Source organism: Blautia sp. AM42-2 (assembly GCF_003480245.1).
Taxonomy (GTDB): domain Bacteria; phylum Bacillota; class Clostridia; order Lachnospirales; family Lachnospiraceae; genus Fusicatenibacter; species Fusicatenibacter saccharivorans.
In genome coordinates this window covers 115,344-158,038 of sequence record NZ_QUIM01000007.1, presented here as the reverse complement: position 1 = coordinate 158,038, position 42,695 = coordinate 115,344, and the positions used below count along the sequence as shown (strand labels likewise).

42 protein-coding genes, 7 tRNA genes and 1 riboswitch (1 of these 50 only partly in view) are annotated in these 42,695 nt (G+C 47.9%); of the genes, 44 read left to right on the top strand and 5 right to left on the bottom strand.

Features of this window, described 5'->3' with window-relative positions; genetic code table 11:
• The first annotated feature begins 226 nt into the window (after positions 1–226).
• From DW915_RS09995 to DW915_RS09985, 3 genes are read left to right on the top strand one after another with little or no spacing between them, the layout of a single operon-like run.
• Complete coding sequence (locus DW915_RS09995) at positions 227–1,255, top strand: zinc-dependent alcohol dehydrogenase (RefSeq protein WP_015561410.1); 1,029 nt, start codon at positions 227–229, stop codon at positions 1,253–1,255.
• Positions 1,256–1,264: 9 nt separating this feature from the next.
• Positions 1,265–1,657 carry a VOC family protein gene (locus DW915_RS09990; RefSeq protein ID WP_117813235.1) on the top strand — a complete coding sequence of 131 codons (393 nt, stop codon included), beginning with the start codon at positions 1,265–1,267 and terminating at the stop codon, positions 1,655–1,657.
• 18 nt (positions 1,658–1,675) lie between these two features.
• Positions 1,676–3,040: an MFS transporter gene (locus tag DW915_RS09985; protein ID WP_118742060.1), complete on the top strand. Its 1,365-nt coding sequence runs from the start codon at positions 1,676–1,678 to the stop codon at positions 3,038–3,040.
• A 32-nt stretch (positions 3,041–3,072) separates the two neighbouring features.
• Here the strand turns inward: DW915_RS09985 and DW915_RS09980 are convergent, their stop codons facing one another.
• Positions 3,073–3,378 (bottom strand): helix-turn-helix domain-containing protein, encoded by a 306-nt coding sequence (locus DW915_RS09980; RefSeq protein ID WP_243033816.1) that lies wholly within the window; start codon positions 3,376–3,378, stop codon positions 3,073–3,075.
• A 223-nt stretch (positions 3,379–3,601) separates the two neighbouring features.
• On the opposite strand from DW915_RS09980, the gene DW915_RS09975 reads away from it, so the two are divergent.
• From DW915_RS09975 to DW915_RS09955, 5 genes are all read left to right on the top strand, one after another.
• Positions 3,602–4,456: a YitT family protein gene (locus tag DW915_RS09975; protein WP_022461234.1), complete on the top strand. Its 855-nt coding sequence runs from the start codon at positions 3,602–3,604 to the stop codon at positions 4,454–4,456.
• A 256-nt stretch (positions 4,457–4,712) separates the two neighbouring features.
• The gene (gene rhaB, locus DW915_RS09970) at positions 4,713–6,113 is read left to right on the top strand and encodes a rhamnulokinase (protein WP_118742059.1); all 1,401 of its coding nucleotides are present in this window, start codon (positions 4,713–4,715) and stop codon (positions 6,111–6,113) included.
• 34 nt (positions 6,114–6,147) lie between these two features.
• Positions 6,148–7,569, top strand: a complete 1,422-nt coding sequence (locus tag DW915_RS09965) for an arabinose isomerase (RefSeq protein WP_118742058.1) — start codon at positions 6,148–6,150, stop codon at positions 7,567–7,569.
• Positions 7,570–7,615: 46 nt separating this feature from the next.
• Positions 7,616–8,437, top strand: coding sequence for a rhamnulose-1-phosphate aldolase (gene rhaD / locus DW915_RS09960; RefSeq protein WP_118742057.1), 822 nt, complete (start codon positions 7,616–7,618; stop codon positions 8,435–8,437).
• Between the two features lie 210 nt (positions 8,438–8,647).
• Complete coding sequence (locus DW915_RS09955; protein ID WP_117509709.1) at positions 8,648–10,330, top strand: AAA family ATPase; 1,683 nt, start codon at positions 8,648–8,650, stop codon at positions 10,328–10,330.
• Positions 10,331–10,394: 64 nt separating this feature from the next.
• Here the strand turns inward: DW915_RS09955 and DW915_RS09950 are convergent, their stop codons facing one another.
• Entirely contained in the window at positions 10,395–11,327 is a 933-nt protein-coding gene (locus DW915_RS09950; protein WP_118742056.1) for an AEC family transporter, read from the bottom strand.
• Positions 11,328–11,772: 445 nt separating this feature from the next.
• Here DW915_RS09950 and DW915_RS09945 point away from each other — a divergent pair, with 445 nt between their 5' ends.
• Together DW915_RS09945 and DW915_RS09940 are read left to right on the top strand one after the other, a co-directional pair.
• Positions 11,773–12,090, top strand: coding sequence for an L-2-amino-thiazoline-4-carboxylic acid hydrolase (locus DW915_RS09945; RefSeq protein WP_243033815.1), 318 nt, complete (start codon positions 11,773–11,775; stop codon positions 12,088–12,090).
• A gap of 68 nt (positions 12,091–12,158) precedes the next feature.
• On the top strand, positions 12,159–12,965 hold the full coding sequence (locus DW915_RS09940) for a class I SAM-dependent methyltransferase (protein WP_118742054.1): 807 nt from the start codon (positions 12,159–12,161) through the stop codon (positions 12,963–12,965).
• A 105-nt stretch (positions 12,966–13,070) separates the two neighbouring features.
• On the opposite strand, the gene DW915_RS09935 is transcribed toward DW915_RS09940, so the two are convergent.
• Positions 13,071–13,727, bottom strand: coding sequence for an SDR family NAD(P)-dependent oxidoreductase (locus DW915_RS09935; protein WP_118742053.1), 657 nt, complete (start codon positions 13,725–13,727; stop codon positions 13,071–13,073).
• Between the two features lie 229 nt (positions 13,728–13,956).
• On the opposite strand from DW915_RS09935, the gene DW915_RS09930 reads away from it, so the two are divergent.
• The 8 genes from DW915_RS09930 (at position 13,957) to DW915_RS09895 (ending at position 19,544) form a co-directional block, all read left to right on the top strand.
• On the top strand, positions 13,957–14,688 hold the full coding sequence (locus tag DW915_RS09930) for an ABC transporter ATP-binding protein (RefSeq protein ID WP_118742052.1): 732 nt from the start codon (positions 13,957–13,959) through the stop codon (positions 14,686–14,688).
• Positions 14,688–15,611, top strand: a complete 924-nt coding sequence (locus DW915_RS09925) for a SufB/SufD family protein (protein ID WP_055219683.1) — start codon at positions 14,688–14,690, stop codon at positions 15,609–15,611. The genes DW915_RS09930 and DW915_RS09925 overlap by 1 nt, the downstream gene beginning before the upstream one ends.
• 187 nt (positions 15,612–15,798) lie before the next feature.
• Complete coding sequence (locus tag DW915_RS09920) at positions 15,799–16,071, top strand: hypothetical protein (protein ID WP_118742051.1); 273 nt, start codon at positions 15,799–15,801, stop codon at positions 16,069–16,071.
• Positions 16,029–16,262, top strand: a complete 234-nt coding sequence (locus DW915_RS09915; RefSeq protein ID WP_243033814.1) for a beta-galactosidase — start codon at positions 16,029–16,031, stop codon at positions 16,260–16,262. Before DW915_RS09920 ends, DW915_RS09915 begins: the two co-directional genes overlap by 43 nt.
• Positions 16,231–16,518, top strand: a complete 288-nt coding sequence (locus DW915_RS09910; RefSeq protein WP_207665594.1) for a MarR family transcriptional regulator — start codon at positions 16,231–16,233, stop codon at positions 16,516–16,518. Before DW915_RS09915 ends, DW915_RS09910 begins: the two co-directional genes overlap by 32 nt.
• A gap of 67 nt (positions 16,519–16,585) precedes the next feature.
• Positions 16,586–17,422 (top strand): pyridoxamine kinase, encoded by an 837-nt coding sequence (locus DW915_RS09905; protein WP_055219693.1) that lies wholly within the window; start codon positions 16,586–16,588, stop codon positions 17,420–17,422.
• Complete coding sequence (locus tag DW915_RS09900; RefSeq protein WP_022462642.1) at positions 17,422–18,081, top strand: TatD family nuclease-associated radical SAM protein; 660 nt, start codon at positions 17,422–17,424, stop codon at positions 18,079–18,081. The genes DW915_RS09905 and DW915_RS09900 overlap by 1 nt, the downstream gene beginning before the upstream one ends.
• Before the next feature lie 80 nt (positions 18,082–18,161).
• The gene (locus tag DW915_RS09895; protein ID WP_118742049.1) at positions 18,162–19,544 is read left to right on the top strand and encodes a uracil-xanthine permease family protein; all 1,383 of its coding nucleotides are present in this window, start codon (positions 18,162–18,164) and stop codon (positions 19,542–19,544) included.
• Positions 19,545–19,826: 282 nt separating this feature from the next.
• Here the strand turns inward: DW915_RS09895 and DW915_RS09890 are convergent, their stop codons facing one another.
• Positions 19,827–20,309: an N-acetyltransferase gene (locus DW915_RS09890; RefSeq protein WP_117813207.1), complete on the bottom strand. Its 483-nt coding sequence runs from the start codon at positions 20,307–20,309 to the stop codon at positions 19,827–19,829.
• A gap of 216 nt (positions 20,310–20,525) precedes the next feature.
• On the opposite strand from DW915_RS09890, the gene DW915_RS09885 reads away from it, so the two are divergent.
• Entirely contained in the window at positions 20,526–21,767 is a 1,242-nt protein-coding gene (locus DW915_RS09885; protein ID WP_118742048.1) for an Nramp family divalent metal transporter, read from the top strand.
• Positions 21,768–21,843: 76 nt separating this feature from the next.
• Here DW915_RS09885 and DW915_RS09880 read toward each other — a convergent pair whose 3' ends face one another.
• The gene (locus DW915_RS09880) at positions 21,844–22,701 is read right to left on the bottom strand and encodes a LysR family transcriptional regulator (RefSeq protein ID WP_055219702.1); all 858 of its coding nucleotides are present in this window, start codon (positions 22,699–22,701) and stop codon (positions 21,844–21,846) included.
• Between the two features lie 137 nt (positions 22,702–22,838).
• Here DW915_RS09880 and DW915_RS09875 point away from each other — a divergent pair, with 137 nt between their 5' ends.
• The 25 genes from DW915_RS09875 to glmM form a co-directional block, all read left to right on the top strand.
• Positions 22,839–24,599: an ABC transporter ATP-binding protein gene (locus tag DW915_RS09875; protein WP_118742047.1), complete on the top strand. Its 1,761-nt coding sequence runs from the start codon at positions 22,839–22,841 to the stop codon at positions 24,597–24,599.
• 41 nt (positions 24,600–24,640) lie between these two features.
• Positions 24,641–26,350: an ABC transporter ATP-binding protein gene (locus DW915_RS09870; protein WP_117760599.1), complete on the top strand. Its 1,710-nt coding sequence runs from the start codon at positions 24,641–24,643 to the stop codon at positions 26,348–26,350.
• 312 nt (positions 26,351–26,662) lie between these two features.
• A riboswitch (glycine riboswitch) is annotated at positions 26,663–26,753 on the top strand.
• 208 nt (positions 26,754–26,961) lie between these two features.
• Complete coding sequence (locus tag DW915_RS09865) at positions 26,962–28,326, top strand: alanine/glycine:cation symporter family protein (protein WP_118742046.1); 1,365 nt, start codon at positions 26,962–26,964, stop codon at positions 28,324–28,326.
• A 553-nt stretch (positions 28,327–28,879) separates the two neighbouring features.
• On the top strand, positions 28,880–29,065 hold the full coding sequence (locus DW915_RS09855; protein ID WP_022462634.1) for a hypothetical protein: 186 nt from the start codon (positions 28,880–28,882) through the stop codon (positions 29,063–29,065).
• Positions 29,066–29,184: 119 nt separating this feature from the next.
• Positions 29,185–29,502: a rhodanese-like domain-containing protein gene (locus DW915_RS09850; protein WP_022462633.1), complete on the top strand. Its 318-nt coding sequence runs from the start codon at positions 29,185–29,187 to the stop codon at positions 29,500–29,502.
• Between the two features lie 106 nt (positions 29,503–29,608).
• Positions 29,609–30,151, top strand: a complete 543-nt coding sequence (gene yfcE / locus DW915_RS09845) for a phosphodiesterase (protein WP_022462632.1) — start codon at positions 29,609–29,611, stop codon at positions 30,149–30,151.
• A 16-nt stretch (positions 30,152–30,167) separates the two neighbouring features.
• Positions 30,168–31,325 carry a THUMP domain-containing class I SAM-dependent RNA methyltransferase gene (locus tag DW915_RS09840; protein ID WP_022462631.1) on the top strand — a complete coding sequence of 386 codons (1,158 nt, stop codon included), beginning with the start codon at positions 30,168–30,170 and terminating at the stop codon, positions 31,323–31,325.
• 161 nt (positions 31,326–31,486) lie between these two features.
• Complete coding sequence (locus tag DW915_RS09835; RefSeq protein WP_055219714.1) at positions 31,487–32,011, top strand: hypothetical protein; 525 nt, start codon at positions 31,487–31,489, stop codon at positions 32,009–32,011.
• 44 nt (positions 32,012–32,055) lie between these two features.
• Positions 32,056–33,786, top strand: a complete 1,731-nt coding sequence (locus DW915_RS09830; RefSeq protein WP_118742044.1) for a carbon starvation CstA family protein — start codon at positions 32,056–32,058, stop codon at positions 33,784–33,786.
• 129 nt (positions 33,787–33,915) lie between these two features.
• Positions 33,916–34,518 carry an XTP/dITP diphosphatase gene (locus tag DW915_RS09825; protein WP_022462628.1) on the top strand — a complete coding sequence of 201 codons (603 nt, stop codon included), beginning with the start codon at positions 33,916–33,918 and terminating at the stop codon, positions 34,516–34,518.
• Between the two features lie 14 nt (positions 34,519–34,532).
• Complete coding sequence (locus DW915_RS09820) at positions 34,533–35,018, top strand: metallophosphoesterase family protein (RefSeq protein WP_022462627.1); 486 nt, start codon at positions 34,533–34,535, stop codon at positions 35,016–35,018.
• Between the two features lie 320 nt (positions 35,019–35,338).
• A tRNA-Pro gene (locus tag DW915_RS09815) sits at positions 35,339–35,413 on the top strand.
• A 6-nt stretch (positions 35,414–35,419) separates the two neighbouring features.
• Positions 35,420–35,490 (top strand) — tRNA-Gly (locus tag DW915_RS09810).
• Positions 35,491–35,516: 26 nt separating this feature from the next.
• Positions 35,517–35,590, top strand: a tRNA-Arg gene (locus DW915_RS09805).
• Positions 35,591–35,636: 46 nt separating this feature from the next.
• Positions 35,637–35,710 (top strand) — tRNA-His (locus DW915_RS09800).
• 20 nt (positions 35,711–35,730) lie between these two features.
• A tRNA-Gln gene (locus tag DW915_RS09795) sits at positions 35,731–35,802 on the top strand.
• An 18-nt stretch (positions 35,803–35,820) separates the two neighbouring features.
• A tRNA-Lys gene (locus DW915_RS09790) sits at positions 35,821–35,893 on the top strand.
• A 68-nt stretch (positions 35,894–35,961) separates the two neighbouring features.
• A tRNA-Leu gene (locus tag DW915_RS09785) sits at positions 35,962–36,043 on the top strand.
• A gap of 285 nt (positions 36,044–36,328) precedes the next feature.
• Positions 36,329–37,993 (top strand): transcription termination factor Rho, encoded by a 1,665-nt coding sequence (rho, locus tag DW915_RS09780; protein ID WP_118742043.1) that lies wholly within the window; start codon positions 36,329–36,331, stop codon positions 37,991–37,993.
• Positions 37,994–38,124: 131 nt separating this feature from the next.
• A complete protein-coding gene (gene rpmE / locus DW915_RS09775) occupies positions 38,125–38,325 on the top strand; it encodes a 50S ribosomal protein L31 (protein ID WP_022462139.1) in 201 nt (66 codons plus the stop codon).
• A 104-nt stretch (positions 38,326–38,429) separates the two neighbouring features.
• Positions 38,430–39,413 carry a DUF1385 domain-containing protein gene (locus tag DW915_RS09770; protein ID WP_118700338.1) on the top strand — a complete coding sequence of 328 codons (984 nt, stop codon included), beginning with the start codon at positions 38,430–38,432 and terminating at the stop codon, positions 39,411–39,413.
• A gap of 3 nt (positions 39,414–39,416) precedes the next feature.
• Positions 39,417–40,274 (top strand): peptide chain release factor N(5)-glutamine methyltransferase, encoded by an 858-nt coding sequence (gene prmC, locus DW915_RS09765; protein ID WP_022462137.1) that lies wholly within the window; start codon positions 39,417–39,419, stop codon positions 40,272–40,274.
• A 75-nt stretch (positions 40,275–40,349) separates the two neighbouring features.
• Positions 40,350–41,426: a peptide chain release factor 1 gene (prfA, locus tag DW915_RS09760; RefSeq protein ID WP_022462136.1), complete on the top strand. Its 1,077-nt coding sequence runs from the start codon at positions 40,350–40,352 to the stop codon at positions 41,424–41,426.
• 92 nt (positions 41,427–41,518) lie between these two features.
• Complete coding sequence (locus DW915_RS09755; RefSeq protein WP_055219722.1) at positions 41,519–42,439, top strand: nucleotidyltransferase family protein; 921 nt, start codon at positions 41,519–41,521, stop codon at positions 42,437–42,439.
• Between the two features lie 104 nt (positions 42,440–42,543).
• Positions 42,544–42,695 carry the 5' portion of a phosphoglucosamine mutase gene (gene glmM / locus DW915_RS09750; RefSeq protein WP_022462134.1) on the top strand. It continues 1,195 nt past the right edge of the window, so 152 of the gene's 1,347 nt are visible here — the first part of the coding sequence; its start codon is at positions 42,544–42,546; its stop codon lies beyond the right edge, outside the window.

The following is a 42,695-nucleotide window of genomic DNA, read 5'->3' as shown; positions in this document are numbered from 1 at the left end:
TATTTACAGACTTTTTCTCACAGTCTCGAAAATAAACAGACCGCAAAAGCGGTCTGCTATTTGTCAAGGTACTCGTATTCTACCGTTTACTCTTGAAATTATGAAATATATAAAATCATGAAAAAACATATTGACAAATCGTGTTTACAGGGCAATAATGTAATTACTTTAATAAAACGTTTTATAAAACGTAAAATAAAACAATATAAAAAAGGAGGAAACAATTATGTTACAGCAGGTAATGACAAATCCAGGAGAAATTATTTTCAGAGAGGTTCCGGTTCCGGAGGTAAAGGAAAATCAGGTGTTGGTAAAGATTATGAATATTGGTGTCTGTGGATCAGATATTCATGTTTATCATGGGAAACATCCGTTTACAAAATATCCGGTAACACAGGGACATGAGGTTTCAGGTGAGATTACAGAACTTGGAAAAAATGTCACAGAGTTTCATGTTGGACAGAAAGTGACGATAGAGCCGCAGGTATATTGTGGACATTGCTATCCATGCCGTCATGGAAAGTATAATCTCTGTGAGGAATTAAAAGTAATGGGATTTCAGACGACAGGAACAGCATCTGAGTATTTTGCAGTGGATGCATCGAAAGTAACACCTATTCCAGAAGATATGTCCTATGAAGAAGGAGCTATGATCGAACCTCTTGCTGTGGCAGTTCATGGTGTAAAACAGATGGGCGATGTGGCTGGCATGAATATTGCAGTCCTTGGTGCAGGACCGATCGGAAATCTCGTGGCGCAGGCAGCAAAAGGAATGGGGGCAGCGAAAGTGATGATCACAGATATCAGTGATCTTAGACTGGCTAAGGCAAAAGAATGTGGAATTGATGTGTGTGTGAATACCAAAAATAAAGATTTCGGTGAGGCGATGATCGAAGCATTTGGACCGGATAAGGCAGATGTGATCTACGACTGTGCCGGAAACAATATCACAATGGGACAGGCAATTAAATATGCAAGAAAAGGAAGCACGATCGTACTGGTGGCTGTTTTTGCAGGAATGGCAGAAGTAGATCTTGCGGTGGCAAATGACCACGAACTTGACATTAAGAGCACGATGATGTACCGCCATGATGATTACATAGATGGAATCAGACTGGTAAATGAGGGCAAAGTTCATTTGAAACCGCTCATCTCAAAGACATTTGCTTTTAAAGATTATCTGAAGGCATACCAGTATATTGATGATAACCGCGAGACAACGATGAAAGTAATTATCAACGTCAGTGAAAAGTAAGGAGTTCGTATGGAAAATAAATATGGAATTGTCGGAATTGCCCATGTCGGGCTTCCGACAAACGATTTACAGAAAACAGTTGAGTTTTATAAGAGTCTTGGATTTGAAGTAATTATGCAGTCTTATAATGAAAAAGCAGGGGAAAAAGTGGCATTTTTACAGATAAAAAATTACTGCATAGAGACTTTTGAAAATGGGAAGGCGGAAATGTCAGACGGTGCATACCAACATGTTGCACTTGATGTGGAAGACATTGAAAGTATGTATCAGAAAATCTGCAATGAAAAATACACAGTTATTACAGACGGAATCGAAGAACTGCCATTTTGGGAAAATGGTGTGAAGTTTTTTATGATTAAGGGACCAAATGAGGAAAAAATAGAGTTCTGTCAGAAACTCTGATAAAAATAGGAGGGACATATGGGAGGCGAAAGCAAAAATGGAAAAGTACCGCTGATCAGTAAGATTGCATATGGGTTTGGTGATGTTGGATGTAATTTCAGCTGGATGTTTGTCAGTAATTTTCTGATGATATTTTATACAGACGTGTTCGGAATCAGTATGGCGGCTGTGTCAGCACTGATGCTTTTTTCAAGATTCTGGGATGCAATCAATGATCCAATCGTCGGGGGACTTACGGATAAAACAAAATCGAGATGGGGACGGTACCGTCCATGGCTGTTAGTAGCGGCACCAATTACAGCGATTCTTCTTGTTATGACATTCTGGGCAAGACCCGACTGGCCGCAGAATGGAAAGATCATTTATATGGTAATTACATATTGTCTGCTGGTTTTGGGGTATACCTGTGTGAATATTCCATATGGAACCTTGTGTGGTGCTATGACACAGGATATTGATGAACGTGCAAAAATAAATACATCCCGTTCGGTTGCAGCGATGATTGCAATTGGTGTGTTAAATATTATCACAGTTCCGCTGCTCAGCAAATTCGGCAGTCACAGTGCAAAGACAGGATATCTGACGGTTGCGGTCATATATGGATGTATTTTTACAGCCTGTCATTTCTTCTGCTTTGCGAAGACGAAAGAGGCAGTGATCACTCCGGAAAAAGAAAAAATTTCTGTAAAGGTTCAGTTGAAAGCAGTCATGCAGAATAGACCATATCTTCTTGCATTGGTAGGACAGATATTATTTGGATTTACATTATATGGTAGAAACGCAGATATTCTGTATTACTTTACATATGTGGAAGGGAATGCCTCCTACTACACAACTTATTCGATGTGCATCATTATTCCTTCTATCATCGGGGCAGCCTGTTTTCAACCATTATTCCGCAAGTTGAATAACAAAGGAAGAACAGCATCTCTCTTTGCTTTATTTACAGGAATTTCCATGTTGTCTATGTTTTTCTTCAATGCCAAAGAATCACCGGCTATTTTTTATGCATTATCTGGTCTCACACAGTTTTTTTTCTCTGGATTTAATACCGCAATCTATGCAATTATTCCAGACTGTGTGGAATATGGGGAGTGGAAAACCGGACTTAGAAATGATGGTTTTCAGTATGCATTTATTTCACTTGGAAATAAAATCGGAATGGCAGTTGGAACAGCACTTTTAGCAGGATTACTTGGAAAATATGGTTATATTGCAAATCAGACACAAAATGCAACTGTACTTTCAATTATGAAACATGCATTTACGACGATTCCAGGTGCACTTTGGATTGTGACTGCGGTTGTATTATTTTTCTACCGGTTAAATAAAAAACGTTATAACGAGATTGTGGAAGAACTGAAAAATGGAAGAAAAAGTTGATATCGTGGCATTGGAAGAATTGCTGATTGATTTTACGGAAGCAGGACACAGCCAGGAGGGGAGGAAATTAAAATACCGATACCAATAGAAATTTTAAAATCGGATACAATCTGAATGGCGTTTGCTTTTCTTCCGCAGGTGGATGCAAAAAAGCCGTTTTTTTCTATCAGACCTTCCTGCTCCAGAAGGTTGAGGTTCTGGCTGACTGTGGATAAACCCATCTGCAGTTCCTGAACGATCTGCTGCTTGGAGGTCTTTTTCTTTCTGTAAATATATTGGTAAACCTTTGATTTATTTATTTTTTTGAGACTAATGTTGGTCAATCCCTTTTCGCTCATGTTGTTCTCCTGATTACGTTGCAAGATAATGTTAAGTTTATTGTAGCATAGAACGAAAAAAAGCAATAAAAAGGATATGTATTACAGAAAGCTGACGGAAAAGCAATAACGATACACAAATATGTTGGAATGATTCCCGGAAAGGGTTTACATATCTTCAAAATGCCATTAATATAAGGAAGGGATCTTCCCATCCATAAAAAATAAGATACGGAGAATTAACATGAAAAAACAACTGAAGGATACTCAGATTCTGTTGGAAATCCTGATCCTGACAGCAGCTGTTGCTATTATTGCAGCGGCAGTCTATTTTTTTCTGGTACCAAGCCATACTTCTGTCAGCAGTATTTCGGGTCTTGGTATCGTACTTTCCAACTTTGTACCGTTGCCTCTTTCCGCCATCACCATGATTCTGAACGTAGTACTTCTGATCATCGGCTTTTTTACCTGCGGAAGAGAATTTGGTGTAAAAACCGTCTACACCAGTATCATGCTTCCTGTTTTTCTTGGACTTTTTGAAAAAATCTTCCCGGATTTTGGTTCGATGACAAACAGTCAGGAGTTGGATGTTCTGTGCTATACACTTGTAGTCAGTGTGGGACTCAGTATTCTTTTTAACAGAAATGCTTCTTCCGGCGGACTTGATATTGTAGCAAAGATCATGAATAAATATCTTCATATGGAGCTTGGAAAAGCTATGTCGCTGTCCGGTATGTGCGTTGCCCTGTCTGCAGCACTCGTTTACGACAAAAAAACGGTAGTCCTGAGTATTCTTGGAACGTATTTTAACGGAATTGTTCTGGATCATTTTATTTTTGATCATAATATCAAACGCCGGGTATGTATCATCACTCCAAAGGAAGAAGAACTTCGGGAATTTATTCTTCATGAGCTGCACAGCGGTGCTACGATCTATGAAGCCTATGGTGCCTATAACATGCAGAAGCGCAAAGAAATCATCACGATCGTAGACAAGACCGAATACCAGAAGCTGATGAATTTTATCAACAAACTTGATCCGAAAGCGTTTATCACAGTTTATAATGTATCCAACATGAGATATCAGCCTAAAATGTAAAAAAGTTCCGCAGCACCTCAATCACAGAAGTGCTGCGGAATTTTTTTACCATAATTTCCTGTGAAAACGTTTCTTGAATTACCCCATGGAGCAAAAACTCCGGCGCGGCGGAAGGAGAAGAAGAGCGGACGGATGCAGATGGATACGATCAATGACATTGCTATAGTGCAAATAAGGACACTTTTTTAGACAAAGCGTGTTCTTTTTTTACCACATAAAGTTATCTATAATTAGAGACAGAAAATGGAGGAAGGGTATGAAAAGATATTATTTAGCAATTGATATAGGAGCATCCAGCGGAAGACATATTCTCGGGCATATGGAAGATGGGAAAATGGTTCTCGAGGAAATTTACCGTTTCCCGAATGGAATGCAGAAACAGGACGGTGAGAAGGTGTGGGATATCGAGGCACTCTTTGAAGCCGTGTTGGCCGGAATGAAAAAATGCAGAGAACTTGGAAAGATCCCGGTGAGTGTCGGAATTGATACATGGGCAGTTGATTTTGTCCTTCTGGACAAGGATGATCAGCGGATCGGAAATGCCGTTGCTTATCGCGATGACCGCACGAAAGGAATGGATGAGGAGGTTTATCGCACAGTGCCGGAGGAAGAACTCTATGCATCGACCGGTATTCAGAAACAGATTTTTAACAGTATTTATCAGCTTATGGCGTGGAAGAAGAAAAAACCGGAACAGCTGGAAAAAGCAGAGACGTTGCTGATGATTCCGGATTACCTGAATTTCCTGCTTTCCGGCGTGAAAGCGCAGGAATACACAAATGCAACAACGACCCAGCTCGTCAATCCGGAAACCGGGGACTGGAACAGGGAGATGATTCAAAAACTGGGATACCCGGAGAAAATTTTTCTGCCGATCCGTGAGCCGGGGACTGTGATCGGCCATCTGAAAAAAGAAATCCGGGAGCAGGTCGGTTTCGACTGTGAAATTGTTCTTCCCGCAACACACGACACTGGCTCTGCGGTAGTCGCTGTGCCAAGCAATGAGGAGCACGTGCTCTATATCAGCTCCGGAACCTGGTCTCTGATGGGAACAGAATTAAAAGAGGCCGATTGCGGAACAGAAGCTATGCAGCACAATTTTACCAATGAGGGCGGCTACAACAGAAAATACCGTTTCCTGAAAAATATCATGGGTCTGTGGATGGTCCAGTCTGTGAAAAAAGAAATCGCAGAAGATTTAAGCTTTGGAACGATCTGCGAAATGGCATCGAAATGCACCATCCCATCTATCGTGGATGCAAACGACGACCGTTTCCTTGCACCGGAAAATATGACAGCCGAGGTACAGAAGGCATGTGAAGAAAGTGGCCAGCAGATACCGCAGGGAATTGCAGAGGTTGCAGCAGTGATCTACAACAGCCTGGCAGTATGCTATGCAAAGACATTAAAAGAACTGGAAGAACAAACAGGCTGCCGGTACCGGAAGATTCATGTCGTAGGCGGCGGCGCCAATGCCGATTATCTGAACCGGCTGACGGCAGAAAGGACCGGAAGAACCGTGCTGGCGGGACCGACCGAGGCAACTGCCATCGGAAATCTGGCGGTACAGATGATCACCGGAAAAGAATGCAATGATCTGAAAGATGCGAGAAACTGTATTTTCCATTCCTTCGAAATCAAACAATATGAGCCATAAAAAATGAGACGAAAGGTTAAAAGGGGCAAAGAACATGTTAGTTGAAACAAAAGCAAAAGTAGGTGTATTTGCAATCGCACTGGGTGCATATCTGCCGCAGTTCCCGACGCTGGTTCCGGAATTTGAGGCACAGTATGATGCGTTCAAAAAGACGATTCCGGATACCGTTGAAATGATCGATGGTGGAATCGTTACAACGAAAGAATTATCCATGGAAGCAGGAGATAAGTTCCGTGCAGCGGATGTAGATCTTGTTATTTTACAGCTTCTGACCTACGCGACCAGCTACAATATGCTCCCGGCAGTCCGTGACCTGAATGTGCCGGTTGTGCTTGTGAATGTGCAGAAACGGAAAGCACCGGATTATGCGAATACCGATACGCCAAAATGGCTCGGTGAGCTGTATGCCTGTGGAGCAGTCGGTGAGATGGTAGCCGATCTGGAGCGTGCAGGAAAACGTCATGCCGTTATCACCGGTGTTGTAGAAGGCGGAGATGCTTACGTGGCAAAGGAAATCGACGAGTGGTGCCGGGCAGCCCAGGTACGCAGAAGATTCCGCTACACCAATATTGCCCAGATCGGAAGACCATATCCGGGAATGATGGATCTGTATATCGATGAAACCAATCTTTACAACCGGATGGGACTTTACACGAAACAGTTCGACTGGGAGAAAATGTGGGCAATCGCGGATCCTGTCACAGATGAGGACGCAATCCGCGCCAAGGCAGAGGAGATTCTGGATACTTTTGATATCGAGGGCGGTGCAACGGTAGAGACCGTATGGGATATGGCAAAATATGTCGTTGCATTTGAAGAGTGGGTGAAAAAAGAAGACCTTGGTATGGTGGCATCCCATTATGACGGCTTTGCAAAAGGGGTTGCCGGAAAACTGGACAGCATGCTGATTCCGGCATTTTCCATGCTGATCAAACAGGGTACAGCCTGTGCCGTAGAGGGTGATATGAAAGTTGCAATGGCAATGAGCATTCTGAAAACAATCGCCGGAACCGGTCAGCTTTCTGAGATGTATTCGATCGATTTCAATGAGGATATCTGTATTATCGGCCACTCCGGATCGGGAGATGCTGATATTTCGCAGGCGAAAAAACCGTCCATGAAAATCGTTGATGTTTTTCATGGCAAGACAGGCGGCGGATATCTGACGCAGTTTTATCCGCCAGTTGGAGATGTTACATATCTTGGAATTACGCAGGATAAAGACGGTCATTTTAAATTTGTTGCTGCAGAGGGTGTCAATGAGGATGGTCCGATCTTTACCTTTGGCGATACCAATATGAGAACACGTTTCTCCATTGGGGCAAGAGAGTTCTGCAACAGATGGAGTGAGGCGGGACCAACACATCATATGGCAGCTGCGGTCGGACACCATATTGATACGATTCTGAAAGTGGCAAAAATCCTGGATGTGCCGGTAGAGGTTGTGTGCCGGTAAATATCGATAAAAGAAGAGGAAAAGAGAGAAAGAAGAGGGAAAAAACATGAAATTTTTAGATGCAGAATTTGTAAAGGGCTTTATCCGCATGGCAAATGATGGCTGGGAGCAGGGATGGCATGAGAGAAACGGCGGAAACCTTTCTTACCGTGTGAAACCGGAAGAGGTTGAAGAGGTAAAAGAAAATTTTGAGGCCAAAGAGTGGAATCCGATCGGAACCGCCGTTCCAAATCTTGCGGGAGAGTATTTCCTGGTAACCGGAAGCGGAAAATATTTCCGAAATGTCACAATCAAACCGGAAGACAGCATCTGTATGATTGAGCTGGATGAAAAAGGTGAAAATTACCGCATCGTCTGGGGTCTCGTCAACGGAGGTCGCCCGACCTCAGAGCTTCCGAGCCATCTGATGAACCTGGAGGTAAAAAAACTTCAGGACGAAAGATACCGCGTTGTTTACCATGCACATACCACCAACGTGATCGCGCTTACCTTCGTTCTGCCGCTGGAAGATAAAGTATTTACCCGCGAACTCTGGGAGATGGCAACCGAGTGCCCTGTTGTATTCCCGTCCGGAATCGGTGTCGTTCCGTGGATGGTTCCGGGAGGCAGAGAGATCGCCGTTGCCACGAGCGAGCTGATGAAGAAGTACGATCTTGCCATCTGGGCACACCATGGCATGTTCGCCGCCGGCTTTGATTTTGACCTGACCTTTGGTCTGATGCATACCGCAGAAAAATCTGCAGAAATTCTGGTAAAAACACTTTCCATGCAGCCAACGAAACGCCAGACGATCACACCGGATGAATTCCGCCATCTGGCAAAAGACTTCGGCGTAACACTTCCGGAAGAGTTTTTGTATGAGAAATAAAACTGGAAACTGATAGTGAAAAATGGCCGTCTGATCCTTGCACTGAGGAATGGGACGGCCATTTTTTTGCTGTGCAGAAGAAAAAGTCTATTAATTTCTTTCGGAATTTGATAAACTATAAGATAAGATTATCGATTAGAAAACAGTGGAACATTTCATTATCAGACAGAAAATGCTGGTGTGTCTGCGCTCAGAAAGGAAAGATGAAATATGACTTCAGCGATTAGTATAGGAAAGCAGGATTTTGCTTCCCTTCGAGAAAATCATTATTTTTATGTTGATAAAACCGATTTTATCAGACAATGGTGGGAAAGTGGAGATGACATTACGCTGATCACACGTCCGAGAAGATTTGGCAAAACATTGAATATGAGCATGCTGAATTGTTTCTTTTCCAGACAGTATGCAGAAAAAGGTACCATCTTTGAAGGGCTTTCCATCTGGAAACAGGAAAAATACCGCAGACTGCAGGGAACTTATCCGGTGATTTTTCTGAGCTTTGCGGACGTAAAACAGAATAACTATCAAGATGCAGTGCAGAAGATAAAAAATATTATTGTAGATGCTTATCGCCAACATCGGTATTTGGAGCAGGAAGAATGCTTTACGCAAAATGAGAAACAGCAGATGCTGGAAATTACAGAAAAAATGAGTGATGTGACAGCACAGGATGCATTAAAAAATCTTTCCAGTTATTTGAATCTTTTATATGGAAAAAAAGTTTTGATCTTTCTGGATGAATATGACACGCCCATGCAGGAAGCCTATATTCATGGATACTGGGGTGAATTTGCCGGATTTATGAGAAGCCTTTTCAATGCGACGTTCAAAACAAATCCATATCTGGACCGCGCTGTGATGACTGGAATTACCCGTATTTCCAAAGAATCTGTTTTTTCGGACCTCAATAATCTGACGGTTATTACAACAACATCGGATGCCTATGCAGACTGTTTTGGTTTTACAGAAAAAGAGGTATTTCAATCATTAGATCAATTTGGAATGCCGGAAAAGAAAGAGCTGGTAAAGCAATGGTATGACGGATTTTGCTTTGGCACGCATCGTGATATTTACAATCCGTGGTCTATTACAAATTATCTGAAAGAGAAAAAACTGCGGCCCTACTGGGCAGCTACAAGTTCCAATGGATTGATCAGCAAACTCCTGCAGTCGGCATCGGTAAATATGAAGGAAGAACTGGAAAAACTGATCAACAGACAACAAATTGTAGTTAATTTTGATGAGCAGATTATATTTGGACAATTAGAACAGGATGAAAGTGCGGTATGGAGTCTGTTGGTGGCAAGCGGTTATCTGAAAGTGGAGGAGATTGAATACAGAGGACTGACGCTGGAGCCGTGGTATTCTCTTTCCATCACAAATTTGGAGACTGTGAGCATGTTTTCGAATATGTTCAAAAGCTGGTTTGCAGCGGCATCTGCCAATTATAATGAATTTATCAAAGCAATGCTGAATGGTGATGTAAAAGCGATGAACCTCTATATGAATGATATTGCACTTGCTACATTTAGTAATTTTGATGCTGGAAAACATGCGTCCGAGCGGAGCCAGCCAGAGCGGTTTTATCATGGATTTGTACTTGGGCTGCTGGTGGAAGTGCGAGATCTTTATGAGGTGCGTTCCAATCGGGAAAGTGGGTATGGAAGATACGATGTGATTCTAATTCCCAGAAATTTGGATCGAGATGCTATGATTCTGGAATTTAAAGTAAAAGAAACGGAAGAAAAAACGCTGCAGGAAACGGTACAAAAAGCACTGGCGCAGATTGAAATAAAGAAATACGACGCGGAACTGAAAGAACGGGGAATCCCAAAAGAAAGAATCCGGCATTATGGATTTGCGTTTGAAGGGAAAAAGGTACTAATTGGGTAATAGAAAACGCTGTCAATGCTTCTCTGGAAGGGGAAGCGGGACAGCGTTTTTCTGTTAATTGTGATTAGAGTACCATTTGAAGCAGCATCACTAAAAGCGGCATCGTCACAATAGAAGCCAGCGTGGTAACAACATTGATGGCACTGGCATAGCGTGAATCGTTTCCGTATACCTGACACATCTGGGTAACTGTAGAGGCAGATGGCGTGATGACGGCGAGAAAAACAATCAGAATCAGCGTCGGTCCGTCTGCAGAAAGATCGGCAAGATGGCTGATTTTCAGAAGAACAAGCGCCATCAGCGGAACGGCGATCAGGCGGAGAAAGGTCACGAAGTAAATCCGTTTATTCGCAAAAATCTGCCGGAAGTCCATGCCGGCAAAAAGCATACCCGTAACAATCATACTGGCAGGGCCAACCATGCTTCCGACAGAATGAAGCGTATTGTTGACCAGCGCAGGAAGCCGGATGCCCGTGAAAAAAAGAAGAATTCCGACGAAAATAGAAATAATATTGAGGTTCAGAACAATCTTCTTCCAGTCATAGGAAGCCTCACGGCTGATCACCTTTTTGCAGTGCGTCCAGAAAAAGACAAGCTGTACGCTCATATAAACACAGCTGTAAAGCACCCATTCCGCTCCTAAAACAGCCGTCACAAGCGGCACAATCAGATTGCCGGAATTGGAGTAGTAAACAGAAGTTATCTCAACTGCATCCAAATGAAACACCCGTCCAAGAGCTGAAACCGCAAAAAGAAGCACAACCTGCATCAGAAGCGAAGCCGCAAACGCAACCAGCAGCCCCCGCACCGTTTCCGGCGTGTAATCGACCTGAAACGCATTCAGAATCACGCAGGGAATGATCAGGTACAGCACAATTTTCGACAGAACTTTGCTGTCCTCATCCTTTAAAAGTCCGGCTTTTACGATTAAAAAGCCCATAAAAATCATAAGAAAAAGCTGCGCGATCTGCTGCGCAAGAAGAATACTGATCTCCATAAAATCCCCCCATATGTGTGTCCTATGAAAAATATTATAAGGCGGTCGGGAGAGGATTTCAATTTCTTTTTGGGAGATTTTGGTCGAAGCTTCAGAATAGCAAGGAAAGAGATCGAATCAACGAAAAAGCGAGCGTTGACAAAGCGGAAACCTTGTATCCTTTTATACAAAGAAATGGGTTTTTTGTCGTGTCGTGTACAGCCTTATAGCTCAATCGGGTTGCTCGTTTCTTTTTTTATATCCAAAATATCATAAAGATACATTTTTTCATCTTCCGAATGTCTTACAATAAGTGATGCATGAAATACATTATATCTTACTATTTCATCATCCTCTCCATATACCGGCAATGCGAATCTCGAATCATATCGATACCATGCATACTTTACATTTTTCCAATGTTTCTTTTCATCATTCGCCCTATGATGCGAATAAGAAGAGCGGCATGGCGCGGATTGCGAAGATGATGCATAAGGATGCCGCCTGGCTGGAAGTACATCCGCAGTATAAGGCGTATTCGTGGGATTTTCATTTTGATGAGATGAAGCATGAGGACGGTTTTTATTACCACTTCACCCAATGTCCCCTGAACACCTTCGCCCGAAAAGAGGGCTATCTGGAAGTGCTGCCGATTATGTGCGACATTGATTACAAGACAGCAGCCCTGATGCACGCGAAGCTCTACCGTGACCATACGCTGGCAGGCAGCGGTGAGGTCTGTGATTACTGGTTCGTGGGGGACAAGGTGGAAAATCCGAAATAAAATAAGACCGGGACGGAACCGGTGAAATGGATCGAAGAATATAAAACACAGAAGGGAGATCACCCAGAATGAGCAATGAAAAAATAAAACCAAAACTGAACGGAACTGCCGAGACGATGCTGCAGTGCTTCTACGCCCGTGCCATGCACAGCAGAAATCCGAAAAACAAGTTCCGCGACACCAAAGCAGAAGAGCTGATCGACCGCATCGACTATGATTTCAGCAATGCGAAAAAGGACACAGCAATGAGCGGCGGAATCGTAGCGCGGAGTGTTGTGTTTGATGAGCTGATCAGCGACTTTATCCGAAAGAACCCGGATTGTACCGTCGTCAACATCGCCTGTGGTCTGGACACTCGTTTTTACCGCATGGATAATGGAAAAATTACCTGGTACAATCTCGATCTGCCGGAGACGATTGAGGTGCGCGATTCGATCTATCAGGAATCCGGCCGTGTTTCCACGATTGCGTGTTCCGTGCTCGACCCGGCATGGGCCGAGCAGGTAAAAGTGCGGGGCAAAATGCTTTTCATTATCGAAGGTCTGACCATGTACATGAAAGCGGATGAGGTCAGAACGATGCTCGCCATCATCCGCGATCACTTCGACAATGCCTACGTCTGCATGGAAACGCTGTGTCCGTACTTTGTAAAGAAAGAAAACATCGAAAAATCCATCCAGGCGACAGGCGCGACATTTACCTGGGGTGCGAACAGCTTTGCAGACCTGGGCAACATTGCCGCCGGTTTCCGAAAAGTAAAAGACGACAACATCGCCCGCGGTATGGAAACACTGAATCCCATCTACAAGCTGGTGATGTGGATGCCGATCGTCCACAAATTCGCAGAGAAAATTCTGGTGTTTGAGAAAGCGTAAGAAAAAACGAAAAAAATAAAAAGAAACAGGCAGCCCGGCAGCGGAAAAGCTCAAAAAGCTTCCGTGCAGGGAACCTGTTTTTTGTTTGTGCAGGAAATTAACAAATCATTCATCCGGCCACACAAAGTGTGCGTTTCCCGCCTCAAGTCCGTCAATCAGAATATTCTGCCCCGTGCAGAAACGGTTCGTCACGGTCATAAAATACGCCCAGTCCGCTGCTTCCTCGACGGTCATCCACCGTTTCAGCGGCGTCAGCTCCATGATCTGATCCCAGAGCTTTTGGTCTTCTGTGACAGGCAGATTCAACTCGGTCAGTACGCCGCCGAAATCAAGGCTGTTGCACGTTCCGCCATACGGTGCAATGCGGAGTGCCACATTTTTTGTGTAGGCGAGAACGCCGCCCTTGCTTGCGGTGTATTCCGGAAATTCAGCTCCGGTATGGCCGCTGGCCGAGCCGATCATAAGGACGGCGCGGATGGTGTCATGAATGCCATACGTCTCTGTGATTGCGATGGTTCCCTTCAAATTGATATCAATATCATCCTCGTTCTGCACACCGGCGTTGTTGATGACAATATCGAAAGGCGCAAGCGCCGGATACTGTTCCCTGTCGCGGATATCAAGGCAGAAATGAGTATATGAATCCTGGCTGATCGAAGCTTCCTTTCGGTCAAATCCGGTAACGTCAAAGCCTTCTTTTAAAAATTTCTCCGCAATCGCCTTTCCGATTCCGGAGCTGGTTCCTGTAATAAGTATACGCATACGATAACCTCCCGATGAAATATTACCCTCATTATACCGCAAACACAGCATGCGATCCAGAAGAAACGAAAAAGAATGCAGGAAAAGAAAAGGTTACGGGAAAAATCACTGCATAAAACAAAAGAGTCTCCCAAACTGCAACAAATAATTGACAGATTTTAAGAGAAGGAGTAGAGTTTTTGAAAGGGGGATTATCCCTGCAAAGAGTGAAAACAAAAGAGGTGCAAATATGCTGAAAGTAGACAATCTTACCTTTGAAGTAAACGAAGAGGGAAGAAAACGCTGCCTCGTCAACCACATCAGTTTTGAAGTGAAGGACGGGGAAATGCTGGTGATTACCGGACCAAACGGTGGTGGAAAATCAACGCTGGCCAAAGTGCTTGCAGGAATTGAGGACGCCAATGGCGGAGAAATCTTCCTGGATGAGGAAAATATTACCGGTTATGATATTGACCACCGCGCAAACGCCGGCATCGGCTATGCATTCCAGCAGCCGCCGCGTTTTAAAGGAATGACGGTGAAAAAAATGCTGTCGCTGGCAGCCGGAAAAGAGCTGACGGAAGCAGAGAGTTGTAAACTCCTCTCTGCCGTCGGACTCTGCTCTGCCGATTACCTGAACCGTCAGATGGACGGCACACTCTCCGGCGGAGAGATGAAACGTCTGGAGATTGCAACGGTGCTTGCAAAACCGCATAAAGTCAGCATTTTCGATGAGCCGGAGGCTGGCATTGACCTGTGGAGCTTTTCCATGCTGATCAGGCGGTTTGAAGAAATCCACAAAGAGAAAAGAGAATGTCTGATTCTCATTTCTCATCAGGAACGCATTATCCAGATGGCAGACAAGATCATGGTGATCGAGGACGGCCAGGTGAAAGAATACGGTACAAAGGAAGACGTACTGCCGACCCTGTTCCAGCAGAAAACAGGCCGGATGTGCGGCCAGGAAGGAGGCACATGCTGATGGTACAGGTAGATGAGACAACCCAGGGCGTATTAAATCAGATCAGCGAGGGATTTGAGCAGAAAGGGGCATACAATCTCCGCCAGAACGGCATTCCGCTCTGCCACGGTGACAGTGAACATATCAAAATCCGCAAAAAAGAGGATAAGCCGGGCATTGATATTTTGATCGACGGCGAGACGAAGGGCGAAAAAGTATTTATCCCGGTTGTCGTCAGCGTTTCCGGTATGACGGATCTTGTTTACAATGATTTCTACGTTGCGGACGGCGCCGATGTTACGATTGTAGCGGGCTGCGGCATTCACAACGGCGGCTGCAACGACAGCCGGCACGATGGTATCCATACGTTCCATGTAGGAAAAAATGCCAACGTGCGCTACGAGGAAAAGCATTATGGCGAGGGAAACGGAACGGGACAGCGGATTCTGAACCCGGTGACAAATATTGAAATCGGAGAAAATTCCGTTTTTACGCTGGATACCGTACAGATTAAGGGCGTTGACTCAACAATTCGTACGACGAATGTTGTGATGGATGCAAACTCCAAACTGTTCGTGCTCGAACGTCTGATGACAGACGGTGACCAGAAGGCAGAGTCGGATATTGAAGTATGTATGAACGGAAGCGGTTCTTCCGCACAGATTATTTCACGTTCTGTCGGAAAGGGCAATTCCTCCCAGGTATTCCATCCCAAGGCAGTCGGCAAAAACAAATGCCACGCCCATATCCAGTGCGATTCTATCATCATGGATCACGCCCAGGTCGGATCTATTCCGGAGATCCAGGCAAAGCATGTGGATGCGGCAATCATCCACGAGGCGGCGATCGGACGGATCAATGATGAGCAGCTATTGAAACTCAGAACGCTCGGCATGACGGAAGCGGAGGCGGAAAACGTCATTATTGAAAACTTCCTGAGCTGAAGAAAAAAAGGAAACAAGAGAACAAAAAAAGAGGCATTTCCAGTCTGCATAGATGGAGATGCCTCTTTTTGTACATTTTTCACAAAAGCAGGTAGTAAATTTTACTAAAATAAAAAGTAAAATATTTTGACTTTTAACATATGATAAATTTGTACTGTTGAAAAAAGGAAAGATACAAGATAGAGAAATGGGGAAAGCGAAAATGGGTATTGTGATCAATCATTCCGAAAATATTTTCCTGCTGCAGACCAGATCCAACAGCTATGCGTTCGGCATTGACGATCAGGGACTGGTAAGACATTTATATTGGGGAAAACGGATCAACGAAGTGGAAGATTTTGAATTGCCGGTACTGATCGAGGTATCCACAAATGATTCGGTTTACGAAATCACAAGACGCGTCCGAACCAGGCGAAGATGTGGTCTTATCAGAGCATGGCACACGGCGCTGACTCCCTGATGTATTTCCGTTACCGCGGTGCGACAAAAGGTGCAGAGCAGTTCTGCTACGGCGTGATCGATGCGGATAATGTGAAACGGAGAAAGTTTTACGAAGTACAGAGTTTCTTCCGTGATATGATTCAGGTGCAGGATGCGGAAGTGCTGTTCCATTACGCGGATGCGTTCTATCCTCTATTTTGCGTCGGATGAAGAGACGGTTCTGACGCAGCAGGAGATCTGCAATGCGTGCTTTCTGCCGAAACAGACAGTCAACACGGCGATTGCGGGACTGGCACAGAAAGGCCTTGTGGAGCTCGAGCTCATCCCGGGAACGCGGAACAAAAAGAGGATTCTGCTGATGGATGCCGGACGGGAACTGGAGAAAAATACGACGGACCGGCTGCGCGGGGCGGTCTATTTCCCGACAGCCCCTTTTCTTTTTGTCCGGAAAAAAACTTGTAAATAAGACGCGAGTGTGCAAAAATAGACATGAAACAGATGCGGAGGCATCCTGAAAAAAAGAGGAGAACAACATGGAAAAACAGAAAAAAATAGCGCTGATTAACGATCTGACGGGCTTTGGCCGGTGCTCGACGGCTGTGATGGCGCCGATCGTGTCGGCGATGAAGATTCAGGCGGTGGCAGTTCCGACCGCAATTCTCTCGGCACATACGCAGTTTCCGACGTATTACTTTGATGATTATACCGACCGGATGAAGGAGTACATTCAGACCTATAAGGATCTGAAGCTCGATTTCGATGCGATCTCGACCGGCTTTTTAGGATCGGAACAGCAGGTGGATATTGTGCTTGATTTTATTCGCCATTTCAAGACGGACCGCAACTTTGTCATCGTCGATCCGGTCATGGGAGACTATGGGAAGCTGTATCGGACGTACACGAAAGAGATGTGCGACAAGATGAAAGAGCTGGTTCACTATGCGGATATCATCACGCCGAACCTGACAGAGCTCTGTACACTGCTTGATGCGCCGTATCCGGAGAACGGGGCTTCGATTGAGGAGCTGAAAGAAATGTGCGGAAAACTGGCGGAACGGGGACCGAAACATATTGTTGTGACGGGTATCCACTTTAACCAGACACAGATTGCCAACTTTATCTATAACAAAGGCGAGGATTTCCAGATCGTTATGGTAGACCGCATCGGCGGCGATCGGAGCGGTACGGGAGATGTCATTGCGGCAATTATCGCAGGCATGTATCTGAACGGCCACAGCCTGTACGAGTCGGTGAAAAAGGCGGCGGATTACGTATCGAAATGCATCCGCTACTGCGAGGAAAACGAAGTGCCGAGCTACTGGGGACTCTGCTTTGAAATGTTTATGAAGGACTTAACGGAGGAAGCGTAATGTATTTATATACTGTAACCGGAGCCGTCGGCGAGGAAGGGTATCTCGACCTTGCAAAGAGCGGCGATCTTACCGGAAAAAATGTCTATGTCAACATGACAAACAAATGCCCGTGCAGCTGTGTGTTCTGTCTGCGCCAGACGAAACAGCAGCAGGAGGGAAATACACTGTGGTTAAAAGAGGGCGAGCCATCCGTTGAGACGATGCTGGAGCTGTTCGCACAGTACGATCTGAACGTGATCAATGAACTGGTCTTCTGCGGCTTCGGAGAACCGCTTGAGCGGCTTGAGGATGTCTGTCGGGTGATCGATTCCTTAAAAGAAACGTATCCGAACCTGAAAGTGCGTCTGAATACGATCGGTCTTGCAAACCTGATCTATGGAAGAGATGTCACCCCGGAATTAAAGGGAAGATTCGATACCGTCTCGATTTCCTTAAACGCGCCGGATGAAAAGGAATTTCTGGAGCTCACGCGGTCGAAATTCGGCATCCAGTCGTACGAGGCGATTAAGGAGTTTGCGGTTCTTTCCAAACAGTATGTGCCGAATGTTGTGATGACGGTTGTCGAGAAAGTCATGCCAGAGGAGAAAATTCAGAAGTGCCAGGAGATCTGCGATACCTTAGGAGTTACTTTACGTGTCCGCCCGTTTGAAAATTGAGAGGCCCGCAATCTTTCGCTTGTATTTGAACGACATAACGCCTATAATGGGAAGGAAAAACAAAAGAGAGGGAGAGACGTATGAACGAGTCTAATGGAGTCCTCCGCGATGCGAGAAAGCTCGGCATTCCTAAAATGCTGATTCTTGGATTGCAGCACATGTTTGCCATGTTCGGTGCAACCATTCTGGTGCCGATTCTGGTAAACAGCTACTTTGTAGACGCATGCGGCGAGGGGCCGTCCCGCGGTCTTACCGTATCCGTCACACTGTTCTGCGCCGGCTTTGGAACCCTGCTGTTCCATCTGTGCGCGAAATTTAAAGTACCGGCATTTCTTGGTTCTTCGTTTGCATTCTTAAGCGGTTTCGCCGCTGTTGCAAACCTGAATACCGGAAAATATGCCAGCATGAGTGTCAACGACAAGGCAGCCTATGCCTGCGGAGGTATTGTGGTAGCAGGTCTTCTGTACCTGATTTTTGCCTTGATCATCCGCATGGTCGGCGTCAAACGCGTGATGCGCTACCTGCCGCCGGTTGTCACAGGTCCGGTTATCATCTGCATTGGCCTCAGCCTTGCTGGTTCCGCCATTAATAATGCTTCGACGAACTGGTTCCTGGCACTGGTTGCGCTGGCAGTCATCATCATTTTCAACATCTGGGGAAAAGGAATGTTCAAAATCATTCCGATTCTGATGGGCGTTGTGATTGCCTACGCTGTGGCAGTTGTCCTGAATGCACTCGGCATCAAAAATCCGGACGGATCCGTGATCATCAACTTTGCGCCGGTTGCACAGGCAGGCATCGTCGGACTTCCGCCGCTGCAGCTCTGCAAATTCGATCTGACCAGCATTATGATCATGGCACCGATCGCGATCGCGACCATGATGGAGCATGTCGGCGATATGTCGGCGATCTCTGCAACCGTAGGAGAGAACTTCCTTTCTGATCCGGGCCTGCACAGAACCCTGCTCGGTGATGGTCTTGCAACCGCAATGGCAGGTTTCATCGGCGGACCGGCCAACACGACGTACGGCGAGAACACCGGCGTTCTGGAATTGAGCCGCGTACATGACCCGAGAGTCATCCGTATTGCCGCAGTCTTTGCGATTATCGTCAGCTTCATTCCGAAGGTATCGGCACTCATCAGCACCATGCCGTCCTCTATCATCGGAGGCGTCAGCTTCATGCTGTACGGTATGATTTCTGCCATCGGTGTGCGCAACGTGGTAGAGAATAAAGTAGACCTGACCAAATCGAGAAATCTGATCATCGCGGGCGTCATCTTTGTCTGCGGACTGGGCTTCAGCAACGGTCTCTCCTTTACGATCGGCGGAACGACCGTCACCCTGACTGCACTTGCCATTGCAGCCATCGCAGGAATCCTGCTGAACATGATTCTGCCGGGCAATGATTACGAATTCGGCGTAAACGAGTCCGGGGACGAGAACAGAGGAATCCACGCATAAAGAAAAATGCAAAAGAAAATCCGTTTTTTCTGCATCTGTATTCTGCACAAAGGAATGTGCAGAAACAGAGGGGAAAAAGCGGATTTTCTTTGCATTTCGGTACGGGCAAGTGTATACAGGAGAGCAAGAAGATGTAAAGTTGGTAAAAAAATGACACACGAAAGATCGAAAAAGGGGATGATGGGACAGGTCGTCGGATCCTTATATTACCTGGATCCAACGGTGATTCCGCGGCTGAAAAGTCTGCGAAGCGGTGACGATCCGGTGTTTTCGTTTGGTGTTTTATTTTACGCGCTCAAACGCAATCCGCGGAGAGTGGTTCAGCACGTAGATGATGCCGCGCCGTTCAAATCCGTTTTTCTGGATCAGATGCTGCATGATTTGATTGTCCGCATGCGTATCGACGCGCAGGTGCGGGATCTGTGCCCAGCAGTAATCGACGATCTGGGAGAAAAATCCGTGGATTGTTCCGTCTGAGGCAACCTGGTGGATCGTGCCATACGGCGCATCGGAGAGCCAGGAGCCATTGTCGATCTGCAGATACGTCGGATCCTCACCGATGATGAAGGCAAACGCGCCGTGCAGCGTGCCGTTTTCTTCCAGGACAAAAAGCTGTTTGTTACGGATTCTGTTGTGAATCAGCTCCTCCGGCGGAAAATGGTTTCCCCACTGATTCGGATTTCCGGTTTCCTGCATAAAAGAGCGGGCGTACGCATAGATTGACATGATCGAAGTAAAATCCTCCGGGACGGCAAGTCGTATCATGATAAAAATTCTCCTTTTAGTTCAAAATAAGCAGTTTTATTGTAGCACAGCGGACGATGAAGCACAAGAAAGAGAAAACAGAATTTGACTTTTTGAAAAATCCCATGTACAATGTAGTTAGTTGCAACTAACTAAAGCAACCAAAACCACAACAAAACGATTTCTGCCGGTTCTGGATGGGCCGGTTCCGTATCAAATTGTCAGAAAGGAAAGAATATGAAACAAAATCGAAAACGAAAAGAGACGGCGGGCATGAATTTTCTCCGCTATCTCGGTCCGGGACTTTTTGTCACGGTCGGTTTTATCGACCCGGGAAACTGGGCATCCAACATTGCCGCCGGATCGGGTTACGGCTACGAGCTTCTGTGGATGGTTACCCTGTCCACGATCATGCTGATTTTTCTGCAGCACAATGCGGCGCATCTCGGCATTGCCACGGGAAAGTGCCTCTCGGAGGCGGCGAGCCTCTATCTGCCTGCGTGGCTGAAAAACACGATTCTTGCGACGACGATGATGGCAGCGGTGGCGACCGCAATGGCGGAGATCCTCGGCGGTGCGATTGCGCTCCAGATGCTGTTCGGCATTCCGATCAAGCTCGGCAGCATGATGATTCTCGTGCTGGTTCTGATCTGTGAGTTTACAAGTGCTTACAAACGGATTGAAAAACTGATCATTGTGTTTGTCTCGCTGATCGGCTTTTCGTTCCTCTTTGAGGTCTGGATCGCCGATATCGACTGGGCGCAGGCGGCTGTCGGCTGGGTAAAACCGTCGTTTCCAGAGCACTCAATGCCGGTCATCTTAAGCGTCCTCGGTGCGGTCGTCATGCCGCACAACCTGTTTCTCCACTCGGAAATTATTCAGAGCCGCCAGTGGAATCTTGAGGATGATGAGGTGATTGCGCGCCAGTTAAAGTATGAGTTCAAAGACACCCTGTTTTCCATGATCATCGGATGGGCCATCAACAGTGCAATGATCCTGATGGCGGCCGCAACGTTTTTCCAGCCGCAGAATGCAAAGCAGGTGGATGATCTCGCAACGGCGGGAAAGATGCTGACACCGCTCCTTGGAAATGCCGCATCGGTGATTTTTGCAGCAGCGCTTCTGCTCGCCGGAATTTCATCGAGCATCACCGCGGGAATGGCGGGCGGAACGATTTTTTCGGGGATTTTTAACAAGCCGTATGAGATCAAGAGTAAGGAGACACGCTGGGGAATCCTTCTTACCATGATCCCGGCCGCAGCGGTCATTCTTCTGATTGATTCCCCGTTCCAGGGCCTTCTCTATTCACAGATGTTCCTTGGAATGCAGCTCCCGATTACGGTATTTACGCAGATTTATCTGACGTCCTCGAAAAAAGTCATGGGAAAATACGCGAACAGTCTGCGGCTGAAAATTGCCCTGTTTGCGATTGCGGTGATTGTGACACTGCTGAATATCGCGCTGCTGTTTGTGCAGTAAAAAGAATGAGAAATAAAAAAAGGAAGTCCGCTGCGCTGATCCCTGAAAAAGAGACCGGCGCAGCGGACTTCTTCTATTATAATATGCTCTCCATGCAGGCATCGACAAAGTCCTGCAGAAGCGGAGAGAGTTTCCGCCCCTTTTTCCAGATCACGGCGATCTGCGTTTCCAGGTCGCTTTCTGCGAGCGGCTGGATGCGGAGTCCCTGGCAGAGAGAGCTCATGGACTGCGGGAAAATGGCAGTGGCAAGGCCCTCCTTTGCCCAGAGCATCGCGCCGCGGGGATCGTCGCAGACGCAGAAAAGATCGGGCTCCATGCCGCGCGAGTGGAACGCATCCATGATGAGCGCCTCATACCGGCGGTAGATGATGAGTGGAATATTCAAAAGATCCGAGAGCTTTAGCGATCCGTTCTTCTCGGGAAGCATATCTTTTGAAGAAACGGCAATCATAGGTTCAGAGCTTAAAATTTTATAGTCGACATCGTCGAGCCGCAGCGGCGTGCGGGCGATGGAAATGTCGATGATGCCGTCCATCAGATAGCGGTACAGCGTGTAGGTGATGCCGTCGTGCACCTCGAAGTTGACATCGGGATTGCGGCGGGAAAAAAGCGAGACGCACGGCATGATCGTCGCAACGGTGGTCGGTGTGATGCCGAGGCGCAGAACCCGCTTTTTGCCGACCTTTGCGACCTCAAGCTCCGTCGATTTCACGTACTCGAGCAGGTTGGCGGAGCGGTCGTACAGCAGTTTTCCGGCTTCGGTCAGGCGGACGCCCTGGCGGGTGCGTTCAAATAAAGTGACGTTCAGTTCGGCTTCCAGCTGCTTTAACTGATAACTGAGCGGCGGCTGGGACATATTGAGGCGGCGGGCGGCCTCGTGAATGCTTTCGGTTTCGGCGATGACGCGGAAATATTCAAGCTGGCGCAGTTCCATAAGAGACTTCCTTTCGTGAAATTATCTATGATATTAAAATTGTATCACTAAGCTATAAAAACAATACTATTCGTATTAATCATATGAGATTATACTGTCAATGTCAAGAAACAAAGAAATGGAGAGTGAAAAAGAAGATGAAAAGTCTTGGAGTCTACTTGAAGCACTACAAAAAAGAGAGCATCATCGCTCCTTTGTTCAAGCTTCTGGAAGTCGTATTTGACCTTCTGGTGCCGATGGTTGTTGCCCAGATCATCGATGTGGGTATCGCAGGCAATAACCGTCCGTACATCGTCAGCCGTTTTGGAATCCTCGTTCTGATGGCGGCAGTCGGACTTTGCTGCAGCTTCACCGCGCAGTATTTCGCGGCAAAAGCGAGCGTCGGCTGTGCAACCGAGCTTCGCCAGGCGGTCTTTGACCATATCCAGGCTCTGTCCTTTACGGAGCTGGATACCATTGGAACCGATACGCTGATCACCCGTCTGATCAACGATATCAACCAGGTGCAGAACGGAATCAACATGGGTCTGCGTCTGCTGCTGCGGAGTCCGTTTATCGTATTCGGTTCCGTTGTGATGGCATTTACCGTCAACGTAAAATGTGCCATCGTATTCCTGGTTACTATTCCGATCCTGTTCGTTGCCGTATTCGGCATTATGCTGGTCAGCATCCCGCTGTTCAAAAAGGTACAGGCGGCACTCGACCGCGTCACCGGAATGACAAGAGAAAATCTGAACGGTGTCCGTGTCATCCGTGCGTTCTGCCGTGAGGAGCAGTCTGTTGCCGATTTCGAAAAGAGCAACGATGAGCTGACTTATCTGAACGAGTTTGTCGGAAAAATTTCCGCACTGTTAAATCCGCTGACCTATGTCCTCATCAACATCGCAGCCGTTGTCCTGATCTGGCAGGCAGGCCTTCAGGTCAACATCGGCAGTATGCAGCAGGGACAGGTTGTCGCACTTTACAACTACATGCTGCAGATCATCGTGGAGCTGATCAAACTGGCATCGCTCATCATCACCTTAAACAAATCCGTTGCCTGTGCAGAGCGTGTCTCCGGCGTATTGGCGGTTCCGACAACCATGAACTACCCGGCAAAAGGCGGCGCTGCAAAGAAAGTAACTGGCGATGCAGCTGTTACATTTAAAAATGTCAGCTTCACCTATGCAGGAGCCGGCGCAGAGAGCTTATCGGATATCAGCTTTACCGCAAAACGCGGCCAGACCATCGGAATCATCGGCGGTACCGGAAGTGGAAAATCGACGCTGGTCAGCCTGATTTCCCGTTTCTACGATGCAACCAGCGGTGACGTCATGGTAGACGGCGAGAATGTAAAGAATTACACGAAAGAAGAGCTGTGCAATAAAGTCGGTGTTGTTCAGCAGAGAGCAGTGCTCTTTAAAGGCAGCATCCGCGACAATATGAAGTGGGGCAAAGAGGACGCCACCGATGCAGAAATCTGGGAGGCGCTCACCACAGCCCAGGCGAAAGAAGTCGTAGAAGGCAAACAGGATCAGCTCGATTTTATGCTGGAGCAGAACGGAAAGAACCTCTCCGGCGGACAGAAACAGCGTCTTTCTATTGCGCGTGCGCTGGTAAAAAAACCGGAAATCCTGATTCTGGACGACAGCTCGAGTGCGCTTGACTTTGCAACGGATGCAAAACTCCGCAAAGCCGTCCACAATCTCGAAGGAAACACGACAACCTTCCTCGTATCCCAGCGAATCGCCGGCATCCGTCAGGCAGACCAGATCCTCGTTCTTGGAAATGGTACGCTCGAAGGAAACGGCACACACGACGAGCTGATGAAAACCTGCGAGGTTTACCGCGAGATTTACTTCTCCCAGTTCCCGGAAGAGCGTGCAGCTTATAACAACGAAAGCGGGGTGATCGCATGAAAAAGACAGAAAACAAGTCCGGAAAAAGCGGCATGCAGGTCATGAAAAAGCTGATGGCGTTTATCGGAAATTATAAAATTTTCTTAGGCCTTAGTATTGTCCTGGCTGCGGTTACCGTTATTTTACAGCTTTATATTCCGATCCTGTTCGGCGATGCGATCGATGAGGTCGTTGCAGCCCACCAGGTCAATTTCCCGGAGATGTGGTTCTATCTGAAACGAATCGTATTCTTTACCCTCGTTTCCGCACTTTCCGCATGGATCATGAACCTGATCAACAACCGTATGACGTACCGCATCGTGCGCGACCTTCGTTCCCAGGCGATCCGTCATATCCAGGTGCTGCCGCTGTCCTATCTGGATCAGCACAGCTCCGGAGACATCGTAAGCCGTGTTATCGCAGATACCGATATCTTATCGGACGGTCTTCTGCTTGGCTTTACACAGCTGTTCTCCGGCATCGTAACCATTATTGTGACACTGTTTTTCATGTTCTCGAAGAACGTATGGATCACCCTTCTTGTGATCTGCCTGACACCTCTCAGCTTCTTCGTGGCAAAATTTATTTCCGGCCGCTCGTTCAAAATGTTCCAGAAACAGAGTGAGACGAGAGGAAAACAGACCGCACTCATCGATGAGATGATCGGAAACCAGAAAGTAGTCAAAGCGTTCGGCTATGAGGAAAAAGCTTCCGAGCGTTTTGCAGAGATCAACAAAGATCTGCAGAAATACAGCCAGCAGGCCGTGTTCTACAGTTCCTTAACGAACCCGTCCACCCGTTTTGTCAACAACGTGATCTATGCCGGTGTTGCCCTTGTGGGAGCTTTCATGATCCCGGGCGGCGCGCTGACCGTCGGCGGACTTTCCGTTCTGCTGTCGTACGCAAACCAGTATATGAAACCGTTCAATGATATCAGTTCCGTTATCACTGAGATGCAGAACGCGCTTGCCTGCGCAGGCCGTATCTTTGCTCTTCTGGAAGAGAAAGAGGAGAGTGCAGACCCGGCCGGAACGATCGATACCGTGACGGGAAATGTGACGATCGATGATGTAGCATTTAGTTATGACAAAGAGAAAAAACTGATCGAGAACTTTAATCTTGACGTACAGCCGGGCATGCGTGTTGCCATTGTCGGCCCGACCGGATGCGGAAAGACGACGTTTATCAACCTGCTGATGCGCTTCTATGATGTCGATGCCGGAAAGGTCTGCATCGACGGAAAGCCGATCGACGAACTGTCCCGCCATGCGCTCCGCAGCTGCTTTGGTATGGTGCTGCAGGATACCTGGATCAAACAGGGAACCGTGCGCGACAATATCAGCTTCGGAAAGCCGGATGCGACGGAAGAGGAGATCATCAATGCGGCCAAAGAGGCACACAGCTGGGAGTTTATCAAGCGTCTGCCGAAGGGACTTGACACGGTTCTCAGCGAAGACAGCATCAGCCAGGGGCAGAAACAGCTTCTTTGTATCACCCGTGTCATGCTCTGCCTGCCGCCGATGCTGATCCTCGACGAGGCGACCTCCAGCATCGATACCCGTACCGAACTGCAGGTTCAGGAGGCGTTTGACAAGCTGATGCAGGGCAGAACGAGTTTCGTCGTTGCCCACCGTCTGTCCACGATCCGCAACGCTTCGCTGATCCTCGTCATGAAAGACGGAAAGATTATCGAGCAGGGACGCCATGAGGAGCTTCTTGAGAAGAAAGGCTTCTACTACAATCTGTACAACAGCCAGTTCCAGGCGTCATAAAAGATATTTGGAAAAGAGAACAGCAGATCTGTGCCGCGCATGCGATTTTGAGGCGTGCGCGCGCAGATCTGCTGATTTTTTATATGTTTTTGCAATATTCTGAAAAAAAATACGGCATGGGGTATTGACGAATCCTATCACAGGTGCTATAGTTTTACAAAAATAAAAAAAGACGTAGAAGTTTTTAGAAAATGTGCGGAGAGCTTTTGGAAATTTAATTTTCGAAAGGTGCACGACCGAAGAAGTAAAACTTTCAGGTGCTGGTTCTCTTCTTAAAACAAGAACGGACGGGAGACGGCGAGGACTAAAAACGGAGTGGTCTCTGGAGAAGCTCTTGAAAAGAGTGCCGAAGGTGCAATGCAGCGATGCAGAATCTCTCAGGCAAAAGGACAGAGTCAAAAAAGATACAGAAGAAAAACAGCCGCGGAACAAAAAAGCGGTGCGCAGAAATGAAAAAATTCCGGAAGCGCGGTTTTTTGCTGTATTTTTCAATCAGAGCCATGTTCTGCAGGAAAAATTCCGCAGGAGATGGTATTTTTTTTCTCAAAACGGTGCGGATGTGTGATCCACATCGTTCAGACCATACGTCGAATGGAAAGGGAGAAAAGAAAATGGATGCATTGAATCAGGCAATTGCGCAGATCAGTGATGTGCTCTGGAACAGCGTACTGCTGTTTCTGCTGGTAGGTACGGGAGTTTATTTCTCTGCTCGGACCCGCTTTGTACAGGTAAGAAAGTTTAAGACCGCGTGGAACCGCGTCTTCGGCGGTTTCTCGTTAAAGGGTAAGAAGGCCGGAAAAGACGGCATGACTTCCTTCCAGGCGCTTGCAACAGCGATCGCCGCACAGGTCGGAACCGGAAACATCGCAGGATGTGCGACCGCACTCGTATCCGGCGGCCCGGGAGCCATCTTCTGGATGTGGCTTGCTGCGTTCTTCGGCATGGCAACGATCTACGGCGAGGCGTATCTCGCGCAGATCTCCAAACGCCGCGATGAGAGCGGAGAAATCATCGGAGGACCGGTTTACTACATTACCCACGCATTCAAGGGAACGTTTGGAAAAGCACTGGCAGGCTTCTTTGCCGTAGCCGTTATTCTGGCGCTTGGCTTTATGGGAAATATGGTACAGTCGAACTCCATCAGTGATGCGTTCTACACCGCATTTTCCGTACCGAAATGGGTGATGGGTGTGATTGTAGCCGTTCTCGCCGCATTCATTTTCATCGGAGGTATCTCCCGTATCGCATCCTTCACCGAAAAAGTTGTTCCGGTGATGGCAGCACTGTATCTCGTCGGAGCCCTTGTTGTTATTCTGATCAACATCCAGCATGTGCCGTCAGCGATTGCTTCGATCTTTATCTGTGCATTCCGTCCGGACGCCGTATTTGGTGCAGCAGCCGGTATTACCGTGCGGAAAGCCATGCGTTACGGTGTTGCCCGAGGCCTCTTCTCTAATGAAGCCGGTATGGGTTCCACCCCGCATGCCCATGCGATTGCCGATGTCGAGAACCCGGAGGATCAGGGTGAAGTAGCGATGATCGGTGTCTTTATTGATACCTTCGTTGTCCTGACCATGACCGCTCTCGTTATTCTTTCTTCCGGCGTTCTGGAAGAGATGATGAGTACCGGTGTTAAAGGAACCCCGGTCGCACAGGCGGCATTCCGAACCGGCCTCAAAGGCTTCGGACCGGCGTTCGTAGCGATCTGTCTTCTGTTCTTTGCATTCTCGACCATCGTCGGATGGTACTTTTTCGCAAGACAGAACGTACAGTATCTGTTCGGAAAGAAAGCAGTCGTTCCGTTCTCGCTGATCGTCGTTGTGTTCGTTTTCCTCGGCTCTCTGCTGAAAGTAGATCTCGTATGGAACCTGTCAGACCTTTTTAACGGCCTGATGGTAATTCCAAACCTCATGGCGTTGATCGTCCTCGCAGGAACCGTAGCAAAAGCGGCAAAAGGTGAAAAAGTAGAATTCTAATCATATATACAGAACGGGAAAAAGGAGGAAAGTCTGCTGATGCAGACTTTCCTCCTTTTTGCAATTATTCAGAGCCACATCTCGATTCCGCTGCGCTGCATCTCGATGTGGCTTCTCGCCATATAAAATTTCAAGAAGAACTGTTCGTTCATGCGAGCATGACTCACAGTTCTTCTTGAAATTTTGCATGGCTCTGAATAATTGCAAAAAGAAAGACCGGCAGGGGAGCTACCGATCTTTCAAGGGGAGTATAAATAATTAATAAGGGGTTATTAATTGTAAAAAAATTTATGAAGGGTAAATTCTTTTACAAAATTGATTATAATACAGATAACGGGAAAAAGCAACATCGAAATTCAAAAGTTGGAAAAAATTACCACAATTTGGAAAGCAGTGGTCCGAAAGCAGGAAAAACACTGTATTTTTGGGCTTGCATTCCCCACTTTGGAACAGATACCGTGGAAAAACAGGGTTCTGGATGCATAATCTGCGCGGAAAAAGCGATACTAAAGGATGTCGCAGGACAAAAAAACATTCAGGAGGAAGCAAGATTATGACCAGAAACAGCAAAAATGAATACAGCAAAAACGAGTACAGCAAAAACGGATACGAGAAAAGCGAATACAGCAAAAACCAGAAGAACAGCAGAGACTGCAATCATGTGAAAGACCGTGAGATGTCATCCTACGGTCAGCAGAACCGGGAGCAGGACGAGAAGGATGAGTATGAAAAATACTAAGTAAACCTTGGGATTCCGGCAGAAAAAGCCGGCGGAGGGTCCCATACGGACTCTGCCGCCGGTTTCTGCATACATATAAAACAGGAGAGAAAGTCAGATCCGGAGAGGGGGACCAGGATATGGCAGGCATGACACTGCTGGCGGCAGACCAGCTGGACTGGTACGTGGGAAAACCGTGGGCGATGATCATCGATGTGCGGAACCGGCGGGAATACGAAAAAGGGCATGTGAAAGGAGCGGTGAATCTTCCCTATGACCATCTGCTCGAACGGGTCTGTCTGCCGCGGGACAAAATTCTTGTGATCTGCTGTGAGCGGGGTGCCGCGAGCATGGCGGAGGGAAAGCGGCTGGCGGAGAACGGATACGAGGTCAAAACGGTCATCGGCGGAATGCATGCATACCGCGGACGATATCTGGTGGCGGGAGAAGAACTGTAAGGGGGCGGCAATCCAACATTTCTTCTTGTCAAGCGGGAAAAGATACGGTAAGATGAAACAGAAAACAATACAAAACCAAACCACAAAACGAAAGAGAGATCACGATATGAAATACATGTTTGCATCTGATATTCACGGTTCTGCCTATTACTGCAGAAAAATGCTGGAAGCCTTCGAGGCAGAGGGCGCAAGCCGCCTGTTTCTGTTAGGCGACCTTCTCTATCACGGCCCGAGAAACGATCTTCCAAAAGAATACGCACCGAAACAGGTCATCGCCATGCTGAATGAGAAAAAACAGTACCTCACCAACGTGCGCGGAAACTGCGACGCAGAAGTAGATCAGATGGTACTGGAGTTCCCGGTGCTGGCAGATTACGGCATCCTGATCGAGGGAGGCCATACCTTCTATATGAGCCATGGCCACATCTACAATGAGCAGAATCTGCCGCCGCTGATGGATGGAGATATCTTCCTGTACGGCCATACCCACGTCCTGCGTGCCGAGAAAAAAGGCGCACACACCTTTCTGAACCCGGGTTCTGTATCTCTGCCGAAAGAGGGCAATATCCCGACCTATGCAATCCTCGAGGACGGCGTATTTACGATCAAAGGCTTTGACGGCACCGTCGTAAAACAGCTCACATTATAAGAGGGGACGGGAGAGTATGGAATTATATGAATTGATCGCCCCGTGCCACTTCGGCCTGGAGGCGGTGATGAAACGTGAAATTCTCGACCTCGGCTACGAAATCGAGCGCGTGGAGGATGGAAAAGTAACGTTTCTTGCAGATGCAGAGGGAATCGCCTACGCCAACCTGTTCCTTCGCACGACCGAGCGTATCCTGCTCAAAGTAGGACAGGTCCACGCCGAAACGTACGATGAACTCTTTGAAGCGACAAAAGCGCTCCCGTGGGAGAAATTTATCCCGAAAAACGGAAAGTTCTGGGTAACGAAGGCAAACTCCATCAAGAGTAAGCTCTTCAGCCCGTCCGATATCCAGTCGATCATGAAAAAAGCGATTGTCGAGCGATTGAAACAGGTCTACCACATGGAGTGGTTCCCGGAGGACGGTGCACAGTACCCGATCCGTGTTTCGATTTTAAAAGACGAGGTTACGATCGGACTCGATACCTCCGGCGTTTCCCTTCATAAGAGAGGCTACCGCAAGCTGACCGCGAAAGCGCCGATCACCGAGACCCTTGCCGCAGCACTTATCATGCTGACTCCGTGGAAGGGTGACCGGATTCTTGTCGATCCGTTCTGCGGAAGCGGTACGTTCCCGATCGAGGCGGCCATGATGGCGGCCGATATTGCACCGGGTCTCAACCGTTCTTTCCTTGCGGAGCAGTGGACGCACCTCGTGCCGAAAAAATGCTGGATGGATGCGGCGGAGGATGCACGCTACCGGATCCGGAACGATATTGAGACAGATATTCAGGGCTTTGATATCGACGGAGATGTCATCAAGAGTGCCAGAGAGAACGCAAAGCTGGCCGGTGTGGATCACCTGATCCATTTCCAGCAGCGTCCGGTTGCCGAGCTGTCGCACCCGAAAAAATACGGTTTTCTGATTACCAACCCGCCGTACGGTGAGCGCCTGGAGGACAAAAAAGATCTTCCGGCCCTGTATCAGACATTAGGAGAGCGGTACCGCGCTCTCGATTCCTGGTCGATGTATCTGATCACGAGCTACGAGGATGCCGAGCGGTACCTCGGCAAAAAGGCGGATAAAAACCGTAAAATTTACAATGGAATGCTGAAAACCTACTTTTACCAGTACGCGGGACCGAAGCCGCCGCGCCGGGAAAAAGAACAGAAATAATACAAATGGAGGAGCAATACCGAATGATTTTTGGTGTTGCTCCTTTTTGATAACAAAAATTAAAAGAAAAATTTTAGAAAAGGTTAATATTTCCTTGAAATCACTGCACTACTGTGCTAAACTGTCCTCATGCGAAATTTTTTCATCAAGCGGAGGAAACCATGAACGGACAGGAGATCAGAGACAGGCTGCTGCATTCCTACGAGAGGAGCTACGATATCGTAAAGCCGTCCGAAGTAAACGGCCATACATACGATGCCTGTGCAAGCTACCACGAGAGCGGCGCAAAATACGTGCTCTCAAAGAAAGCAGAGCTGTGGAGGATCAGCTGTCATGAGCATGCGTATTTTAAAGCGGTGGAAGAACTGAACGACCAGGACGTCGAAACATTTCTGACGGACCTGACAGAATGGATAGAGCCAAAGGTGGTTCGCGAGGGGAAGGAAGTACCGGATACCGACCACATGTACACGCTGGTCACCGGTATTTTTTTTGCGGACAAACCGGTTGCGGACAGCGTAAAGAAGAAAATTCGAAAATATAAGTATTATAAAAATTACCGGTTTTCTTTGAGAGGCTACTGTCAGGTGCGGCTGCTCGTCTTTGATACGGCGGAACAGAAAGTGTTTGGAAACCGGGCGGCTTGGGAATTGGTAAAGGGATATGCTAAGATGTTCCGGTCTTAGTTATCTATAAATTTATTCTACCAAAAAGAGGGAGGAAAAAACAAATGAATAGTATTCTTGTACTGGTTGTCGGAATCGGCATTCTGATCGCCGGATACGTATTCTACGGAAAATGGCTTGCCGGGCAGTGGGGCGTTGATCCGAAACGGAAAACCCCTGCATTCACCGAGGAGGACGGTGTGGACTACGTTCCTGCCAAAGCTCCTGTCTTAATGGGACATCACTTCTCATCCATCGCAGGCGCAGGCCCGATCAACGGACCGATTCAGGCCGCTGTCTTTGGATGGGTTCCGGTTCTTTTATGGGTACTCATCGGCGGTATCTTCTTTGGAGGCGTTCATGATTACGGCGCACTGTTTGCATCCCTGCGCCACAAAGGACAGTCCATCGGCGAGGTTATCGCAGACACTATGGGAAGTAAAGCGAAAAAACTCTTTATCGTCTTCGCTTACCTGACCCTGATTCTTGTTGTTGCAGCCTTCGGTTCCATCGTTGCCAATACCTTCAAGGCAGCCTACACCGAGAGCGGCGCTGTCGATGTGGCAGCAAGTTCTGCAAATGCAACAACCGCTATGATTTCCATTCTGTTCATCGTACTTGCCGTTGTGTTCGGCTTCATGGTATACAGAAAAAATGTATCTCTTGGCGTTTCCACCATCGCAGGCGTTGCAGCTATCGTTGTCTGCGTTGTTGTTGGATTAAACTTCCATCCGATCTATCTCTCCGAGACAGCATGGATGGTAATCGTTGGTATCTATATCACCGTAGCTTCTGTTGCACCGGTCTGGATTCTGCTTCAGCCGCGTGACTACTTAAGCTCCTTCCTTCTGTACTTCATGATGATCGTAGCCGCTGTCGGTGTCATCGGAAGTGCTCTGATGGGCCATGCATCCCTGGATATCCCGGCATTCACCGGATTCAAAGATACGCTGGCTCCGACCGGAAGTTCTCTTGGATTTATGTTCCCGGCCCTGTTCGTAACCATCGCCTGCGGAGCAATTTCCGGATTCCATTCACTCGTTGGTTCAGGAACTACATCGAAACAGCTTGACAATGAGAAAAATGCCCGCCCGATCGCATACGGCGGTATGCTGATTGAGTGTGCACTTGCAATCGTATCTCTGTGTGCAGTCGGCTACATCTGGTCCAGATACGCAGACGGAACCACCGTTGTTCCGACCGCTGTATTTGCAACCGGTATCTCCGAGATGGTAGCAACCATTCCGGGACTTGGCGGATCGACCCACGTACTGTACTCTCTGCTGGTTCTGACTGTATCGGTATTCTGCCTGACTTCTCTGGATACTGCAACCCGTCTGGCAAGATACATGTTCCAGGAGTTCTGGCTTGAGCCGGGACAGACTTACAAAGAGGCAACCGGCTACAAAGCCGTTCTGACCAATCCGGTTGTATCAACCGTTATCACCGTAGTACTCGGCATCGGCCTTGGCCTGACCGGTTATTCCAAAATCTGGCCGCTGTTCGGTGCATCCAACCAGCTGCTGGCAGCCATCGGACTTCTTGCTGTTGCCACCTGGCTTGGAAAAGTCGGCAAAAACAACAAAATGTTCCTGTTCCCGATGGTATTCATGCTGATCGTAACCATCACATCCCTTGTACAGACCATGATTGCAAACTTCAAGGGCCTTGGCGCAGGCGTTGGTATCGGCTGGTGCGTAGCACGTATCGTGCTGGCAGGCCTGCTTGTCATCCTGGCGCTGATCCTGGCTGTCGATGGATTCAAGACTCTGGCAAATCAGAAAAAAGCAAAATAATGTGTGATTACAAAAAAGGCTCCCGGATAAAAACGGGGGTCTTTTTTTTGTGACAGGGTTCTTGTGTTTGCGTCACACATACGGTATAATGATCGCAAGTTATTTCAGCGTGAAAGAAGGAAAACGGTTATGAAAAAAATTGTATTTGCAACAGGAAATGCCGGCAAAATGAAAGAAATCCGTGAAATCCTTGCGGATCTGCCGGTGGAAATTTATTCGATGAAAGAAGCCGGCATTTCGGTCGAGATCGATGAGAACGGCAAAACCTTTGAGGAGAATGCAAAAATCAAAGCACAGACCGTTGCCGGATGCACAGACGGCGACACGATCGTGCTGGCGGATGACTCCGGTCTGGAAGTGGATGCCTTAAACGGCGAGCCTGGTGTCTATTCGGCAAGATATATGGGAGAGGATACGTCCTACCGCATCAAAAATCAGAGCCTCGTTGACCGCCTGGAGGGCGTGCCGGTGGAAAAAAGAACGGCACGATTCGTCTGTGTGATTGCAGCTGCCTTCCCGGATGGAACAGTCTGTACCACCAAAGGAACGATCGAGGGAAAAATCGGTTACGAGGAACGCGGGGAGAACGGTTTTGGCTATGACCCGATTTTCTATCTGCCGGATATGAGCCGCACGACCGCAGAACTTTCTCCGGAAGAGAAAAACGCAGTCAGCCACAGAGGAAAAGCACTGGCGGCGATGAAAGAACAGATTGCATCATATTTGAAATAAGAAGAGGGAAGAGAATGAGTATGAAATTTCTGATAGTGAGCGATACCCATGGACGGATGTATAACCTCGAGGAGGCCATGGAACGTGAGGAGTTCGACGGCATGATCCACTGCGGTGACGTGGAAGGGATGGATGACCTGATCAAATCCAAGGTAAACGGCCCGTGCTATATGGTCATGGGAAATAATGACTGGTTTTCAAACCTCCCGGCGGAGATTCAGGTGAACATTGATGATTACCGTGCCTTTATCACACACGGTCATAACTACGGCGTATCGCTCGGCCTGGAGGGAATCTATGCGGAGGCGCTTTCCAGGGGTGTGGATATCGTACTGTTCGGCCATACGCACCGGCCGGTCGCAGAAAAGCGTGGAAATCTCTGGATTGTCAATCCGGGCAGCCTCACGTATCCGCGTCAGATGGGAAGAAAACCAAGCTATGCCATGCTGACGATCAATGAAGAGCATGAGCTTTCGGTGGAAATCAAGTATTTGGATTAAAAAACGGGTCGAAAAAGGGCGGAAAACAGCCCAAAATCGAATGAATTATCGCAACTAACATGACTATTCCAAAGAAAACAGGGTAGTACCGGAGCAGGTTCTGACTAATTCTTAAAAAGTTTGTCAAAAAAATACAATTTAGGTGTTGACAGATGAGAAAAGATATGATAAGATCTCTTTGTTGTCCGGTGAGAACAAAACAACACAAAAAACATTTTGAAAAAAATGAAAAAAAGTGTTGACAAACCGAAAACAATGTAATATAATAAATCTTGCGTCGAGCGCGAAAGGGTTAAACGCAAATCGGGAAACCTTGTTTACGGGGTGTGGCTCAGCTTGGCTAGAGCGCCTGGTTTGGGACCAGGAGGTCGCAGGTTCGAATCCTGTCACCCCGATGTCGTGCGGGTGTAGTTCAATGGTAGAACACCAGCCTTCCAAGCTGGATACGTGGGTTCGATTCCCATCACCCGCTTGCTGCTACAATTTTGTAGAAGCTGTGTGCTTGTAGCTCAGTTGGATAGAGCAACGGCCTTCTAAGCCGTGGGTCGGGGGTTCGAATCCCTCCAAGCACGCTTCACTAAAATTAAATAGTGAAAAAGACTGTAAGTCGTAATTATGGTGGGTATAGCGCAGTTGGTTAGCGCGCCAGATTGTGGCTCTGGAGGCCAAGGGTTCGAATCCCTTTATCCACCCTGCCAGCAAGGCGAAACATTGGGCTATCGCCAAGCGGTAAGGCACAGCACTTTGACTGCTGCATTCGCTGGTTCGAATCCAGCTAGCCCAGTTGGATGCAAAAGTATACGGAGCATTAGCTCAGTCGGTAGAGCACTTGACTTTTAATCAAGTTGTCCGGGGTTCGAATCCCCGATGCTTCACTAAATAACCCATAGAAAACGCCCATGGAGGTTTTCTATGGGGTTTTTCTTTTTTGAAAAAATAATATGCGGTTATGACGGAATTGGCAGACGTGCAGGATTTAGGTTCCTGTGCCTTTCGGCGTGTGGGTTCGAGTCCCACTAACCGCAGAAAAATCGTTACAGTTCACAGGTTCCCTGCGAACTGTAACATTCGCAACCCTCATTTAAAGTTTTGCTTCGCAAAAGGAGGGCTGCTCACACCTGAATCACTTTCTTACGCAGCGAAACAGCAAGTGTTTCACTGCTGAGTGAACAGTAACGAAAAATCCACAGCAGTAAAATGATAAAAATCAGATTCTAAATAATTGCAGCAAAAATATTCGCGCATCAAATATCTTAAAAACTCCAAACAGAACCGAAAATCAAATAGAGAATAGATAGAGGAAAAATGGTATGACAAGAGAAAAGTATGAGTCATTGCCTTTGAGCATGCTGAAAGCGCTGGCAAAATCCAGAAACATGAAGGGAATTTCCACCCTGCGGAAAGAAGCGCTGATTGAGCGGATGCTGGAAGAAGATCAGAAAGAAAACCAGAAAAACATGGAAGAGCCGGCGGTTCTAAAAGAGGAAAAAAAGACGGAAACTGTACAGGATCAGAATCAGGAACCGCAGGAAAAGCGGGAGGACGGTATGGAGCGCCAGAATCGGGAAACCTCGGAAAACGGCACCGCGCGCCCGTACCAGAGACCGCGGTATGTCCGCCGGGAAGAGCGCAGTGAAAACGGAGAGCGCCAGGAGTACCGTCCAAGAGCGCCGCGTTTCAATGAGCGTAGATTTCAGGAACCACGGAATTATAATCAGAATAACCGTGAGGAAGAGCAAAGACAGGAGCCGCGTCAGGAAGCAGGGCAGGAAATGAGACAGGAGCCGCTGCGTCAGGAAGCAAGACCAGAGACGAGACAGGAACCGCGTCAGGAAACCAGCACGCTCGACAGCGGCCAGGAGGCCTGCGGCATCCTCGAGGTCATGCCGGACGGATTTGGATTTATCCGCTCCGACAACTATATGCCGGGCGACAGCGATGTCTACGTTTCTCCGTCCCAAATCCGCCGTTTCGGACTGAAAACGGGAGATATCATCCGCGGAAACACGAGAGTAAAGTCCGCAACCGAAAAATTCAGCGCCCTTTTATACTTAAAGAGCGTCAACAATCTGCCGCTCGACCAGATCATGCGCCGCGGCAATTTCGAAGATATGACACCGGTCTTCCCGGATGAGCGGCTGCGCCTTGAGCGCCCGGGCGGAAGCATGGCGATGCGGATCGTGGATCTTGTAAGTCCGATCGGAAAAGGCCAGCGAGGCATGATCGTCTCCCCGCCGAAAGCCGGAAAAACGACGCTTTTGAAGGATGCGGCAAAATCCATCCTGCGGAACAACCCGGAGATGTATCTGATCATCCTTCTGATCGACGAGCGTCCGGAGGAGGTCACCGACATTAAAGAAGCGATTCAGGGATCGAATGTGGAAGTCATCTATTCCACCTTCGATGAGCAGCCGGAGCACCACAAACGCGTGTCCGAGATGGTCATTGAGCGCGCGAAACGTCTTGTGGAGAGTAAAAAAGACGTTACGATCTTCATCGACAGCATCACACGTCTCGCCAGAGCTTACAACCTGACCGTTCCGCCGAGCGGCCGTACCCTTTCCGGCGGTCTCGATCCGGCAGCACTCTACATGCCGAAACGGTTCTTCGGCGCGGCCAGAAACATGCGCGAGGGCGGAAGCCTGACGATTCTTGCAACGGCGCTTGTGGACACCGGAAGCAAGATGGACGATGTCGTTTACGAGGAATTCAAAGGCACCGGAAACATGGAACTCGTGCTCGACCGGAAACTGCAGGAACGCCGCGTCTTCCCGGCCATCGACATAGCCAAATCGGGAACAAGAAGAGAAGATCTGCTTCTGACACCAGATGAGCAGGAGGCCGTTTACAATATGCGGAGGGCATTAAACGGCATGAAATCCGAGGAAGCCGTGGAAAATATTCTGAACATGTTTGCCCGCACCAGAAACAACGGCGAACTGATTCAAATTTTAAAGAAACAAAAAATAGTATAAGGCTTGCAATTTTCAAAATTGTGTGATACAATGAGAAAGCTGTGCAAGGTTGATGAGATTTTGTCAGCCTGAAATACGAAATCATCAGAGTAAATCTGAGAAGATAACAATATTAAGAAGAGGTGAATAAAATGAGAGAAGGAATCCATCCAGAATACCATCAGGCAACTGTTACCTGCAACTGCGGAAATACTTTCGTAACAGGTTCTACCAAGAAAGAGATCCATGTTGAGATCTGTTCTAAATGCCATCCGTTCTACACTGGCCAGCAGAAAGCTGCTGCAGCTCGTGGACGTATCGAGAAGTTCAACAAGAAATACGGCATGAAATAAGAATTGAATCAAGCAAGATGAAAAACGGGCTGAGGTTGGAAGATCTCAGCCCGTTCTTGCGTTACGGATGCAGAAAATCCCCTTTGAGGAGGTAAACGTAAATTATGAAATCATCCAATATTGGCGGCCAGGCCGTGATGGAAGGCGTCATGATGATGAACAAGGACCGCTATTCCGTCGCAGTACGCCGGCCGGACGGGGAGATTGAGGTTAAAGTAGAGCAGCACAAGCCGCTGACGAAGCACAAGGAGCTCTTAAAAGTTCCGATTCTGCGCGGTGTCTTCAGCTTTGCCGATTCGATGATCGTCGGCATGAGTTCCCTTATGTACTCCGCTTCGTTCTATGAGGACGAGGAGGAGGAAAAGAAAAAGCCGGCGACGAAAGAGGAAGAGGAGCAGCAGAAAGCGAAAAAAGAAAAGACAGACAAGCTGATGATGTACGGAACCGTCACATTTTCCGTTGTCATCGCCGTCGTTCTCTTTCTGATGGTGCCGTACTTCCTGTCCGAACTGCTGCACAAAGCGGGAGCCGGAACGACACTGACCGCGGTGGCAGAGGCCTTTGTGCGTGTGGCACTGTTCCTCGGCTATCTGGCAGCCATTTCCCGTATGGAAGACATTCAGCGCGTGTTCATGTACCACGGCGCCGAGCATAAATGCATCAACTGCGTTGAGCACGGTCTGGAACTGAACGTGGAAAACGTCTTAAAGAGTTCCCGGGAGCACAAGCGCTGCGGAACGAGCTTTCTTATGTACGTCATCGTCATCAGCATCATCTTTTTCATGTTCATCCGGGTCGATTCCCCGGTGCTGAAAATTGTGATCCGCCTGCTTCTCATTCCGGTGATCGCGGGCGTTTCGTATGAAATTATCCGCCTGGCGGGAAAAAGTGACAATAAACTGGTCAACCTGATCAGTAAACCGGGCCTGATGCTGCAGCACCTGACGACGCGCGAGCCGGATGCCGAGATGGCAGAGGTTGCGATCGCCGCTGTGGAGGCTGTGTTTGACTGGAGAGCGTACCTGAACGAAAACTTTGGTTATACGTACCCGGCCAAAACCGAAAAGAAAGAACATGAGGAGCCGTGACCGATGAGTGTGCACGATAGAAAAAACTTGAAATCTGCACTGGAATCCGCTATTCTGTACTTACAAAAGCAGGGGGTGGAGGAAGCCCGGCAGGACGCATGGCTTTTACTGGAGCATGTCTGCGGGATCAGCCACAGCACCTACTTTGTACACAGTGAAGATGAAATGCCAAAAGAACAGCAGGAGCAGTACGAAGCGCTGGTCAGAAAGCGCGGCGAACACATTCCGCTGCAGCAGCTGACCGGAGAGGCGTGGTTCTACGGAATCCCTTTTTTTGTGAATGAGCATGTACTGATTCCGCGGCAGGACACCGAGATTCTTGTGGAGGAAGCGCTCCGCGGCCTTCCAAAAGATGCACGGATTCTCGATCTCTGCACCGGTTCGGGATGCATTCTCATATCGCTTCTTGTGACGAGAGAGGACTGCACGGGAATCGGCGCGGATCTCTCCGAGAAAGCCTTACAGGTTGCGGAAAAGAACGGCGCACAGGCGGGCGGACGGGCATCGTTCGTAAAGAGCAACTTATTTGAAAACATCGAGGGAACCTTCGATGTGATCGCAAGCAATCCGCCGTATATCCGCACGGATGTGATTGAAACGCTGATGCCGGAGGTGCGCGACCATGAGCCGCGGATGGCACTCGACGGCAGTGCGGACGGTCTTGTCTTTTACCGGAAGATTACAGAGCAGGCAGGAAGCTATTTAAAAGAGGGCGGAAAGCTCTGTTTTGAAATTGGATACGATCAGGGAGATGAAGTGCGGGAGCTGATGGAAACCCACGGCTTTGCCGATGTACAGGTTCTGAAAGATCTGGCAGGCCTGGATCGCGTGGTGACCGGTATCTGGCACAAAAAACCCTGACAGAAATGAATTTTAATTTTGACACCATAATGACATCATAAACAGACGAAAACAGTAAAAAGGAGCAGTCATTTTATGTTTGATAAACTTGATGATATCCTCATGCGTCTCGAGGAGGTACTGAATCAGTTAAGCGAGCCGGACGTCGCTGCCGATGCGGCGAAGTTCCAGAAGCTGATGAAGGAGCAGGCAGAACTCCAGCCGATCGCAGACGCATATAAGGACTATAAAACACAGAAACAGACCATCGAAGAGAGCCTGATGCTTCTTGAGGAGGAATCCGACGAAGAGATGCGCGAAATGCTGAAAGAAGAGCTCTCCGATGCGAAAAAACGCGTAGAGGAGCTGGAGCAGGAGCTCAAAGTCCTGCTTCTGCCGAAAGACCCGAACGATGACAAGAACGTTATCGTAGAGTTCCGCGCAGGTGCCGGCGGAGACGAGGCGGCACTCTTTACCGCAGAAATCTGCCGTATGTACATCAAATACGCAGAGAGCCGCGGCTGGAAAACAGAGCTGACCAGCGCCGATGAAAACGGAATCGGCGGCTTTAAAGACGCAACACTTCTGATCAACGGAGCAGGCGCGTACTCCCGGATGAAGTACGAGAGCGGCACGCACCGCGTACAGCGTGTGCCGGAAACCGAGTCCGGCGGAAGAATCCATACCTCAACCATGACCGTAGCGATCATGCCGGAGGTGGACGACGTCGAAGTACAGATCGACCCGAAAGATTACAAATTCGATGTATTCCGTGCTTCCGGAAATGGCGGCCAGTGTGTCAATACGACCGACTCAGCAGTCCGTCTGACCCACTTCCCGAGCGGCATCGTCATTTCCTGCCAGGATGAGAAATCACAGTTAAAGAATAAGGACAAGGCACTGAAGATTCTGCGTGCCCGTCTGTACGACTTAGAGCAGCAGAAACAGCACGATGAGATGGCCGAGCTTCGAAAGAGCCAGGTCGGAACGGGAGACCGCTCCGAGAAGATCCGTACGTACAACTTCCCGCAGGGACGTGTGACGGATCACAGAATCAAACTGACCTTATACAAACTGGACGCCATCATGAACGGCGATCTGGATGAAATCATCGACAGTCTGATTGCAGCCGATCAGGCCGCAAAGCTGAGCAGCATGCAGGAAGAAGCATAATAATAAACGCTGCGAATCACGATTGGTCTACAGGATCGATTGCTGATAGAATAAACAAGAGAAAAAAGGGGAAAAGAGAAAGGGAAAACGCTATGAAGAAAACAGCACTTGTGATCATGGCAGCCGGAATCGGCAGCAGATTTGGAAAGGGAATCAAACAGCTTGAGCCAGTAGGACCAAACGGGGAGATCATCATGGATTATTCCATCCACGATGCACTGGAAGCCGGCTTCAACAAAGTAGTCTTCATCATCCGCAAGGATCTGGAGAAAGATTTCAAGGAAGTCATCGGCAACCGCATCAGCAAAATCACAGAGGTGGAATATGCATTCCAGGAGCTCGATGATCTGCCGGCAGGCTTTGCAAAACCGGAAGGCCGTACCAAACCGTGGGGAACCGGCCAGGCCGTTCTTGCCTGCAAAGGTCTTGTAAAAGAGCCGTTTGCTGTTATCAATGCTGATGACTATTACGGAAAAGATCCGTTCGTAAAACTGCACGACTACCTCGTACAGGAGCATGATGTGGATGAAGTTATGCCGATCTCCATGGCAGGATTCGTGCTTGGAAACACCTTAAGTGACAACGGCGGTGTTACAAGAGGTGTCTGCGTCGTTGATGAAAACGGAAACCTGACCGGTGTCAACGAGACGAAAAACATCGTAAAGACCGCAGAGGGCGCAGGCGTTGAAAAAGAAGACGGAACGGTTGATCCGATCGACAAAAACTCCCTTGTTTCCATGAACATGTGGGGACTGCAGCCGGAGTTCATTGATCTTCTGGAGAAAGGCTTTGTTGAATTCCTTTCTGCACAGAAAGAGGGAGATGTAAAAGGCGAGTACCTCCTTCCGATCTACATCGACGAGCTGCTGCACGCAGGAAAAGCAGAAGTAAAAGTTCTTCCGACCGACGCAGAGTGGTTCGGCGTAACGTATCAGGAAGACAAAGCTTCCGTAACAGAAGCATTCCGCAAACTGATTGCGGACGGCGTATACAGCGAGAAGCTGTACGACTAATTACGATATTTTGTTATTTGAGTGAATAACCAGAAAAAGCGTGTTTGAATGATTGCAAAAAATTTCAGACACGCTTTCTGCCCGAAAGGGGAAAGGAGCATACCATGGGTAAATATTTTGGAACAGATGGATTTCGCGGAGAAGCAAACATTGATCTGACGGTTGAGCATGCATATAAAGTGGGAAGATTCCTCGGATGGTATTTCGGAAAAGACCACAAAGCACAGATCGTCATTGGAAAAGACACCAGACGCTC

Coding starts and splice junctions, on each gene's coding strand:
- DW915_RS09930 (WP_118742052.1), top strand. CDS start 13,957: ATGCTGAAAGTAGACAATCTTACCTTTGAAGTAAACGAAGAGGGAAGA.
- DW915_RS09920 (WP_118742051.1), top strand. CDS start 15,799: ATGGGGAAAGCGAAAATGGGTATTGTGATCAATCATTCCGAAAATATT.
- DW915_RS09825 (WP_022462628.1), top strand. CDS start 33,916: ATGAAAAAAATTGTATTTGCAACAGGAAATGCCGGCAAAATGAAAGAA.
- DW915_RS09945 (WP_243033815.1), top strand. CDS start 11,773: ATGGCGCGGATTGCGAAGATGATGCATAAGGATGCCGCCTGGCTGGAA.
- DW915_RS09990 (WP_117813235.1), top strand. CDS start 1,265: ATGGAAAATAAATATGGAATTGTCGGAATTGCCCATGTCGGGCTTCCG.
- rhaB (WP_118742059.1), top strand. CDS start 4,713: ATGAAAAGATATTATTTAGCAATTGATATAGGAGCATCCAGCGGAAGA.
- DW915_RS09910 (WP_207665594.1), top strand. CDS start 16,231: ATGCGTTCTATCCTCTATTTTGCGTCGGATGAAGAGACGGTTCTGACG.
- rhaD (WP_118742057.1), top strand. CDS start 7,616: ATGAAATTTTTAGATGCAGAATTTGTAAAGGGCTTTATCCGCATGGCA.
- DW915_RS09885 (WP_118742048.1), top strand. CDS start 20,526: ATGAAACAAAATCGAAAACGAAAAGAGACGGCGGGCATGAATTTTCTC.
- DW915_RS09850 (WP_022462633.1), top strand. CDS start 29,185: ATGGCAGGCATGACACTGCTGGCGGCAGACCAGCTGGACTGGTACGTG.
- DW915_RS09855 (WP_022462634.1), top strand. CDS start 28,880: ATGACCAGAAACAGCAAAAATGAATACAGCAAAAACGAGTACAGCAAA.
- DW915_RS09895 (WP_118742049.1), top strand. CDS start 18,162: ATGAACGAGTCTAATGGAGTCCTCCGCGATGCGAGAAAGCTCGGCATT.
- DW915_RS09865 (WP_118742046.1), top strand. CDS start 26,962: ATGGATGCATTGAATCAGGCAATTGCGCAGATCAGTGATGTGCTCTGG.
- DW915_RS09940 (WP_118742054.1), top strand. CDS start 12,159: ATGAGCAATGAAAAAATAAAACCAAAACTGAACGGAACTGCCGAGACG.
- DW915_RS09820 (WP_022462627.1), top strand. CDS start 34,533: ATGAGTATGAAATTTCTGATAGTGAGCGATACCCATGGACGGATGTAT.
- rpmE (WP_022462139.1), top strand. CDS start 38,125: ATGAGAGAAGGAATCCATCCAGAATACCATCAGGCAACTGTTACCTGC.
- DW915_RS09835 (WP_055219714.1), top strand. CDS start 31,487: ATGAACGGACAGGAGATCAGAGACAGGCTGCTGCATTCCTACGAGAGG.
- DW915_RS09915 (WP_243033814.1), top strand. CDS start 16,029: ATGTGGTCTTATCAGAGCATGGCACACGGCGCTGACTCCCTGATGTAT.
- DW915_RS09875 (WP_118742047.1), top strand. CDS start 22,839: ATGAAAAGTCTTGGAGTCTACTTGAAGCACTACAAAAAAGAGAGCATC.
- DW915_RS09985 (WP_118742060.1), top strand. CDS start 1,676: ATGGGAGGCGAAAGCAAAAATGGAAAAGTACCGCTGATCAGTAAGATT.
- DW915_RS09980 (WP_243033816.1), bottom strand. CDS start 3,378: ATGAGCGAAAAGGGATTGACCAACATTAGTCTCAAAAAAATAAATAAA.
- yfcE (WP_022462632.1), top strand. CDS start 29,609: ATGAAATACATGTTTGCATCTGATATTCACGGTTCTGCCTATTACTGC.
- DW915_RS09965 (WP_118742058.1), top strand. CDS start 6,148: ATGTTAGTTGAAACAAAAGCAAAAGTAGGTGTATTTGCAATCGCACTG.
- DW915_RS09840 (WP_022462631.1), top strand. CDS start 30,168: ATGGAATTATATGAATTGATCGCCCCGTGCCACTTCGGCCTGGAGGCG.
- DW915_RS09830 (WP_118742044.1), top strand. CDS start 32,056: ATGAATAGTATTCTTGTACTGGTTGTCGGAATCGGCATTCTGATCGCC.
- DW915_RS09955 (WP_117509709.1), top strand. CDS start 8,648: ATGACTTCAGCGATTAGTATAGGAAAGCAGGATTTTGCTTCCCTTCGA.
- rho (WP_118742043.1), top strand. CDS start 36,329: ATGACAAGAGAAAAGTATGAGTCATTGCCTTTGAGCATGCTGAAAGCG.
- DW915_RS09770 (WP_118700338.1), top strand. CDS start 38,430: ATGAAATCATCCAATATTGGCGGCCAGGCCGTGATGGAAGGCGTCATG.
- DW915_RS09925 (WP_055219683.1), top strand. CDS start 14,688: ATGGTACAGGTAGATGAGACAACCCAGGGCGTATTAAATCAGATCAGC.
- DW915_RS09890 (WP_117813207.1), bottom strand. CDS start 20,309: ATGATACGACTTGCCGTCCCGGAGGATTTTACTTCGATCATGTCAATC.
- DW915_RS09755 (WP_055219722.1), top strand. CDS start 41,519: ATGAAGAAAACAGCACTTGTGATCATGGCAGCCGGAATCGGCAGCAGA.
- DW915_RS09900 (WP_022462642.1), top strand. CDS start 17,422: ATGTATTTATATACTGTAACCGGAGCCGTCGGCGAGGAAGGGTATCTC.
- DW915_RS09880 (WP_055219702.1), bottom strand. CDS start 22,701: ATGGAACTGCGCCAGCTTGAATATTTCCGCGTCATCGCCGAAACCGAA.
- DW915_RS09995 (WP_015561410.1), top strand. CDS start 227: ATGTTACAGCAGGTAATGACAAATCCAGGAGAAATTATTTTCAGAGAG.
- DW915_RS09950 (WP_118742056.1), bottom strand. CDS start 11,327: ATGGAGATCAGTATTCTTCTTGCGCAGCAGATCGCGCAGCTTTTTCTT.
- DW915_RS09905 (WP_055219693.1), top strand. CDS start 16,586: ATGGAAAAACAGAAAAAAATAGCGCTGATTAACGATCTGACGGGCTTT.
- DW915_RS09975 (WP_022461234.1), top strand. CDS start 3,602: ATGAAAAAACAACTGAAGGATACTCAGATTCTGTTGGAAATCCTGATC.
- DW915_RS09870 (WP_117760599.1), top strand. CDS start 24,641: ATGAAAAAGCTGATGGCGTTTATCGGAAATTATAAAATTTTCTTAGGC.
- DW915_RS09935 (WP_118742053.1), bottom strand. CDS start 13,727: ATGCGTATACTTATTACAGGAACCAGCTCCGGAATCGGAAAGGCGATT.
- prfA (WP_022462136.1), top strand. CDS start 40,350: ATGTTTGATAAACTTGATGATATCCTCATGCGTCTCGAGGAGGTACTG.
- prmC (WP_022462137.1), top strand. CDS start 39,417: ATGAGTGTGCACGATAGAAAAAACTTGAAATCTGCACTGGAATCCGCT.